Source organism: Leisingera sp. F5 (assembly GCF_001593695.1).
This window is the reverse complement of record NZ_LUKH01000005.1, coordinates 55909-107383: the sequence shown is the minus strand read 5'-3', so window position 1 is coordinate 107383 and position 51475 is coordinate 55909. Positions and strand designations below refer to the sequence as shown.

At 59.3% G+C, this 51475-nt stretch carries 48 protein-coding genes; 18 read left to right on the top strand and 30 right to left on the bottom strand.

From position 1 onward, the window contains the following. The 3 genes from dnaK to radC form a co-directional block, all read left to right on the top strand. On the top strand, nucleotides 1-1840 hold a 1840-nt coding region (gene dnaK, locus A2I95_RS04840; protein WP_291728402.1), incomplete at its 5' end, for a molecular chaperone DnaK. Nucleotides 1841-1918: 78 nt separating this feature from the next. Then, nucleotides 1919-3079: a molecular chaperone DnaJ gene (gene dnaJ, locus A2I95_RS04835; RefSeq protein ID WP_291728400.1), complete on the top strand. Its 1161-nt coding sequence runs from the start codon at nucleotides 1919-1921 to the stop codon at nucleotides 3077-3079. Between the two features lie 243 nt (nucleotides 3080-3322). Continuing rightward, nucleotides 3323-4087, top strand: coding sequence for a DNA repair protein RadC (gene radC / locus A2I95_RS04830; RefSeq protein ID WP_291728398.1), 765 nt, complete (start codon nucleotides 3323-3325; stop codon nucleotides 4085-4087). Nucleotides 4088-4188: 101 nt separating this feature from the next. Here the strand turns inward: radC and A2I95_RS04825 are convergent, their stop codons facing one another. The 3 genes from A2I95_RS04825 to secA form a co-directional block, all read right to left on the bottom strand. Continuing rightward, nucleotides 4189-5742, bottom strand: coding sequence for a phosphate ABC transporter substrate-binding/OmpA family protein (locus A2I95_RS04825; protein WP_291728396.1), 1554 nt, complete (start codon nucleotides 5740-5742; stop codon nucleotides 4189-4191). Between the two features lie 24 nt (nucleotides 5743-5766). Next, nucleotides 5767-6675, bottom strand: coding sequence for a hypothetical protein (locus tag A2I95_RS04820; RefSeq protein ID WP_291728394.1), 909 nt, complete (start codon nucleotides 6673-6675; stop codon nucleotides 5767-5769). Between the two features lie 305 nt (nucleotides 6676-6980). Then, nucleotides 6981-9683, bottom strand: coding sequence for a preprotein translocase subunit SecA (secA, locus tag A2I95_RS04815; RefSeq protein WP_291728392.1), 2703 nt, complete (start codon nucleotides 9681-9683; stop codon nucleotides 6981-6983). A gap of 177 nt (nucleotides 9684-9860) precedes the next feature. Between secA and A2I95_RS04810 the strand changes: the two genes are divergently transcribed. Genes A2I95_RS04810 through mutT form a run of 3 tightly spaced genes read left to right on the top strand, consistent with a single transcriptional unit; the run spans nucleotide 9861 to nucleotide 12336 of the window. Further along, nucleotides 9861-10712, top strand: a complete 852-nt coding sequence (locus A2I95_RS04810) for a peptidylprolyl isomerase (protein ID WP_291728390.1) — start codon at nucleotides 9861-9863, stop codon at nucleotides 10710-10712. A gap of 2 nt (nucleotides 10713-10714) precedes the next feature. Continuing rightward, nucleotides 10715-11941: a bifunctional glutamate N-acetyltransferase/amino-acid acetyltransferase ArgJ gene (gene argJ, locus A2I95_RS04805; RefSeq protein ID WP_291728388.1), complete on the top strand. Its 1227-nt coding sequence runs from the start codon at nucleotides 10715-10717 to the stop codon at nucleotides 11939-11941. After that, nucleotides 11938-12336 carry an 8-oxo-dGTP diphosphatase MutT gene (mutT, locus tag A2I95_RS04800; protein ID WP_291728386.1) on the top strand — a complete coding sequence of 133 codons (399 nt, stop codon included), beginning with the start codon at nucleotides 11938-11940 and terminating at the stop codon, nucleotides 12334-12336. Before argJ ends, mutT begins: the two co-directional genes overlap by 4 nt. Nucleotides 12337-12991: 655 nt before the next feature. Here the strand turns inward: mutT and infB are convergent. The 6 genes from infB to A2I95_RS04770 all read right to left on the bottom strand — a co-directional run bounded on the left by infB (nucleotide 12992) and on the right by A2I95_RS04770 (nucleotide 19759). Then, the gene (infB, locus tag A2I95_RS04795) at nucleotides 12992-15484 is read right to left on the bottom strand and encodes a translation initiation factor IF-2 (RefSeq protein ID WP_291728384.1); all 2493 of its coding nucleotides are present in this window, start codon (nucleotides 15482-15484) and stop codon (nucleotides 12992-12994) included. Nucleotides 15485-15492: 8 nt separating this feature from the next. After that, nucleotides 15493-16113 (bottom strand): RNA-binding protein, encoded by a 621-nt coding sequence (locus A2I95_RS04790; RefSeq protein WP_291728382.1) that lies wholly within the window; start codon nucleotides 16111-16113, stop codon nucleotides 15493-15495. Nucleotides 16114-16139: 26 nt separating this feature from the next. Beyond that, nucleotides 16140-17756: a transcription termination factor NusA gene (nusA, locus tag A2I95_RS04785; RefSeq protein WP_291728380.1), complete on the bottom strand. Its 1617-nt coding sequence runs from the start codon at nucleotides 17754-17756 to the stop codon at nucleotides 16140-16142. Next, nucleotides 17756-18346: a ribosome maturation factor RimP gene (gene rimP / locus A2I95_RS04780; RefSeq protein ID WP_291728378.1), complete on the bottom strand. Its 591-nt coding sequence runs from the start codon at nucleotides 18344-18346 to the stop codon at nucleotides 17756-17758. The genes nusA and rimP overlap by 1 nt, the downstream gene beginning before the upstream one ends. A 190-nt stretch (nucleotides 18347-18536) precedes the next feature. Beyond that, a complete protein-coding gene (locus A2I95_RS04775; protein WP_291728376.1) occupies nucleotides 18537-19286 on the bottom strand; it encodes a hypothetical protein in 750 nt (249 codons plus the stop codon). Next, nucleotides 19283-19759: an RNA polymerase sigma factor gene (locus A2I95_RS04770; protein WP_291728407.1), complete on the bottom strand. Its 477-nt coding sequence runs from the start codon at nucleotides 19757-19759 to the stop codon at nucleotides 19283-19285. Before A2I95_RS04770 ends, A2I95_RS04775 begins: the two co-directional genes overlap by 4 nt. 131 nt (nucleotides 19760-19890) lie before the next feature. Between A2I95_RS04770 and A2I95_RS04765 the strand changes: the two genes are divergently transcribed. After that, a complete protein-coding gene (locus A2I95_RS04765) occupies nucleotides 19891-20829 on the top strand; it encodes a c-type cytochrome (protein WP_291728373.1) in 939 nt (312 codons plus the stop codon). A gap of 24 nt (nucleotides 20830-20853) precedes the next feature. On the opposite strand, the gene A2I95_RS04760 is transcribed toward A2I95_RS04765, so the two are convergent. Together A2I95_RS04760 and pip are read right to left on the bottom strand one after the other, a co-directional pair. Then, the gene (locus A2I95_RS04760) at nucleotides 20854-21699 is read right to left on the bottom strand and encodes an ABC transporter substrate-binding protein (protein WP_291728371.1); all 846 of its coding nucleotides are present in this window, start codon (nucleotides 21697-21699) and stop codon (nucleotides 20854-20856) included. Continuing rightward, nucleotides 21696-22676 (bottom strand): prolyl aminopeptidase, encoded by a 981-nt coding sequence (gene pip / locus A2I95_RS04755; RefSeq protein WP_291728369.1) that lies wholly within the window; start codon nucleotides 22674-22676, stop codon nucleotides 21696-21698. Before pip ends, A2I95_RS04760 begins: the two co-directional genes overlap by 4 nt. A gap of 50 nt (nucleotides 22677-22726) precedes the next feature. Between pip and ubiG the strand changes: the two genes are divergently transcribed. Further along, a complete protein-coding gene (gene ubiG / locus A2I95_RS04750; protein ID WP_291728367.1) occupies nucleotides 22727-23473 on the top strand; it encodes a bifunctional 2-polyprenyl-6-hydroxyphenol methylase/3-demethylubiquinol 3-O-methyltransferase UbiG in 747 nt (248 codons plus the stop codon). Nucleotides 23474-23777: 304 nt separating this feature from the next. Here the strand turns inward: ubiG and A2I95_RS04745 are convergent, their stop codons facing one another. From A2I95_RS04745 to A2I95_RS04730, 4 genes are all read right to left on the bottom strand, one after another. Next, nucleotides 23778-24218, bottom strand: a complete 441-nt coding sequence (locus A2I95_RS04745) for a MarR family transcriptional regulator (protein WP_027257021.1) — start codon at nucleotides 24216-24218, stop codon at nucleotides 23778-23780. After that, complete coding sequence (locus A2I95_RS04740) at nucleotides 24218-25048, bottom strand: carbon-nitrogen hydrolase family protein (protein ID WP_291728364.1); 831 nt, start codon at nucleotides 25046-25048, stop codon at nucleotides 24218-24220. The genes A2I95_RS04745 and A2I95_RS04740 overlap by 1 nt, the downstream gene beginning before the upstream one ends. Before the next feature lie 15 nt (nucleotides 25049-25063). Then, nucleotides 25064-25321, bottom strand: coding sequence for a glutaredoxin 3 (grxC, locus tag A2I95_RS04735; protein ID WP_291728362.1), 258 nt, complete (start codon nucleotides 25319-25321; stop codon nucleotides 25064-25066). Between the two features lie 82 nt (nucleotides 25322-25403). Further along, complete coding sequence (locus A2I95_RS04730; protein ID WP_291728360.1) at nucleotides 25404-26132, bottom strand: ComF family protein; 729 nt, start codon at nucleotides 26130-26132, stop codon at nucleotides 25404-25406. 13 nt (nucleotides 26133-26145) lie between these two features. On the opposite strand from A2I95_RS04730, the gene A2I95_RS04725 reads away from it, so the two are divergent. The 3 genes from A2I95_RS04725 to A2I95_RS04715 all read left to right on the top strand — a co-directional run bounded on the left by A2I95_RS04725 (nucleotide 26146) and on the right by A2I95_RS04715 (nucleotide 31214). Further along, the gene (locus A2I95_RS04725; RefSeq protein ID WP_291728358.1) at nucleotides 26146-26967 is read left to right on the top strand and encodes a methyltransferase domain-containing protein; all 822 of its coding nucleotides are present in this window, start codon (nucleotides 26146-26148) and stop codon (nucleotides 26965-26967) included. A gap of 105 nt (nucleotides 26968-27072) precedes the next feature. Further along, nucleotides 27073-28134, top strand: a complete 1062-nt coding sequence (gene hemH / locus A2I95_RS04720; RefSeq protein ID WP_291728356.1) for a ferrochelatase — start codon at nucleotides 27073-27075, stop codon at nucleotides 28132-28134. Nucleotides 28135-28205: 71 nt separating this feature from the next. After that, complete coding sequence (locus A2I95_RS04715) at nucleotides 28206-31214, top strand: aminotransferase class III-fold pyridoxal phosphate-dependent enzyme (protein WP_291728354.1); 3009 nt, start codon at nucleotides 28206-28208, stop codon at nucleotides 31212-31214. A gap of 78 nt (nucleotides 31215-31292) precedes the next feature. On the opposite strand, the gene A2I95_RS04710 is transcribed toward A2I95_RS04715, so the two are convergent. Together A2I95_RS04710 and A2I95_RS04705 are read right to left on the bottom strand one after the other, a co-directional pair. Next, the gene (locus A2I95_RS04710; RefSeq protein ID WP_024092111.1) at nucleotides 31293-31475 is read right to left on the bottom strand and encodes a hypothetical protein; all 183 of its coding nucleotides are present in this window, start codon (nucleotides 31473-31475) and stop codon (nucleotides 31293-31295) included. 138 nt (nucleotides 31476-31613) lie between these two features. Continuing rightward, complete coding sequence (locus A2I95_RS04705; protein ID WP_291728346.1) at nucleotides 31614-32231, bottom strand: L,D-transpeptidase family protein; 618 nt, start codon at nucleotides 32229-32231, stop codon at nucleotides 31614-31616. Nucleotides 32232-32401: 170 nt separating this feature from the next. Between A2I95_RS04705 and A2I95_RS04700 the strand changes: the two genes are divergently transcribed. Further along, the gene (locus A2I95_RS04700) at nucleotides 32402-32884 is read left to right on the top strand and encodes a CAP domain-containing protein (protein WP_291728344.1); all 483 of its coding nucleotides are present in this window, start codon (nucleotides 32402-32404) and stop codon (nucleotides 32882-32884) included. Nucleotides 32885-32929: 45 nt separating this feature from the next. On the opposite strand, the gene A2I95_RS04695 is transcribed toward A2I95_RS04700, so the two are convergent. From A2I95_RS04695 to A2I95_RS04660, 8 genes are all read right to left on the bottom strand, one after another. After that, on the bottom strand, nucleotides 32930-33457 hold the full coding sequence (locus A2I95_RS04695; protein ID WP_291728342.1) for a L,D-transpeptidase family protein: 528 nt from the start codon (nucleotides 33455-33457) through the stop codon (nucleotides 32930-32932). Nucleotides 33458-33524: 67 nt separating this feature from the next. Then, complete coding sequence (locus tag A2I95_RS04690) at nucleotides 33525-34334, bottom strand: ion transporter (RefSeq protein ID WP_291728340.1); 810 nt, start codon at nucleotides 34332-34334, stop codon at nucleotides 33525-33527. Between the two features lies 1 nt (nucleotide 34335). Next, nucleotides 34336-35583, bottom strand: a complete 1248-nt coding sequence (locus A2I95_RS04685; RefSeq protein WP_291728337.1) for a class I SAM-dependent RNA methyltransferase — start codon at nucleotides 35581-35583, stop codon at nucleotides 34336-34338. A gap of 54 nt (nucleotides 35584-35637) precedes the next feature. Next, nucleotides 35638-37482 carry an ABC transporter ATP-binding protein gene (locus A2I95_RS04680; protein ID WP_291728335.1) on the bottom strand — a complete coding sequence of 615 codons (1845 nt, stop codon included), beginning with the start codon at nucleotides 37480-37482 and terminating at the stop codon, nucleotides 35638-35640. Beyond that, nucleotides 37479-39317, bottom strand: coding sequence for an ABC transporter ATP-binding protein (locus tag A2I95_RS04675; protein ID WP_291728333.1), 1839 nt, complete (start codon nucleotides 39315-39317; stop codon nucleotides 37479-37481). Before A2I95_RS04675 ends, A2I95_RS04680 begins: the two co-directional genes overlap by 4 nt. Nucleotides 39318-39537: 220 nt before the next feature. Further along, on the bottom strand, nucleotides 39538-40689 hold the full coding sequence (locus A2I95_RS04670) for a CCA tRNA nucleotidyltransferase (RefSeq protein ID WP_291728331.1): 1152 nt from the start codon (nucleotides 40687-40689) through the stop codon (nucleotides 39538-39540). Then, the gene (locus A2I95_RS04665; protein WP_291728329.1) at nucleotides 40689-41297 is read right to left on the bottom strand and encodes a CoA pyrophosphatase; all 609 of its coding nucleotides are present in this window, start codon (nucleotides 41295-41297) and stop codon (nucleotides 40689-40691) included. The genes A2I95_RS04670 and A2I95_RS04665 overlap by 1 nt, the downstream gene beginning before the upstream one ends. After that, nucleotides 41290-42276 carry an Hsp33 family molecular chaperone HslO gene (locus A2I95_RS04660; RefSeq protein WP_291728327.1) on the bottom strand — a complete coding sequence of 329 codons (987 nt, stop codon included), beginning with the start codon at nucleotides 42274-42276 and terminating at the stop codon, nucleotides 41290-41292. The genes A2I95_RS04665 and A2I95_RS04660 overlap by 8 nt, the downstream gene beginning before the upstream one ends. Before the next feature lie 77 nt (nucleotides 42277-42353). Between A2I95_RS04660 and A2I95_RS04655 the strand changes: the two genes are divergently transcribed. Further along, on the top strand, nucleotides 42354-42797 hold the full coding sequence (locus tag A2I95_RS04655; RefSeq protein WP_291728325.1) for an NUDIX hydrolase: 444 nt from the start codon (nucleotides 42354-42356) through the stop codon (nucleotides 42795-42797). Nucleotides 42798-42874: 77 nt separating this feature from the next. Here A2I95_RS04655 and A2I95_RS04650 read toward each other — a convergent pair whose 3' ends face one another. Then, nucleotides 42875-44128 carry a PP2C family protein-serine/threonine phosphatase gene (locus A2I95_RS04650; protein WP_291728406.1) on the bottom strand — a complete coding sequence of 418 codons (1254 nt, stop codon included), beginning with the start codon at nucleotides 44126-44128 and terminating at the stop codon, nucleotides 42875-42877. A 187-nt stretch (nucleotides 44129-44315) separates the two neighbouring features. Between A2I95_RS04650 and A2I95_RS04645 the strand changes: the two genes are divergently transcribed. Continuing rightward, complete coding sequence (locus A2I95_RS04645; RefSeq protein WP_291728323.1) at nucleotides 44316-44639, top strand: Hpt domain-containing protein; 324 nt, start codon at nucleotides 44316-44318, stop codon at nucleotides 44637-44639. 15 nt (nucleotides 44640-44654) lie between these two features. On the opposite strand, the gene ilvA is transcribed toward A2I95_RS04645, so the two are convergent. Together ilvA and A2I95_RS04635 are read right to left on the bottom strand one after the other, a co-directional pair. Beyond that, nucleotides 44655-45881: a threonine ammonia-lyase IlvA gene (gene ilvA, locus A2I95_RS04640; protein WP_291728321.1), complete on the bottom strand. Its 1227-nt coding sequence runs from the start codon at nucleotides 45879-45881 to the stop codon at nucleotides 44655-44657. A gap of 72 nt (nucleotides 45882-45953) precedes the next feature. Then, on the bottom strand, nucleotides 45954-46718 hold the full coding sequence (locus tag A2I95_RS04635; protein ID WP_291728319.1) for a hypothetical protein: 765 nt from the start codon (nucleotides 46716-46718) through the stop codon (nucleotides 45954-45956). Nucleotides 46719-46855: 137 nt separating this feature from the next. Between A2I95_RS04635 and A2I95_RS04630 the strand changes: the two genes are divergently transcribed. The 3 genes from A2I95_RS04630 (at nucleotide 46856) to A2I95_RS04620 (ending at nucleotide 48907) form a co-directional block, all read left to right on the top strand. Beyond that, nucleotides 46856-48082 carry an argininosuccinate synthase gene (locus A2I95_RS04630; protein WP_291728317.1) on the top strand — a complete coding sequence of 409 codons (1227 nt, stop codon included), beginning with the start codon at nucleotides 46856-46858 and terminating at the stop codon, nucleotides 48080-48082. Further along, nucleotides 48079-48543 carry a DUF1810 domain-containing protein gene (locus A2I95_RS04625; protein WP_291728316.1) on the top strand — a complete coding sequence of 155 codons (465 nt, stop codon included), beginning with the start codon at nucleotides 48079-48081 and terminating at the stop codon, nucleotides 48541-48543. The genes A2I95_RS04630 and A2I95_RS04625 overlap by 4 nt, the downstream gene beginning before the upstream one ends. 79 nt (nucleotides 48544-48622) lie before the next feature. Beyond that, complete coding sequence (locus A2I95_RS04620) at nucleotides 48623-48907, top strand: SCP2 sterol-binding domain-containing protein (protein ID WP_291728314.1); 285 nt, start codon at nucleotides 48623-48625, stop codon at nucleotides 48905-48907. Nucleotides 48908-48980: 73 nt separating this feature from the next. On the opposite strand, the gene A2I95_RS04615 is transcribed toward A2I95_RS04620, so the two are convergent. Then, on the bottom strand, nucleotides 48981-49694 hold the full coding sequence (locus A2I95_RS04615; protein ID WP_291728312.1) for an HAD family hydrolase: 714 nt from the start codon (nucleotides 49692-49694) through the stop codon (nucleotides 48981-48983). Then, on the bottom strand, nucleotides 49694-50602 hold the full coding sequence (locus tag A2I95_RS04610) for a D-amino acid aminotransferase (protein WP_291728310.1): 909 nt from the start codon (nucleotides 50600-50602) through the stop codon (nucleotides 49694-49696). The genes A2I95_RS04615 and A2I95_RS04610 overlap by 1 nt, the downstream gene beginning before the upstream one ends. Before the next feature lie 149 nt (nucleotides 50603-50751). Between A2I95_RS04610 and msrA the strand changes: the two genes are divergently transcribed. Further along, the gene (msrA, locus tag A2I95_RS04605) at nucleotides 50752-51417 is read left to right on the top strand and encodes a peptide-methionine (S)-S-oxide reductase MsrA (RefSeq protein WP_291728309.1); all 666 of its coding nucleotides are present in this window, start codon (nucleotides 50752-50754) and stop codon (nucleotides 51415-51417) included. Nucleotides 51418-51475 lie beyond the last annotated feature (58 nt).

Sequence of the window (51475 nt, the reverse complement as noted above, 5' to 3'; positions counted from 1 at the left end):
AAACGCCGAGGGTGCACGCACAACCCCGTCGATTGTTGCCTTTACCGACAATGAGCGCCTGGTCGGCCAGCCGGCTAAACGCCAGGCCGTCACCAACCCCGACAACACCGTGTTTGGTGTCAAGCGCCTGATCGGCCGCCGGTTCGACGACGCCGCAGTCGCCAAAGACAAGAAAATGGTTCCGTTTTCCATCGTCAACGGCGGCAACGGCGACGCATGGGTCGAAGCCAAGGGTGAGAAATACTCCCCGTCGCAGATCTCTGCCTTCACCCTGGGTAAGATGAAAGAGACCGCCGAATCCTACCTGGGCGAGGAAGTCACCCAGGCTGTAATCACCGTGCCGGCCTATTTCAACGACGCCCAGCGCCAAGCCACCAAAGACGCCGGCAAGATCGCGGGCCTCGAAGTGCTGCGCATCATCAACGAGCCGACCGCGGCTGCGCTGGCCTATGGCCTCGACAAAGAAGAAACCCAAACCATCGCGGTTTATGACCTCGGCGGCGGCACCTTCGACGTCACCATCCTGGAAATCGACGACGGCCTGTTCGAAGTGAAGTCGACCAACGGCGACACCTTCCTGGGCGGCGAAGACTTTGACATGCGTATCGTCAACTACCTGGCGGACCAGTTCAAAAAGGAAAACGGCGTCGACCTGTCCAAGGACAAGATGGCCCTGCAGCGTCTGAAAGAAGCCGCTGAAAAAGCCAAGATCGAGCTGTCCTCCACATCGCAGACCGAGATCAACCAGCCGTTCATCTCGATGGACCCGTCTTCGGGTCAACCGCTGCACATGGTGATGAAACTGACCCGTGCCAAGCTGGAAAGCCTGGTCGGCGACCTGATCAAACGCTCGATGGATCCGTGCAAGGCCGCGCTGAAAGACGCAGGCCTGTCCGCAGGCGACATCGACGAGGTGGTTCTGGTCGGCGGTATGACCCGCATGCCGCGCGTCATTGAAGAAGTCACCAAATTCTTCGGCAAAGAGCCGCACAAGGGTGTGAACCCGGACGAAGTGGTTGCCATGGGCGCCGCCATCCAGGCCGGCGTTCTGCAGGGCGACGTCAAGGACGTGGTGCTGCTCGACGTGACCCCGCTGTCCCTGGGCATCGAAACCCTGGGCGGTGTCTTCACCCGGCTGATCGACCGTAACACCACTATCCCGACCAAGAAGTCCCAGGTGTTCTCGACCGCAGAAGACAACCAGAACGCCGTAACCATCCGCTGCTTCCAGGGTGAGCGTGAAATGGCTGCCGACAACAAGATGCTCGGCCAGTTCAACCTCGAGGAAATCCCGCCGGCGCCGCGCGGCCTGCCGCAGATCGAAGTGACCTTTGACATCGACGCCAACGGCATCGTGTCGGTCGGCGCCAAGGACAAGGCGACCGGCAAGGAACAGCAGATCACTATTCAGGCATCGGGTGGCCTCTCGGACGACGACATCGAAAAAATGGTCAAAGACGCCGAAGAGAACGCCGAAGCGGACAAGGAACGCCGCGAGTTGATCGAAGCCCGAAACCAAGCCGAAAGCCTGATCCACTCGACCGAAAAAGCTGTAGAAGAGCACACCGACAAGGTAGACCCGTCGACCGTCGAAGTGATCGAACTGGCCATTGCCGCGCTGAAGGACGACCTGGAGAACGAAAAGTCGACTGCCGAGAAGATCAAGGCAGGCATCCAGAACGTCACCGAATCCGCCATGAAGCTGGGTGAAGCGATCTACAAGGCGCAGGCCGAAGCAGACAGCGAGGAAGAACCTGCCGCCGCTGACGAAGCCGCAAGCCCGGCTGACGACGACATTGTTGACGCGGAATTCGAAGACCTGGACAACGACAAGCGCTAACGCCTGATACGCAGGCCATAGCGGGCCGGTCCGAACCCCGGACCGGCCCATTTTCGTTGAGGCAGATGGGGTTATCCGATGTCAAAACGCGACTATTACGACGTTCTGGGCGTGGCCAAGGGCGCCACCGCAGACGAAATCAAAAAGGGCTTTCGCAAGAAGGCCAAAGAACTGCACCCCGACCGGAATTCCGACAATCCGGACGCCGAATCGCAGTTCAAGGAAGCCAACGAGGCTTATGACGTCCTGAAGGACGCCGAGAAAAAGGCGGCCTATGACCGCTTTGGCCATGCCGCCTTTGAAAACGGCATGGGCGGCGGCCAGCGCGGCGGTCAGGGCCAAGGCTTTGGCGGCGGTGATTTCTCTTCCGCCTTTTCGGACGTGTTCGACGACCTCTTTGGCGACTTCATGGGCGGCCAGCGCGGCGGCGGCGGCGGACGGCAGCGGGCCTCCCGCGGTGCTGACCTGCGGTATAACCTGCGGGTCTCGTTGGAAGACGCTTTTGGCGGCTTGCATAAGACCATCAAGGTTCCGACCTCGGTCTCCTGTACCTCTTGCGAGGGCACCGGCGCCGAAGGCGGCGTGGAACCCACAACCTGCCCGACCTGCTCCGGTATGGGCAAGGTGCGCGCGCAACAGGGTTTCTTCACCGTTGAACGCACCTGCCCGACCTGTTCGGGCCTGGGTCAGATCATCAAAAACCCGTGCAAATCCTGCCACGGCCACGGCCGGGTCGAAAAGGACCGCTCACTGTCGGTGAACATTCCGGCAGGGGTGGAAACCGGCACCCGCATCCGCCTCGCCGGCGAAGGCGAAGCCGGCTTGCGCGGCGGCCCTCCGGGAGACCTCTACATCTTTGTCGAGGTGGCTCCGCACTCCCTATTCGAGCGCGACGGCAACAATCTTTACTGCCGGGTGCCGGTCAGCATGGCCAAGGCAGCCCTTGGCGGCTCCATCGAGGTGCCGACCATTGACGGCGGCCGCGGCCGGGTGCAGATCCCCGAAGGCAGTCAGTCCGGCCGTCAGATGCGTCTGCGCAGCAAGGGCATGCCAGCCCTGCGCGGCGGTGCCACCGGCGACATGTTCATCGAACTGGCGGTGGAAACCCCGGTCAATCTCACTTCGCGCCAGAAGGAGCTTCTGCGCGAGTTCGAGGAAATGTCCGAGGACAACACCAACCCCGAATCCCGCAGCTTCTTCTCTTCGGTGAAAAGCTTCTGGGATGGCATGAAGGGGTGAGACCCGTCCTGGAAACGCTCCGGGGGAGCGTTTCAGGGCCGAACGGGCGGAACCCCGGGTCCCGCCGTAATCATCTTAATAGAAAGCGCCCCTCTTCGGGGCGCTTTTCTTTTGCCTGCCTCTTCCCGCCCCATGCTGCGCTGCGGGGGTGCACAGGCGGTGCACGCAAGCCACCCTCCTTGCGCCGCTGCATTGAGGCCTGCGTTAACACTTCCTCAACCATGATGGCGGCACCATGGCACCATGGCACAGGACCCCTCATTCCAGGACGTCTCCCTGCCGCTGTTTCCTGGCAGCGACGAAGCCCCTGCGCTGCCTCTCGCCGCAGGCCGGCTGCCCTCCTACATCAAGGACCACCGCACTCGCCTGCGCGACCGGTTCATGGCTGGCGGTGCCGCCGCAATGCCGGATTACGAGTTGCTGGAACTGGTCCTGTTCCGCTCCATCCCGCGCCGCGACGTCAAACCCCTGGCCCGGCAACTTCTTGATAATTTTGGCGATTTCAACCGCGTTGTCACGGCCTCTCCGGAACGGCTGGCACAGGTCCGGGGTATCGGCGATGCGGTGATCACCGACCTCAAGGTGCTGGAGGCCGCAGCCCACCGCATGGCCCGTGCCCGGGTGATGCAGCGCCAGGTGATTTCCAGCTGGGACGCGCTTCTGGACTATTGCCACACCACCATGGCGCACCGCGAAACCGAACAATTCCGCATCCTGTTCCTGGATCGCAAGAACGTGCTGATTGCCGACGAGGAACAAGCCCGCGGCACCGTCGACCATGTCCCGGTTTACCCCCGAGAAGTCGCCAAACGGGCTCTTGAGATCAACGCTAGTGCTCTGATTTTGGTCCATAATCATCCGTCCGGCGACCCAACGCCGTCGGACAGTGACCTCAGTATGACAGATCAGATCCTGGCCGCCCTGACCGCCCTTGGCATCACCCTGCACGACCACCTGATTATCGGAAAATCCACCGAACTCAGCTTCCGCGCCCGCGGGCTTCTCTAGCGTTGCCGCAACGCGCGCCAGCGCGGTGCCCGGCCCAAGGGTTTGCAAGGCATCTCTGATGCCGTGTCAAACACGCGGGAGCAGGCCCGCTGCCCCGGCACTTAACGCACCCAGACCTCAACCCGGCGGTTGATCTGCCGCCCCCATTCGCTGTCGTCACAGGCCATCGGCAAGGCCTCGCCAAAGCCATGTGTGCTGATTTGCAGCCGTGCTGTATCTGCCGTCTCTGCTGCTTTGATCACAGCATCCCGAACTGCACCGGCCCGCTTCAAAGCAATCCGCCGATTGCCTTCAGGTGGCCCGACACCATCGGAAAACCCAGCAAAAACAACTTCTTTTCCGTCGAACTCTCCTGCCTCCAGGGCGCGGGCCAGCTGCTCGACGTTGCTGCGGGATTGCGCATCAGGGCGCGCCGATCCAGGTTCGAACCGGAACGAGATGGTCAACCGCCGCATGCCGCCCAGAAGGCCCACCATCCGCTGAAGTTCCTCCAGATCGGATTTTTCCTCCGCAGCTAGAATCGCATTTGCCAGACGGCGGCCTTGGCGGCTGACCGGGATCCGTTCTGGCGCCTGATCGACAAAACCCGCCCGGCGGATAACTGCTTGCGCCGCAGGTCCCCGCACATAAGCCAGGAAGTCCCGCGCAACTTTGGGCAGGCGCCGGACCGGCAAGTAAAGGAACATGGGAACAGTCAGCGGATAGTCTTCAGTCTTTACCGCCCGGCGGCTGGCCTGCAGAGAGAACCCGCAAGGGCCCGTTAACGTCAGCATCCGCGCTGCGCCTTTTTCGGCAAAGCTGGCGATACCAATTGCAAAGGGATCGACGAGAACCCGGCGGGCAAGTGTACTGCTGCGGTCATGGCGGCGGATTCGTGTTGTGAACCCAGCTCCGAAAGGCGACATCAGCCTATCCTCCACCGCCTGGGCGAGGCCTGAGCCCGAAACCGGCATATGCAGTGAAATCGCCGCATCAGGACCGCCAATCGTTTGCCAGTTAGTGATTTGACCGGAGAATATCCCAGCCAGTTGCGGCAGAGAAATCTCGCGCACCGGATTGCTGGGCGCCACCACCGGCACAAAGGCGTCCAGCGCCAGAACCCGGCTGCGGCCCGGACCGGTCAGATCACCCAATCCTGCGGCCCGGGCGGCTTTTTGTTCCAGCGGTCGGATTTCCCGCAGTGCCATCGTCACATCCGCCTCATCCGCGATAAGAGCCGCAAACCCGCCATCGGTATTGCTGGCCAGGAACGTGAAGCGTGCGGCCGGCTTTTGCCCGCGCAGAAGGACATGGCTGAAATTCCCGTCCGGCAATGCCTCCAAGTGAGTCTGATAGCCATTCCGAAGGGCGAAGCCTTCAATCAGCGCAGGCATCAGAACTTCAGACATGGCTGAAGAACCAGCCAAAGTGATTTCCGAAACAAATCCGGACAGGCTGGGGCAGCCTGGCCCATCGCACGCTACGCCTGAACCATCGACGGTGAGTTCACCAAACTGGGTCTGTACCCGATAAAACTCGCCGTCGAATCCCAGCAACGTGCCAGTGATTTCTACTGCGCCATCCGGGGAAGACAGGGTGACGTCCTGAGCAGCAAGACCGCGCGCAAAGACTGCCAGAAAAAGTGCGGCGCAAATGGCCGCACGAAAGAAGGTCATATGGATACCTGAAGTTGCCGCAAATCAGTTGGATGCGATTTTCAAGTCTTCTACCAGATTATTCAACACCAGAAAGCTGCCTGTTGCATCGCAATCCGGCATTGCCATCACCAAATCCCGGCTTGTGAGCTGTCCACCGCGCAATTGCAGTGCCTGAGCAGAAACATCCCTGCCGCAATTGACCGCCGTAACTTCGGCCTCAGCAGTCAAGGACACAGTGCCAGACCCGCTTGTGTCATTTGGCAGGCTGTAAACCTCGGCAATACGCGGTGCCAGTTGGCTGTCGTCACCCAAGCGGACGACCTGCCCAGCCCCGGCACCGGCCGTGCCGTGCCAAACATGGCCAGTGCTGCCATAAGCGGCACCGAACTCGCGGGCGTGGATTTCGAAACCGCTGCTGCCGGTCCACTGCAGAACAATACGCTCAATGGTTTCCAGGCCATCAACCTTTGCAACGGCAACTGCGCCGCCCCCATTTGCGGTCTCTGCGATGAAGACAGCCGTCTGGGTCAAAGCCGGCACCAGCGCGCTGAACCGGCCCGACTGGTCCAGCGCAGCAGTAAAGGTCATGCCGCTGTGATGCACGGTCAGCCGCTCATTTGCCCGGCAAGGCGCCTCAACAGATAGTCTGGCCATCGCCATCGGCGCTGCTTCGGCTGCGGCGGTCATCTGGCAGGACACTGCGTGCTCCGGTTCTGCAGGCTGGCTGCCCGCTTTGAACTTACTGGCTGCAGAAGGCGCCGAGGTCAGGGTGATCTTTTCGATCTGCAGTTGAGAAGCTTCGGGTTCCCCTGGCAATTCGGGATCAGCAGCGGCGGTACGCCCGACCACGTTGACCACCAAGCCCGGGACTGAGGTTTGCATGTAGAATCCGATGCCCAAGGCGCAAGCCAGCGTCATCGCGCTCGTCAGCATCACTTGTTTGCTCAACATTAGATCCTCCTGAACCTGTTCGGTTAAGGAAGCTTGTCTGGAAATGCCGGCCAGTTTGTGGCCGCCAGCAGGAGAGATTCCGGCAAATACGGCAATCACGCCATCTTTGTTGCGCATCGGGCAACAAATGTGCTCCCCGTGCCCTGGCTGCGTCAGAGGCTCTGTGGCGACCTCGCGCGCTGTCCCTTGCGCAGCGCCATGCCCAACAGGAGCGGCCTTTGCCAAATGTCCGGCGACGGGCGGGAGATCACCCGCCCGTCGCCGGACGCCGGTTCAAAATGGAACCTACATGTCTTCTTCAGGTTTCAGGTCAGGCTGCCGTGGCAGTGCTTGAACTTCTTACCCGACCCGCAAGGGCATTTGTCATTGCGTGAGGGGTTGCCCCAGGTCGCCGGATCATCCTCAACGAAACCCGGTGCCGGGTCTTCTGCCGGAGCTTCGGCAGCGGTTGGCTGCGGGACTGCCATTTGCTGCATCGCGGCCTGGCGGGCAGCCATTTCCTTCAGCATCTGCTGCTGCTCGTCCTCAGTCATCGGACGCACGCGGCCAAGCTGCTGGGACACTTCTTCACGCAAGGAATCGAGCATGCTTTCAAAAAGCTGAAAGCTTTCGTTCTTGTATTCATTGAGCGGATCACGCTGCGCATAACCGCGGAATCCCACCACCGAGCGCAAATGCTCCAGCGTCAGCAGATGCTCACGCCAGTTCTTGTCTATGGTCTGCAGCAGAACCTGCTTTTCAATATTGCGCATGTTTTCCGGGCCAAAGGCCGCGGCTTTTTCTGCCATCATCTTGTCAGACGCCTCAACCAGACGCTCGCGGATCTGCTCGTCATCGACGCCTTCTTCGGCGGCCCACTCCGCCACCGGCGCGTCAATGCTCAGCATTTCGCGGACCTGCTCCTGCAGGCCTGCCGTGTCCCACTGATCGGCATAGGTCTTTGCCGGCATGTGGGTGTCGAGCAGATCGTCGATCACTTCGTGACGCATGTCAGCGACAATCTCGGACAAATCTTCGGCGGCCATAATTTCGCGGCGCTGATTGAAGATCACCTTGCGTTGATCGTTCATCACATCGTCGAACTTCAGCACGTTCTTCCGCATGTCAAAGTTACGGCCTTCAACCTTGGCCTGGGCGCGTTCCAGAGATTTGTTCACCCAGGGATGAATAATCGCCTCGCCTTCCTTCATGCCAAGCGATGACAGCAGTTTGTCCAGCCGTTCCGACCCGAAGATGCGCATCAGGTCGTCTTCAAGGCTGAGATAGAACCGGGTACGGCCCGGGTCGCCCTGACGGCCGGAACGGCCGCGCAGCTGATTGTCGATGCGGCGGCTTTCGTGGCGCTCGGAAGCCATCACAAACAACCCGCCTGCGTCCAGCACCTTCTGCTTTTCCTCGGCGTGCTTGGCTTCCTCGGCGGCACGCAGTTCTGCGGGATCAGCCGCGGGGTTTTGCTCCAGCACTTCCAGCACCTTCATCTCGACGTTGCCGCCGAGCTGAATATCGGTGCCGCGGCCGGCCATATTGGTGGCAATGGTCACCGCACCATAGCGGCCGGCATCAGCAACGATCTGCGCTTCCTGTTCGTGGTGGCGGGCGTTCAAAACATTGTGCGGGATGCCGTCCTGCTGCAGCATCTGGCTCAGCAGTTCGGATTTCTCGATCGAGGTCGTGCCCAGCAGAACCGGCTGACCCTTTGCATGTGCTACCTTGGCTTCCTTGATCATCGCCTCGTATTTCTCACGGGCGGTGCGGTAGACCTGATCATCCTCATCCACCCGCGCAATCGGGCGGTTGGTCGGCACTTCGACCACACCGAGGCTGTAAATCTCGGCGAATTCTTCCGCCTCGGTCATCGCGGTGCCGGTCATGCCCGAAAGCTTGTCATAAAGGCGGAAGTAATTTTGGAAGGTGACCGAGGCCAGGGTGGTATTCTCCGGCTCGATATTGACCTCTTCCTTGGCCTCAATGGCCTGGTGCAATCCTTCGGACAGGCGGCGGCCCGGCATCATGCGGCCAGTGAATTCATCAATCAGAACAACTTCGCCGTTGCGAACGATATAATCCTTGTCCCGCTGGAACAGCTTGTGCGCTCGCAAGGCTTGGTTCACATGGTGGACAACGGTGGTGCTTTCCGGATCGTAGAGAGAGGCATCCTGTTCCAGAAGCCCGTGCTCGCGCAGCGTCTGCTCCAGGTATTCATTGCCGTCCTCGGTGAAGGTCACACCGCGGGTCTTCTCGTCGATCTCATAGTGTTCTTCCGACAGAAGCGGGATCACTTTGTCGATGGTTGAATAAAGTTCGGATCGGTCTTCAGCCGGGCCGGAAATAATCAGCGGGGTGCGGGCCTCGTCGATCAGGATCGAGTCGACCTCATCAACAATGGCAAAATTGTGCTGCTTCTGGAACACTTGGTCCAGCGACGGTTTCATGTTGTCGCGCAGGTAGTCGAAGCCTAGCTCGTTGTTGGTGGTATAGGTGACGTCGCTGCCATAGGCGGCCATCTTCTCGGCGTCGGCCTGGCCGGACCAGATCACACCGGTGGTCATGCCCAGCTGCGCAAACACCTTGCCCATCCATTCGCTGTCGCGGGTGGCCAGGTATTCGTTCACTGTCACCACATGTACGCCCTTGCCGGTCAGCGCATTCAGATAGGCCGGGAAGGTCGCCACGAGGGTCTTGCCCTCGCCGGTCTTCATCTCGGAAATGTTACCCTGATGCAGGAAGATCCCGCCCATCAGCTGGGTATCAAAAGCCCGCAGACCCAGCGCCCGCTTTGCCGCTTCACGCACGTTGGCAAAGGCTTCGGGCAGCAGCGCGTCCAGGCTTTCACCGCCCAATGCGCGCTTGCGCAGCTCTTCGGTCTTGTCCTTCAGCCCGTCATCGCTGAGCTTCGCGAACGTATCCTCCAGCCCATTGATTTGTGCAATCAGCGGCCGTGTCGCCTTAACTTTACGGTCATTCGGTGTGCCGAAAACCTTTTTGGCGAGTGTTCCGAAACCCAGCATGTTTTCTCCAGCGATCCTATGTCCGGCCTTTGCATCGGGCAGGCTTGCCCGCCGTGTCCGCAACCCATAAACAATGGTGGAAAGACGGTCCTGCCAATGGCCTCAAGGCGATGTAAGCGGCAGGGTATTGAGTGTCAACGGCAGGCCCCTATGCGGCCTATGAATAGGAAGGTTTCAATGCGTAAAGGTCTCACTTTTCTGCGTGGCGTGGCGGTGGTTGCCTGTACTGCGCTGCCGCTGGCCGCAGCTGCTGCGCCTCATGCCAACACGGTTGTTGCCTCGGTCAATGGCGAGGAAATTACCATCGGTCATATGGTCATGGCTCGCGAAAACCTGCCCGCACAGTACAAACAGCTGCCTGATGACGTGCTCTACAATGCCATCCTGGATCAGCTCGTTCAGCAAACCGCGCTGAAACAGCAACTGCATGGCGAAGTGCCTCGCTACGTGCAATTGTCCGTCGAAAACGAAGAGCGCGCAATGCTTGCCGCCAACGTGATCGATATGATCATGGAAAAGGCCAGCGGCGAGGATGCGCTGCGTGCCGCCTATGACGGAAAATACTCTACCGGAGACGGCGGTGACGAGTTTCATGCCGCCCATATCCTAGTCGAGAGTGAAGAGGACGCAGAAGACGTAAAGAAGGAACTGGACGCCGGCGCCGATTTTGCCACGCTTGCCAAGGAAAAGTCCACTGGCCCCTCCGGCCCCAGCGGCGGCGATCTGGGCTGGTTCACCACAGGCCGTATGGTGCCAGAGTTCGAAGATGCTGTTTTGAAGCTTCATTCCGGTGAAATTTCAGGGCCCGTGAAAACCCAGTTCGGCTGGCATGTGATCCTGCTGCATGAGCGCCGCAAGACCGAAGCCCCCGAGTTTGAAGAAGTGCGGGCACAGCTGGCCGAGGAATTGCGCCAAAAGGCAGTGGAAGAACGCGTGAATGAACTGACCGCCTCCGCAGAAATCGAACGGTCCGAGATCGAGGACCTGGATCCAGCAATTCTCAAAGACCTTAGCCTGGTTAGGAACTGATCATGGCCGCACCCATGCCCGTCTCGCCGCTGGCACCTTCCAGCTTCCCCGATCTTCCGGTGATCAAGGGCGTGCGTTTCGCATCTGCCGCGGCCGGGGTCAAATATCAAGGCAGAACCGACGTAATGCTGGCGGTCATGGACCCGGGCACTGCGGTTGCCGGGGTTTTCACCCGCTCCAAGACCCGTTCTGCTCCGGTTCTGGACTGCCAAGCCAAACTGGGCAGCAGTGCTGACGCCGGTGCGGCAATCCTGGTGAACTCCGGCAACTCCAACGCCTTCACAGGTCATTTCGGGCAAAGCTCGGTGGCTCAGATCACGACTGCCGTTGCGGATGCAACCTGCCTGCCCGCCGAGCGTGTTTTTACGGCCTCCACAGGTGTCATAGGCGAACCTCTGCCGCACGACCGCATTGTGGCAAAGATTGGCGAGCTGCACGGCAGTTTGAACGAAGGCGCGCTAGAAGGTGCCGCCAAGGCGATTATGACAACCGACACCTTTGCCAAAGGTGCAAGCGCCACGGTTGGGATTGGCGGCCAGACGGTCAAGATCGCCGGCATCGCCAAGGGTTCAGGCATGATTGCGCCGGATATGGCAACGATGCTGGTCTACATATTCACCGATGCGAAGGTCGGGCAAGCTGACCTGCAGGAACAGCTCGCCGAGATCTGCGACCGGACTTTCAACTGCATCACCGTGGACAGTGATACCTCGACGTCCGACAGCCTGATGCTGTGCGCCACCGGCGCTTCGGGCGTCGACGCGACTGGAAACGCAGAGTTTGCGGCAGGCCTGGAGCGGGTCATGCTGAACCTGTCGCACCAAGTGGTGCGCGATGGCGAAGGCGCGACCAAATTCGTGGAAATCCAGATCACCGGAGCGGCCTCTGACGCAGAGGCCAAGGTACATGGGCTTGCGATCGCCAATTCACCGCTGGTGAAAACCGCCATTGCCGGCGAAGACCCGAATTGGGGCCGCGTGGTGATGGCGATCGGCAAGTCCGGGGCTGCAGCGGACCGGGATCTCTTGTCGATTTCCTTTGGCGATGTGCTGGTGGCGGAAAAAGGCTGGGTTTCGCCGGACTACAAGGAAGAGTTGGGTGCCGCCGAGATGAAGAAGCAGGAGATTACCCTCAAGGTGGACCTGGGCCTGGGTGATGGCAGGTCCACCGTCTGGACTTGCGATCTGACGCACCAGTATATCTCCATCAACGCGGACTACCGGTCATGAAGGTTGTTTTGGTCTCAGCGGTTGCGCTCATCGATGCGGATGGGCGGGTGCTGCTGGCGCAGCGCCCTGAAGGCAAATCCATGGCCGGCCTGTGGGAGTTTCCGGGCGGCAAGATCGAAGCCGGTGAGACACCGGAGGCTGCGCTGGTCCGTGAGTTGCAGGAGGAACTGGGCATTGACACCTGGGCGTCTTGCTTGGCGCCGCTGACCTTCGCCAGCCACTCCTACGAAGATTTCCACCTGCTAATGCCGCTTTTTGCGTGTCGCAAGTGGGATGGCATTCCGCAAGCCAATGAAGGCCAAACCCTGAAATGGGTGCGGCCGCAGGATTTTCGTGACTATCCAATGCCGCCGGCCGATATCCCGCTGATCCCAATCCTGCGCGATTGGCTGTAGGGTCCAAAAGGCTGCGACGCCGAGTTTCTTCCATGATGGATTTGGCCGCTTTTCCAAGGCTTTTATTTCCCAACCGGAGCATATGAACCCTTTATTAATCACTTTGTCCAAGCATCAGGGTACGGGTCATGTTGACTACCCGAAGTTGCAATTGGGCAGGAGAAGACCATGCTAAGGACAATCGCAGTTGGCAGCTTTTCGCTGGTTCAGGGCATTTTCATACGGGCACTCCCTGACGGGAAAATCGCGGTGCGGGTTGGCAACAGAACATATGAAGGCCGTCCGGTATCACCTGCCGGCTGAGATGCAGGTCGGGCAAAAGAGGGCTGCAGACGATGCTGCCCTTATTCGGCACCACCTTCGCGATTTGGTTTTCAGTTTACGCAACCTTTCGGATTTTAGTCTGCTACTGCGTTCACGGGCACTGCTTGATTACGATTCGGCCTTTCACCCGTAGCGCTGGCACGCCCTTATAAAACGGCGGAAAATCTCCGCAGACTTACCAGCAGACAAAGGTCAAAAGCGGCGCCCTGTTCTTTGCAAACGTCCGAAAGCTGCAGCGCGCCTTTGAGAACGGTCAGACAAACCCCAGCGGAAAAAAACAAGCCCCGGCAATTCTGCCGGGGCTTGTTTTCTATTTCAGCTTCCGTAGCGATCAATCGAGGGTACGGATGACTTCTTCGCGTTCGAAGATCTCAATCACGTCGTTCGGGCGGACATCATCATAGTTTTCAAACGCCATACCGCATTCCTGGCCGGACTGAACCTCGGACACTTCGTCTTTGAAACGCTTCAGCGTCTTCAGCGTGCCTTCGTGGATTACTACGTTGTCGCGCAGCAGACGCACACCTGCCGAACGGCGGGCAATGCCTTCGGTAACCAGACAGCCGGCAACCTTGCCAACACCTGTAACCTTGAAGACTTCCTTGATCTGCGCATAACCGATGAAGTTCTCGCGGATCTCGGCAGACAGCAGGCCAGAGGCCGCCGCTTTCACATCATCCACTAGGTCGTAGATCACCGAATAGTACCGGATCTCGACGCTCTTCTGGTTGGCGGTGTTGCGGGCCGAAGCATTGGCACGGACGTTGAAGCCCATGATCGGCGCACCGGAGGCTTCGGCGAGGCCGACATCGGTTTCGGTGATCGCACCGACGCCCGAGTGCAGCACGCGCACGCGCACTTCGTCGTTGCCGATCTTTTCCATCGCCTGAACGATGGCTTCGGCGGAGCCTTGCACGTCGGCTTTGACCAGGATCGGCAGCTCGGAGACATTTTCGTCATCCTTGGCCTTCTGCATCAGCTGTTCCAGCGTGGTCGCAGCACCAGCTGCAGCGCGCTTATCCTTGGCGGCCTGCTCACGGTATTCTGCGATCTCGCGCGCCTGTGCTTCGGTGTCAGTCACGTTCAGCACGTCGCCTGCTTCCGGAGTGCCGTTGAGGCCAAGAACCTCAACAGGAACCGACGGGCCGGCTTCCTGAACGCGTTCGCCCTTGTCGTTGATCAGCGCACGGACCTTGCCGTACTGTTCACCCACAACAAAGATGTCGCCTTGGCGCAAGGTCCCGGTCTGAACCAGAACAGTTGCTACGGGGCCTCGGCCCACATCCAGCTGCGCCTCGATCACGGCACCTTGGGCGGCCCGGTCGGGGTTGGCTTTCAGTTCCAGGATTTCCGATTGCAGTGCAATGGCTTCCAGCAACTCGTCCAGACCCTGGCCAGTCACCGCGGAGACTTCCACATCCTGCACGTCGCCGGACATGGCTTCCACGACCACTTCATGCTGCAACAGATCGGTGCGGACCTTTGTCGGGTCAGCCGCCGGTTTGTCGATCTTGTTGATCGCCACGATCATCGGAACCTGCGCCGCCTTGGCGTGGTTGATGGCCTCGATGGTCTGCGGCATCACCGCGTCATCCGCGGCAACAACCAAAACCACGATATCCGTCACCTGAGCACCGCGCGAGCGCATCGAGGTAAAGGCCGCATGGCCGGGCGTATCCAGGAAGCTCAGCACGGTGCCGCTTTCAGTTTTCACCTGATAAGCGCCGATGTGCTGGGTAATGCCGCCTGCTTCACCAGCCACAACACGTGCATCCCGGATCGCATCCAGCAGCGAGGTCTTGCCGTGGTCAACGTGGCCCATGATTGTGATGACAGGCGGACGCGGTCTCAGATCGTCGTCCTTGTCCACGACCTCTTTGATCACGTCTTCGACGTCAGAGGCGGACACCCGGACCACCTTATGGCCGAATTCTTCGATGATCAGTTCGGCGGTATCGGCATCGATGGTCTGGTTCTGCGTAACCATCATGCCCATGTTCATCAGCGATTTGACAACTTCGCCAACGCGCTCCGCCATCCGGTTGGCCAGTTCCGAAACCACAATCGCTTCGGGCAACTGAACGTCGCGGATGACCTTTTCGCGCTCGACCTGACCGCCCATGGCCTTTTGCCGGGCACGCTCTTGTTTGCGCTTCATCGACGCCATCGAACGGTGGCGGTTGCCGCCGCCACCAGTCGCCTGGCCCAGCGTCAGTTTACCCGAGCGGCGGCCATCGTCCTGACCTTTGCCGCGGTTCTGACGCTGCTCGCGTTCGCGGTCCGCTTTACGCGGCGCAGCAGCCGGAGCAGGCTTGTTCGGCGCCGGACGGGCTGTCCTGGGCGTATCCGCAGCGGGCGCAGGAGCAGCGGCTGCAGCAGCTGCACGTTCTTTTGCCACTTCAGCTTCACGCTTCTTGCGCTCTTCTTCTTCCTGCTTGGCCTTGGCGCGTTCTTCGGCTTCCCGCTGCTCGCGTTCCTTGGCTTCCGCTTCGGCGCGACGCCGGTTGCGGTCTTCTTCGCGCGCTTTTTCTTCCGCGGCCCGTGCGGCCGCTTCTTCGACCTCACGCGCTTTGGCAGCCTGCAGCGCCTTCAGGCGGCGCTCCATCTCAGCGTCACTGATGCCGGCAGGTCGGCGCGATCCGGATGTGGAAGGCGCAGCGCCGCCGCCGCCCTTGGCCGCACCCGGCTTGGGAACCACAACGCGCTTGCGTTTGGTTTCCACTACGACATTCTTGGTCCGTCCATGGCTGAAACTCTGTTTCACGTTCCCCGGACGGGAACCCCCACGCAGACCCAGTGTCTTTTTGCCGTCACTATCGCTCATAAAGCTTCTTATCCTTCCGTGCGGCCGTCGCCGCCCACCATTTCGCGCAAACCTTGCAGTCGTTGCGCCTCATCTACAACACGTTTGCTGAGTCCGCCAGAGGCGAGGGCGGCATGTATTGCAGTTTGGCGCCCAAATGCCATTCCCAGCTCGTCCGCCGTGAGGCAGCCGATGAATTTGCCCTTGTAGGGGGTGCTCAGCTTCGACTTTCCGCGGCCTGACCCGTCGGACGCTTGGATCAGCACCCGGGCATCCTCTTTGTAAAGCCAGTCTTTCACCCGCTCAAAGCCGGACACCGCATCACCCGACTTGCGCGCCAGGCTGATCAGTTCAACAAGCCGGCGGACAACCTGCCGCTCAACTTCCTGAACCAATTCGTCCGGCACCTGGACCTGGGCCTTGAAGCCGCGGGCAAACAGCTTCTTCTTGACCGCCGTTTCCAAGGCGGCCCGGCTGGAGGCCACATAGACGCCGCGGCCGGGCAGCTTGCCCATCACATCAGGCACAACTTGCCCGTCAGGACCCATCACAAAACGGATGAGGCCCTGTTTGGGCTGGATCTCGCCGGTTGCGATGCATTTACGCTCGCTGTCGTCGGTCCGGTCTTTTATGGCGCCGCCGCGTGTCATGCAGTTCTCCTCTGTGAAGCCTGAACTCAGGCTTCACTTTCCTCTTCGCCAGCATCTTCGTCTTCCGCCGCATCTGCTTCCAGCTCGGCCGGGTCGACCCAGCCCAGCATGATGCGGGCGGTCATCACCATGTCCTGCGCTTGTTCCAGCGTCATGCCGAAGGGCTCCAGGATCCCGTCATCCTTGACCCGCTCGCCGCCGTCGTTGGTCCAACCGCCGGCCAGTTCCCAGTCCGCACAGGTGGCGAAATCTTCCAAAGACTTCACGTCGTCCTTGGCGAGTGCCTCGACCATCTGCGGGGTCAGGCCCTCGAACTGAATCAGGCTATCCTCGGCGCCCAATTCGCGAGCCGCATCCAAGGCCGCCTTGGCCTTGGCTTCCAGGTAGTCGCGGGCACGGGCCTGGAGTTCCCCGGCGGTGCCTTCGTCAACACCGTCAATGACCAGCAACTCGTCCAGCTCGACATAGGCGACTTCTTCGAGATTGGTAAAGCCTTCGGAAACCAGCAGCTGGGCAAAGAATTCGTCCAGATCCAGGGTTTCCATGAACAGTTTGGTGCGCGCCTCGAATTCCTTCTGGCGGCGGGCCGATTCTTCTTCCTCGGTCATGATATCGATGTCGAGGTTGGTCAGCTGCGACGCAAGGCGCACGTTCTGACCGCGGCGGCCGATGGCCAGGCTCAGCTGCTCTTCCGGAACCACAACTTCGATCTTGCCGGCTTCTTCATCCAGCACAACCTTGGTTACTTCGGCCGGCTGCAGCGCGTTAACCAGGAAGGTCGGCTGGTCTTCGTTCCATGGGATGATATCGATCTTCTCGCCCTGCAGCTCGTTCACCACGGCCTGCACGCGGGAGCCGCGCATACCCACACAGGCGCCGACCGGGTCGATCGAGCCATCGTAGGAGATAACAGCAATCTTGGCGCGCGAGCCGGGATCCCGGGCAACCGCTTTGATATCGATGATGCCGTCATAGATTTCCGGCACTTCCATCTTGAACAATTCGGCCATGAATTCCGGCGCGGTGCGCGACAGGAAAATCTGCGGGCCGCGCGGCTCGCGGCGCACGTCCTTGATGTAGCAGCGCACACGGTCGTTCGGGCGATAGCTTTCGCGGCCGATCTTCTCGTTGCGGCGCAGGATGGCTTCGCCGGCCCCCACATCGACGATGACGTTGCCGTATTCCTCGCGCTTGACCAGACCGTTGATGATGGTGCCGGCGCGGTCTTTGAATTCTTCGAACTGGCGGTCACGCTCTGCTTCACGAACCTTCTGCAGAATCACCTGCTTGGCCGACTGGGCGGCGATCCGGCCCATTTCAACCGGCGGTACTTCCTCGACGTAGGTCTGACCTACTTCAGGATTCGCCATGTACTGGCGGGCCTGTTCGACGGTCAGCTCAGCCTGATAGTTTTCCAGCTCTTCGTCCGCCACAACAGTGCGAACGCGGGTAAATTTCGCCCGGCCGGTCTTGCGGTCGATCGACACGCGAATGTCCATTTCGGCGCCGTAACGGCTTTTGGCCGCACGGGCGAGGCTCTCTTCCATCGCTTCGATGACCAGACCAGGATCGATCATCTTTTCGCGCGCCACGGCCTCGGCGGTTTGCAACAGCTCCAGCTGGTTTGCAGAGGTGATAGCCATTACTTGTTCTCCTCTTCGGACTCTTCGGTCTCGATTTCGTCGAATGCGTCTTCGTTGAGCGTGCCGGCCTCTTTGCGCTGGCGCAGCATTTCCTTGATCAGATCATCGGTCAGAACCAGCTTGGCGTCGCTCAGCCAGTCGAATTTCAAACCAATGGTCACGGTCTCGCCCTGATCTTCGATGTTGATCAGGACTTCGTCTCCTTCGGTGCCCGCCAGCTCACCCTTAAAGCGGCGGCGGCCGCCGACCAGTTCATCGGTTTCGAGCTTGGCCTCATAACCCTCGAACATATCAAAATCTTTCAGCCGGGTCAGCGGCCGGTCGATGCCAGGGCTCGACACTTCCAGCGCATAGGCGTCAATAATCGGATCCTCGACGTCCAATGTCGCGCTGACCGCATTCGAGATCGCGGCGCAATCATCCACCTCGATGCCGCCATCCGGCTTGTCAGCCATGATCTGCAATGTGGTTGCCTTACCAGACATCAGCCGGATCCGCACCAGCTCATAGCCCAGATCCTCAATCACCGGGGTGATGATCTCGGCCAGGCGCCGGTCGATGGCAGCTTTGGCAATCAGGTCGTTGGTCATCAGACCTCCACTTGGGGCTTGCAGGCAATGGCCTGCGGGCACAAAAAAACGGGCGCGCGGCCCGTTGAAATTCCCGGTGGAGCCTTAAACCAGAGGTTCAACGCGCCGCTGTTGTCAAAGGCATATAGGACGGTTCGGACGAAACTGCAAGAGGGTCGTGCAGCGCGCAGAGTTACGGACTGCAGGACCGCTACCCCAGCTTGCCTTGAAGATCCGCAGCAACCCCATCCACAAAGCTCTGATCCTGGCCGCCAATCACCAGATAACCGATCCCATCACTGACCCAGGAGGCAGCAGCCATGCCAGCCAGAACTTCGCTTTGCATCGCCTTATCCGCACCAGAGGAACGGGTGATACAGAAGGCCACCGGCACGCCGTCCGGGCCGAGATAAGCCATTTGCAATAGAGGCTTGCCTTTGAAACCCAGCAGCTGGGCGCGTTTGAATTCCAGTCCTTCGACAGTTTGAGCCGGAGACAAGTCCACGCCATGGCCGCTGCTAAATCCGTCCAGCACTTCGGCTGTCACTTCGGTCGGCTGACCGGCATTCACCACAGTGTCGGTGATGTAGAGTGACTGATAAGATGCCACGACAGCTTTCCATCCCGGCGCCTTTTGAGGCTGGGGTCCGGGCTGCAGCATGTAGGTGGAAAGAACTCCAAGACCAAAAGCCATCGCCAGCCCGGCAACCAGCCGCAGCGGCGCACGGGCGGGGCGGGATGCGGGAATCAGCCCATCCGGCATCTGCGGAGCGCCCAGCGCCGCTGTGGAAAAGACGTCCCGCAACGCAGCCACAGGCAGATCCAGCGTCTGCAGACGCTGCGCCAAAGCCGCATCCGAAGTCAGCGCAAGCTCGACCCGACCGCGCAAGGCGGCATCGGCCTCGCCATCCAGGTAGGCTGTCAGCTCTTCATCGGTGAATGCCGCTTGCGCTTCATTCATGTTCCCGTCTCCGTTTCCGCCAACTCTCCCGCAATCTTCTTGCGGGCGGCGGCCAGTCTGCTCATCACCGTGCCGATGGGGATATTCAGGATTTCCGCTGCCTCCTTGTAAGCAAAGCCTTCGACATAGACGAGCAAAACCGTGACCCTCTGGCTTTCGGGCAGCTCCCCTACCTTTGAAAACACCTGACGGGCAAAAATATTCGTTTCCGTGTTTACGCGCTGATCCGGGATCTCGGTTTCTTCCAGCGCCACCAGCCCGCCGCCGGTGCGTACTGCCGTTGCCCGCAGCTCATTCAGCCACAGCCGGTGCGCGATCCGGAACAGCCAGCGGTCCAGATGCGTGCCTGCCTGATAGCCTGCGTGTTTTTCCAGTGCGCGCAGACAGGTCATCTGTGCCAGATCATCCGCCCGGTCCCGCCGCCCGGTCTGCATCAGGCAAAACCGCCACAACCGGGGATAGAGGGGGCTTATCCCCTCCCGGACCTCTTCCTCAGCCGTTTTTTTGCCGAACCAGCGAATAATCCGCGCTCCTGCCGTGTTTTGATCTCAGGGCCGGCCGAACTGCCGCGCCGCAAGAACATTGATAATAGGAAGGAGATAGGATGCTCAACTCACTGTTTCGTGGCGTTTCTGTTGCAGCGCTGATTTTTGCGGGCCAATCCGCGCTGTCGGCAGACTGGATGCTGGACAGCGCAAGCTCCAAGCTCGCCTTTGGTTCGGTTAAAAAAGACACAGTGGGCGAAGTGCACAGCTTTGAAGAGCTGACTGGCAGCGTGAGCAAGGACGGCACTGTCACTGTGGCAATTTCGCTGCCATCGGTGGAGACCTTCATTGATATCCGCAATGAACGAATGATTGATTATGTGTTCAATGGCGAGCCTCAGGCCACGCTGACGGCCCAGGTCGATATCGCTGCGCTGGAGGCGCTGCCTGCAGGCGGCACCTTGATTGCGGATGTGGAAGGCAAGCTGAGCCTGCTGGGGCGCGATATTCCTGTGGAAACGGAAATGTTTGTGGTCCGCCTGTCGGACCGGAAAGTCATGGTCACCACCAATGACCTGCTGTTTCTGGGTGTTGAGGACGCGGGCCTGACCAAAGGCGTCGATATCCTGCAAGAACTGGCGAAGCTCTCCGGCATTACCCGCACCGTCCCGGTTACCGCCCGGTTTGTGTTTGAAGCCGGTCGCGACACCGCCCAGACTGCCCCCGCAGCACAGGAGACTGAGGTGGTGCTGTCAGGCGATCCGGCCAAGGGCAAGAAAGTGTTCCGCAAGTGCCAGGCCTGCCACAGCTTTGAACAAGGCAAAAACGGCGCCGGCCCCAGCCTGCACGGTATCATCGGTACTGGTTCCGCCGCGGCAGATGGCTTTAAATACTCAGGCGCCTTTAAGAACGCCAACCTGACCTGGAGTGAAGACCAGCTAACGTCCTTTCTTTCAAACCCCAAGAGCGTGGTGCCCGGCAACCGCATGGGCTTCAAAGGTTTGAAGAAAGATGAGGATGTACAGAATGTTATAGCCTACATCCGTCAGGAAAGTTGAAGCGTCAATACTGGGGATGGCCGCTCAGGCCATCCACCAGCGCTCAGCGATCCGCCCGTCATCCATCGGTTCGCGCTGACCTACTTTTCGCGGAATGCCGACATTGTGCCGGGCGGCCAAAGCCATATTGCTGGAAGACGGATGATACAGGAATTCCCCGCGCTTCAGGAGACCACGCGGTTCCGGCAATGCAGCGATATCGACATAACCGTCCCGCAGCGCTTCGGCACGGACTGCGGCATCAGGAATCACAATAATCTCTACTGTCTCAGCCCAGCCCGCGATGCCGGATTTATAGTGTTTTGCAACTCGGGACGCACGGAAATGGCGGCCTTCCTGAGCTCGTTCCACCTTGTAGCATCCTGTGCCAATCGCAGCGGACAGCGGTGCTGGCAGTTCACCAGCGGGTGCAATCATCAGATCGGCACCAGCCAAAAGGTAGGGCAAATGCGGATTGGGCTGCGCCAATTCCACCAGCAATTGCAGGTTGCCCAACGCAGTGACCGCGCGTACTTCACCCCCGGTAATGCCCTGTGCGGAAAGCGACGCGGCTGCATCCTCTGCCGTCAGCAGTGAGCCGTCATGAAAATCCACGCCCGCACGCAAATCAAAGGTCCAGGTTTTGGCGTCCGGCGTCGAATGCCAGCCTGTAGCCAATTCTCCGCGCAGCAAACCATCAGGGGCAATTTCTGTCAGCGTGTCATAGACTGCACCGCGGGCGGCCTGTTCCAAAAGCCCGCCGTCGCGAGGAACCGCAAGACGCAGCGCGCCACCGGCCTTGGGCGATGCATCGACGGCCCCGCCAGCCGCCGCCAGCAAGGCTGCGGCTGCACCCGAGGTGAACAGCGCGCGGCGGTCAATGCGCGTCATGGCACAAGCTCTCCTGCAATCCGGTCCATCGCCCGGACCAGCTCAGCGCTGATTCCCGGCTCCGACAGAGCATGGCCGGCATTGCGTACCATCTTCAACTCCGCATTTGGCCACAGCTCGTTCAGGCGCCACGCAGAAGACGGCGGGCAGATCATGTCGTAACGGCCCTGCACAATCACCCCTGGGATATGCGAAATCCGGTCCATATTGGCGAGGATCTGCCCATCATAATCGAGGAAACCGCTATTGATGAAATAGTGGTTCTCCAACCGGGCAAAGGCACGTGCATAGTCGCCGGGGCTTTCGCCGCTCTGGCCGTTGGAATGCACCGACGCCAGCGCATTTTCCCAAGCCGACCAGGCCCGGCCATAACGCACTTCTTCGTCGAGGTCTCCGGAAAACAACCGCTTGTGATAAGCAGCAATCATGTCGCTTCGCTCCGCATCGGGGATCAGCGAGACGAATTTAGCCCAGGTTTCGGGCCAAAACTTGCCGGCACCGCCACCATAGAACCAGTCCAGTTCAGACTTGGTCATCAGGAAAACACCGCGCAGGATGATCTGCTGCACCCGGTCCGGGTGGGTCTGGGCATAAATCAGCGCCAGCGTCGCCCCCCAACTGCCGCCGAACAGGATCCACGATTCGATGCCCAGCTGGCGGCGAATCAGTTCCATATCGGCAACCAGATGCCAGGTGGTGTTGTCCTCGCACGACGCATAGGGGCGCGAGCGGCCGCAGCCGCGCTGATCGAACAGGATGATTCGATACACATGCGGATCGAAATACCGCCGCATCGCCGGACTGCTGCCGCCGCCGGGGCCGCCATGGCACACAATCACTGGAATGCCATTGGGATTGCCGCTTTGTTCGGCATATATATTGTGGCCCTGGCCTGCGTCGATCATGCGCTGGTCAAAGGGCTCGACCGGCGGATAAAGATAATGCACAGCGCGCTTTTGGTCCGGGTATCTATCCATTACTGACCTTAGTGAAACGTCAGACTACAAAAGAGCACACGGAGACAGGAATGCAAGCGCCTCAATCCACGGTCGACCCTGCGGAAATCGCCAAATTCGAAGCGATGGCGGCGGAGTGGTGGGATCCGAATGGCAAGTTCAAGCCTTTGCACATGCTGAACCCGTGCCGGCTGGACTATATCACCCGCCAGATCGCCGGGGAATTCGGCCGCGACCTGACGTCACAGCGCCCGTTCGAAGGGCTACGGCTGCTGGATATCGGCTGCGGTGGCGGGCTTCTGAGCGAGCCGATGGCACGGTTGGGTGCCACAGTGGTTGGCGCCGATGCGGCAGAAGGCAACCTGCCGGTTGCCCGCATTCATGCCGAACAATCTGAGTTGGAGATCGACTACCGCCACACCACCGCCGAGGCACTGGCTGCTGCCGGTGAACAATTCGACGTCGTGCTGAACATGGAAGTGGTCGAACATGTGGCCGATCCGCTGAGCTTCCTCACCGCTACCCATACACTGCTGAAGCCCGGCGGGCTGGAAATATGCTCAACCATCAACCGCAACCCGAAAAGCTTTGCAATGGCGATTGTCGGGGCTGAGGTGATCATGCGCTGGCTGCCGCGCGGCACTCATGAGTGGTCCAAGTTCATAACCCCGGATGAACTTTACGAACTGCTGCGCAATGCCGGCCTGAATCCTGTTGACCGTAAGGGGTTCGTGTTCAACCCGATCACCTGGAACTGGACCATATCCGAACGGGATCTGTCGGTAAACTACGTAACTACCAGCATAAAACCTGGCTAAGAGTGCCCTCGCCGGCCAGTTTTTTTCTGCCGCCTATCCTAAAGGATAGGTAGTAATCCTTATGCACTCTTTGGCCATCGCGTCCTGCTTGCTATCTTTATCAAGCGGGGTCGGTGTATTTTTCTAAGCCGCGATTGGGCGCAAGCTAAGAACCAAGTAACTGCTTGCCATTGTGACTGGGGGGTCTGCCCAATGGTTAAACGATCGCCGTTCACGGCATGATGGGGACTGATGGGGAAGAGGGGCGTCTGCTTGCAGGCGTCCCTTTTTAACTCCAAGCAGAAGACGGCTTGGTTTCAACCTCTCATCCACTCTCTTCCAGTTTGCCGCGCAATTCGCGCAGAATAGGCAAGGTCGCCCGCACCCGGTCGCTGCCCAACTCACCCACGACTTCGGAGATCACCGGAATGATCCCGGCCAGTGCTGCATCCCGGGCCTGCTTGCCAGCCGGACTGATCGCCACCATCTTGCGCCGCGCATCGTCCCAATCAGGGCGGACATGGATGTATCCCGCCATTTCCAGTTTGCTCAGCGTGTTGGTCATCGCTCCGCGGGTCACGTGAAACGCCTTGGCCAGCTGCGCGGGCGAGCGCTCCAGTCCAGCCCGTGCCAAGTGGTTCAGCACCGAGAAATGCGACAGTTCCATCCCTTTTGGCAGCACTTTGCTGAGGCGCGACCGGGCCAGCTGGTCAGCCATGAGTATTTCGCTGAACAGCGATACCGCCAGGGAATGGGTCTCATCCATCAGGGTCCGTCAAACTCCCGGTCGTGGGTCAGAGAAGGCACGCGCTTGCGCGCTTCTGCCACTTTTTCGAGGTCGAGATCAACGTAAGTCACACCCGGTTCCTGGCCGGCATCAGCCAGCACTTCGCCCCATGGGGCCACGGCAAGGGAATGTCCATAGGTCTTGCGGCTTGGCCCGCGGGAAGCCGGATGTTTGCCAGTCTGCGCAGGCGCCAGCACAAAGCAGCCGGTTTCAATCGCGCGGGCCCGCAACAGAGAATGCCAATGTGCGGCTCCGGTAACATAAGAAAACGCCGCCGGCGCAGTGATGATCTGCGCCCCGCCTTTGGCCAGTGCCCGGTGCAAATGCGGAAAGCGAACGTCATAACAGATAGTCATGCCGATTCTGGCAAAAGGCGTCTCTGCCACAACCGCCTGGGTGCCCGGTCTGTAGCCATCAGACTCGCGGTATGTTTCCTCGGGTGTGACCTCGACATCGAACATATGGATCTTATCATAGCGCGCCTTGATTTCACCCTGCGGGCTGATCAGGAACTGCCGGTTGGCAAAGCGCCCGTCGTTGTCGTGGGTCTTGATACCCAGCGAACCCAGCAGCAGCCAGATGCCGTGTTTTGCCGCCTCGTCACGCAGGTCGGCCAGCGTCGGGTCATCCTCTTCGTGACACAGGACACCATTCTGATGGGTCCGGCTGCCGGAGAGGCAATTGGTGACCTCGGGCGTCAGAACAAAGCCCGCCCCGCCGCGCACAGCCTCCGCCATCATCGCCTTCACGGTCTCCAGGTTTTCAGCCGGGATGTCAGTGGATGTCATCTGAAGCAGAGCTGTGCGCATTTTATCTCTCCGGGTTCACGCCGCCAGCAGCGGATCCAGTTTGCCCGCCTGCTCCAGCGCATACAATTCATCGCAGCCGCCGACATGGGTCTCGCCGATAAAGATCTGCGGCACCGTGCGGCCCCCATTCGCGCGCTGGATCATTTCAGCTTTGCGGTCCGGCTGCGCCAGCACGTTGATTTCCGAAAAGGTAACACCCTTCTGATTCAGCAGACGCTTGGCAGCGTGGCAAAAACCGCACAGCGGCGAGGTGTAAATTTCAACGGTATTCATTCAGGACCCCATGTTCTGGTTTCGAAGGTTGTGGAGGAATTGGGTATTCATTGCAACAATTGCCAGAGGCGCGCAGGCTGCCTCACGCTTGCGTGACCCGGGTCAGCACTGCAACCCGAACCTCTGCTGCACCTGCCTGCAAGCAGGCATCGGTGCAGGCACTAAGAGTGGCACCGGACGTCATCACGTCATCCACGATCAGAACAACACGGTCTTTCATCCTGCTGCGGCGTGCAGGATGCGCTGCAATTGCCGGACCCAATAGATGATAACGCTGATCCCGCGTCTTGCCCTCCAGCACAGGCGTCTGCCGGGTCCGTCTTAGCAGATCCGGGCAATGTTCCAGACCGGTGCGGCGGGCCAGTCCCTCCGCCAGCAGTGCCGATTGATTGTACTTGCGCTTCAGCAACCGGGTCCAATGCAGCGGTACCGGGCATATCAACGGGCTGCCCTTCAGCAACGGCTGCACCGACTGCTCCAGCCATCCAGAAGCCATGAGCGCAATTTCCGTCCGGTCCCCGTGTTTCAATGCCAAAACCAGTTTGCGTCCTTGCCCCTCATAGAGCAGAGCAGATCGCCCTTGGTTCCAAGGACGCGGATGGCGCAGGCAGCTGTCGCATTCCAGACGGAAGCCGTCCGCCTCCCCCGGCAGCGGAGCGCCGCAGCCCTCGCAGACCGTGCCGCTGATAAAATGCATCTCAGCCCAGCAAGAACCGCACAGGCCAAAGTCGCTGCCAACCAGCCCCCCGCAGCCCATGCATTGCGGCGGGTAGATCAGCGAAACAGCGGTTTGAATCCTGGCCAGCAACATCTAGATAGCTCCCATGACACAAGCACCCGCACAGCTTTTCGACCGCCGCACCCTGGCAGCCCGCCGCACCCGCCGGCGCCCGGATGCGTTGTTCCTGCACCAGATGGCGCGGGATGAGGCCGAGGATCGCCTGAGTATGGTTAACAGAACCTTTACAGCGCCTGCCGTTGTCTGCCCTTTCCCGGAAGTCTGGGAGGGGTTTCTGCCTGACGCAGCTGTGGTGCCGGATGACGATATCCTGGCTCTGGAAGAAGGTGCGCATGATGTGGTGATCCACGCCATGTGCCTGCATTGGGCCAATGACCCGGTTGGCCAGCTGATCCAATGCCACCGTGCCTTGAGGGAGGACGGACTTCTGCTGGTTGTGATGCTTGGCGGCCATACCTTGCACGAATTGCGCACGGCAATAGCCGAAGCGGAGACCATTGTTCTGGGTGGCCTTTCGCCGCGGGTTGCACCAATGGGGGAAATCCGCGATTTGGGCGGGCTGCTGCAACGCGCCGGTTTTGCCCTGCCGGTGGCTGACCTGGTGCCGCTGACTGCCGTATACCGTAATCTGACCCACCTGATCCACGACCTGCGCGGCATGGGAGAAACCAACGCCCTCGCCCAGCGCCTGAAGCGCCCGGCACCGCGAACCCTGTTCCAGCTGGCCGATCACATCTACCGCGAGCACTTTGCAACTGCTGACGACCGGCTGCCAGCAACATTTGAGCTGGTCTGCCTTACCGGCTGGTCGCCGTCGGACAGCCAGCAGAAACCCTTGCGTCCCGGCTCTGCCCAGATGCGCCTGGCCGATGCGCTGAAGGTACCGGAAACCAAGCTCAAACCATGATAAGTTTCCGCTATGGCTGCGCCAATGTGATCCAATTGGCCTTCTGTGCGTAAAGACAGTAACTTCCCGCAAACAACAGAATTCTCAATCCCACAGGACCTGCCCATGCTGGACGCCGCCCGGACCGCCAAATGCCCTGCCCACGCCCCTGCCGATCACCCCAAGATCCCGGCAGAGAAGGTCGGCATCCTGCTGGCAAACCTTGGCACACCGGATGACTACTCCTATTGGCCCATGCGCCGGTATCTGAGCGAGTTCCTGTCTGACAAACGGGTGATCGACTATCCCTCGTGGAAGTGGCAACCGCTGCTGCAGCTGATCATCCTGACCAAACGTCCGTTCTCCTCGGGCGCCGCTTACAAATCGATCTGGAACCACGGCAAGGGCGAAAGCCCTTTGATGACTATCACCAAAGAACAAACCGCCAAAATGGCGTTGGCGATGAACGAGCGCTATGGCGATCAGGTGATGGTCGATTTCTGCATGCGCTATGGTAACCCTTCGACCAAGTCCAAGGTGCGGGAAATGGTCGAGGCCGGCTGCCGGAAAATCCTGTTTGCGCCGCTCTACCCGCAATATGCCGGCGCCACCTCCGGCACTGCCAACGATCAGTTCTTCCGCGCGCTGATGGAGGAGCCCTGGCAGCCCGCCGCACGCACGATCGAACCCTATTTCGACCAACCCGCTTATATCGATGCTCTGGCACGATCAGTGGAGGAGTCCTATGCCAAGGCCGAAAAGCGGCCCGATATCCTGGTGGTTTCTTATCACGGGATGCCGAAGCGGTATCTGATGCAGGGCGACCCTTATCATTGCCAGTGCCAGAAAACGACGCGGCTGCTGAAGGAGCGGCTGGGCTGGGACGACACCCGGATCACCACCACTTTCCAGTCGGTGTTCGGCCCCGAGGAATGGCTGAAACCCTACACCGTGGACCACGTCGCCACCCTTGCCAAAGAGGGCAAGAAAAACATCGCAGTGATCGCTCCCGCCTTCTCCGCCGACTGCATCGAGACGCTGGAAGAGATCAACGAAGAAATCCGCGAGAGCTTTGAGCACGCGGGCGGTGAGGACTTTCTTTATATTCCCTGCCTCAACGACGATAATGATCACGTTGCGGCATTGGCAGGTGTGATCGAGCAGAATCTGCAAGGCTGGCTGGACTAAAGCGCTCTCCCGGTTCAAATAGGATCCAATATTGGATCGCCGGGTACTCCGGCAGACCGGGGAGAGTTTGGATGACGCTTGCGCATTGGGCCGCCGCCCTGAAACAGCATTGGGGCATCGAGGCGGAATTGAGCCGCCTGGATGGGGAATATGACCTGAACTTCCTAGCCAATGCGAGGGATGGCCAAGGTTATATCCTGAAGGCCATGCGCCCCGGCTGCGAAACCTGGCTGGTCGACATGCAGGTGCAGGCGTTTGAGCATATCGCCGCGCGCCAGCCCGATCTGCCCTGCCCGCGGGTGATTGCAGCAGCCAGCGGCCAGTCTCTGCTGACTCTCCCGGATGAAGACGGCCAGGACCGGCTGGTCTGGCTGCTGAACCAGCTACCCGGTCGCTGCTATGCCAAGGCAGAGCCGAAATGCGATGCGCTGATCCATGAGATTGGTAAGGTTCTGGGCGGCTCAGGCAAGGCGCTGGCGGACTTCCGGCACGAAGGGCTGGAACGTGATTTCAAATGGGACCTGACGCGCGCCGGTTGGATCACGGATCAGCTCATCTGCATCACCGATCCCGGGCGCCGTGCGATTCTTAAAGGGATTTCCGCAGATTTTGTCAAGTTAGAGCCTGATCTGGCGGAGTTGCCCAAGCAAGCTATCCACAACGACGCCAACGACTACAACATCATGGTGGCAGGTGTTCTAGGCGAACCGCGAGTGGTTTCTGGCCTGATCGACCTTGGCGACATGTGTGCCGCACCTAGGATCTGCGATCTGGCCATTGCTGCGGCTTATATCGTGCTGGACCACCCGGCGCCGGAGGCGGCACTGGCAGCACTGGTTGCGGGGTATCACGAGGTTTATCCGCTGACGCCTGCCGAGGTGAACATGGTCTGGCCGCTGCTGCGCGCGCGGCTGGCGGTAAGTGTTGTCAATTCCACCATGATGGCAGCGGACAATCCGGATGACCCCTATGTGACGATCTCGCAGGCGCCGGCCTGGCGGTTCCTGGAGGGCAACGCACTGCACGTCGGATTGCTGACCGCCCGGCTGCGCGCGGCCTGCCGCATGCCAGTGGTCGAAGGTGCCGACCGGGTCCTGGCCTGGCTGGAGCAGGAACGCGGCGATTTCGCGCCGCTGATGGGCAAGGACTTGTCGGATGCGCCGATGGGCTCGCTGTCGGTGGAACACTCCACCTGGCCGCAGAACCCGTTCCACATGCCGCTGGAGGAAGCAGCCAGGGTTGGAGAGGAATTCGAGGATCAGGGGCGTATCTGGCTCGGATACTATCACGAACCCCGGCTGGTTTACACTGACCTGGCCTTCCGCAAAGGCCCGTATACGGCAAGTGACCGCCGCACCGTTCATCTGGCCGTGGACGCCTTTGCCCCGGTCGGCACGCCGATGTTTGCACCTTTGCGCGGCGAGGTCTTTGCGGCTGAATACCGGGACGGGCATCTGGACTACGGCGGGGTGATCATCCTGCGCCATGAAACGCCTGAGGGCGATCCGTTCTTTACCCTCTACGGCCATTTGGATCCGGAATTCCTGGATCGTTTGCAACCGGGTGATGTGGTGAAAAAGGGCGAGGAGTTCTGCCGTCTGGGCGATCCCAGCCAGAACGGCGGCTGGGCGCCGCATGTGCATTTCCAGCTGGCCCTGACCACCGAAGGCATAGAGGCCGACTGGCCCGGTGTTGGCGACCCGGATGAGATGTACCTGTGGCGCGCGGTTTGCCCGAACCCGGCAGCACTGCTGAACCTGCCGGATGAAAAGCTGCGCTATCACCCCACCGACAAGGACGAGGTCCTGGCCCGCCGCCGTGCGCATTTCGGCGGCAACCTCAGCCTTACCTACACCGATCCGGTGATGCTCGTACGGGGCTGGAAGCACCATTTGTTTGACGAATGGGGGCGCCCCTATCTGGACGCCTATAACAATGTTCCGCATGTGGGCCACGCCCATCCGCGCATCCAGGCAGTTGCCGCGGACCAGCTGAAACGAATGAACTCCAACACCCGCTACCTTCATCCGGCGCAAACCGCCTTTGCCGGCAAGGTGCTGTCAAAACTGCCCAATCATTTCGAAGTCTGCTTCTTCGTGAACTCGGGCACCGAGGCCAATGAACTGGCCCTGCGCCTGGCCCGCGCCCATACCCGCGCCAAAGGCATGGTGACGCCCGATCACGGCTATCATGGCAATACCACCGGCGCGATCGGCATCTCTGCCTACAAGTTCAACAAACCCGGCGGCGTTGGGCAGGCGGATTGGGTGGAACTGGTCGAAGTCGCAGATGATTACCGCGGCTCCTTCCGCCGCGGCGACCCGGACCGGGCACAGAGATTTGCGGATCTGGTGGATCCCGCCATCGCAAAGCTGCAGCAAAAGGGCCACGGTGTTGCCGGCTTCATCGCCGAAACCTTCCCTTCGGTGGGTGGCCAGATCATCCCGCCAAAGGGGTATCTACCCGCAGTTTATGAGAAAATCCGCGCGGCAGGCGGTGTCTGCATTGCTGACGAAGTGCAAACCGGCTTGGGCCGTCTGGGCGAATGTTACTTTGGTTTCGAACATCAGGGCGCGCTGCCCGACGTCGTTGTGATGGGCAAACCAATCGGCAACGGCCATCCTCTGGGCGTGCTGGCCACCACCCGGGAAATCGCTGAAAGCTTTGACAATGGGATCGAGTTCTTCTCGACCTTCGGCGGCTCAACGCTGTCCTGCCGGATCGGCAAGGAAGTGCTGGATATTGTCGATGATGAAAATCTTCAAGAGAATGCCCGAACCATCGGCGCTCAGCTGATAGAGGGGCTGAGGTCGCTGGAACAAAAATACGCCTGCGTCGGCGATGTGCGCGGCATGGGCCTGTTTCTGGGACTGGAACTGATAACCCCGAACGGCTCCGAAGCCACGGAAATCTGCGCATACGTCAAGAACCGGATGCGGGATCACCGTATCCTGATCGGCAGCGAGGGCCCTAAGGACAACATCCTGAAAATCAGACCGCCCCTGAGCATCGGATCAGAAGATGCCAAGATGATTGTCAGCGTGCTGGACCGCACTCTGGCAGAACTGGAGACGGCCTGACGGCCCGCTCTGCACTTCAATCAGGCAACAAAAAAGGCGGTGGAAAACCACCGCCTTTTCTGTAACCGTGTACCGAACTTAGTTCGATGCAACAGCTGCGCCGACCAGAACCAGCAGCAGCAGCGGCAGCAGAATGCCGCTGGAAGAACCCTGAGCTTCTTCCACGATGACCGGCGGTTCTACAACCGGCTCGGACAGGTTGCCAGCAGTGGCGGTCGAAGCAGCAGCAGTCAGCGCAGCAGCGATAACGAGTTTTTTCATGTTAACCTCCAGAATTCGCACGGATCATACAACTGAACCACGCACCCAAGACTTATCTCGTATTTTTTTCTAACCAGCAAAACCACGGAATTGCAATTGCTTGTTATAGTTAACAGCTTAGCGCCCCGCCACGTGTCGTCAAATTAGCAACACCTGCGTGCCGACTTTGGTCAGGCTGAACAAATCGGCGATGTGTTCATTGTAAAGCCCGATGCAGCCATTCGATGATTTGCGGCCGATTTTCCGCGTATCGTGGGTTCCATGGATGCGGTAGTACTTCCAGCCGAGATACAGCGCATGGGTGCCAAGCGGATTATCCGGCCCCGGCGGAATGAACGCAGGCCACTCTGGGTTGCGCTTGCGCATATTAGGGGTTGGAGCCCAACCCGGACCTTCAACTTTTCGAACGATCTTGGTCCGGCCGCGGCGGGTCAGATCATCGGACAGCGGCACCGAAGACGGGAACAGTTTGTAAACGTTTTCATCCTGGGACCAGTAGTGCAGAGCCCGGCTGTCGATATCGACCAGAATCGCCCCGTTCCGCAGATTATCAAAATATGGTCTCCAGGATTTGGCCCGGAATGCAGATATGTTGCGCTGGACAGGCGGTTCCGGCTCTGGCGGCGGGCGCAACGGATCAAAGGCCTGCTGCGTCTCGTCGCCGGTCTCTTGCGCCAAGGCTGGCGAGGAGATCAATGCAGCGCTGCCGGCAAGAAAATGCCGCCTGCTGAGGGTATCAAAGGGGTTTGGGGGCATCACTCTTTCCAACTTGCGCAATCAGGATCAAAGGTTGAGCCATTTTATGGCCGGAAAGCCGCAGTCGCAAATCAATCCGACAGGCAGGTCTGCATATTTCTGCCGGTCCATTTGCACCTCTGCCACAGGAAGGATAAGTGCATCAGCAACCGACGGAGCGAGAGAGCAAAATGAAACGTGTTTTTCTGCTGATAGCTGCTGCCTTTGTAACTTTGGCGGCAGCATGTACGCCCGCAACAGAATCCGGCAGCACATACCGTATTAGAAACGCAGACAAAGTGCAGATCCGGATGCTCGATTCCGTCAATGCGCTGCGTCAGGCAGCCGGCGCACAAGCTGTGCAGCTGAATGCCGAGCTGACCGCGGCGGCGGCGACCCATTCCCGGGACATGTCAGTGCAAAACCGGCCCTGGCATTTTGGATCCGACGGCTCCTCGCCGCTGGACCGGGTGTCACGTGCTGGATACACCGGCTCGCTTCTGGGGGAAAACATCTCTGAAACATACGAGAACGAGCAGCAGACCCTGTCCGCTTGGCTGGAACGCCCGGCCACTCGCGCCGTGATTCTCGACCCAAAAGCCGTAAACATGGGCTTCTCCTGGTTTCAGGAGCCGAATGGTAAAATCTGGTGGACAATGGTTATGGGCAGCTAAGCCACCGCGCCGTGCATCAGCACGGCGCCAGGCCTTGGCAGGAACTCAGGGGCGCAAAGCGATGGCCGTGCCGTCCTGCACCATGGCATAGATCTCTTCGATCTCTTCATTAGACACCGCAATACAACCCGCGGTCCAATCATCAACCCGGGCTGCGCGTTTGCGCTCCTTGCCGTTGTTCGGCTCTCCGTGAATAAAAATCTCACCGCCTGGACGCTTGCCTTGAGCATGCGCATTGGCCCGGTCCTGACTGTTCGGGTAAGAGATTCCGACCGACAGATGATAGCGGCTGTTGGGATTGCGCCGGTCAATAACATACGTGCCCTCAGGTGTTTTTCCGTCACCCTCGAACGCCTTGTGCCCCAATGGTGCGAACCCCAGATCAACCTCATACTCGCGCAGGATGTCTTCGTTGTGCATCAGGTAAAGCTTACGCGCACCCTTGTTGATCACAATCGAAGTCACTTGCGGCCCGTCATACGAGTGAAACCGGCTCACTGCGCCGCCGGAGGTGCTGCAACCAGCCAGCGCAAGGCTCGCGGCCGCACCGAAACCAAATGCCCTTCTGTCCATTCTCAAAGCCTGTATTTCTTTTTTTGCCTCTATTCAGCCTTTACCGCGAATTGCCTGTTAAGGAAATTCACAATTTCCTGTCCGGGGCCGATTGACTGCCTAGCCTCTGTTCAATCGCTTCCAGTCGGCTCAGCACTTCGTCCCTATAGGCATCGGTGCGTTCCACTTCTTCTTCGCCATGGGCATCCTGCATGGAGTTCACGATCAGGCCAACCAGAAGGTTTACCACAGCAAAAGTCGTCACCATGATGAACGGCACAAAGAACGCCCATGCATACGGATGCACTTCCATAACTGGCCGCACAATACCCATCGACCAGCTTTCCAGCGTCATTATCTGGAACAATGAATAGGCACTGCGGCCCAGATCGCCGAACCATTCCGGAAAGTCGTGGCCGAACAGCTTGGTTGCGATCACAGAGCCGATATAGAAAATAATCGCCATCAGCAGGAAAACCGATCCCATCCCCGGCAGTGCGGTGATGAACCCCTCGACCACCCGGCGCAGGCGCGGTGCAACCGAAATAACCCGCAACACCCGCAAGATACGCAGCGCCCGCAACACTGACAGCCCTTGCGTCCCCGGTGCCAGCGCGATGCCGACGATCACGAAATCGAATACATTCCAGCCGCTCAGGAAAAACCGCAGCCTGCGCACAAAGAGTTTGGCCAGTATCTCCACCACAAAAATAGACAAGCAAATGTAGTCGATCAGGTGAATCAGACCGCCAATCTTGGCCATGACAGATGGGGCGGTCTCCAGCCCCAGCGTGACCGCATTGACCAGGATGACAGCGGTAATAAACCGGCCGAACCGGTCACTGTCCAGAATGGCTGCCAGGCGGCGGGTCGGGGTGAACGCAGGGGTATCGGTCATCTCAGTCTTTCATGGTAAATCGCGCAACCAGTTCGGTATGGGCCGACCAGCGGAACTGATCAACAACCTGCACCCAGTCAAGGCTGTAACCCGCCGCAACCAGCACCTTGGCATCGCGGGCAAAGCTCACCGGATTGCAGGAGACATAGGCGATCACAGGTGTTCGGGCTTTGGCCAACTGGGCAGTTTGTGTCTCAGCGCCTGCGCGCGGCGGATCAATCACGGCAGCTTCAAAGGCAGCACCAAACGGGTTCAAATCTTCGGGCAGCAACGGATTGCGGAACAGGTCGCGGACTTCGGTGGTGACTTTCTTCAGACCCGCCGCCCTGCGCCAGCCTGCATCCAAAGCTTCCAGCATTGAACGTTCACCCTCCACCGCATGCACTTCGGCGGTCTGCGCCAAAGGCAGGGTGAAGGTGCCGCAGCCAGCAAACAAATCGACTATTCGTTTGGCTCCGCATGTTATTTCCTGAACCGCTGCCAGCAACGCTGCCTCACCTTCCCGGGTGGCTTGCAGGAAAGCCCCCGGCGGCGGGCAAACGCGTGCCGCGCCAAAGGGTTGCACCGGCGGCTGTTCCATCGCAACCGGTTCCTCGTCCCAGGTCAACCGGGCAATCCGGTATTGATCTGCAAGCTGCGCCAATTTGATACGCAATGGTCCGTCCAGCGGCTTGCCGTTCCTGACCAGCATGTCCAGCCCAGCGTCCGAGGTGGTAACCGTCACGGCCAAGGGTGTCTTCCGGCTTGCCCCGGCCACCGCCAGCGCCTCTGCAACGGGAATAGCGGCCTTCAACGCAGGTTCCAGCAGCTGGCACTCGGGAATTTCTGTGATCACATCCGACGCCTGACCATGAAATCCGGCCATCGCACCCTTTTTGGTACGCCGAACTGCCAGCGTGGCGCGGCGGCGGGAGTAAGGCGGCGAGGTGTGGATCGGGCGAAATTCAGTCTCCAACCCTTGTGCCGTCAACGCGGTGCGCACGACTTCCGATTTCCACTCAGCCACAAATCCGTCACTTGCGTGCTGCAACTGGCAACCGCCGCAAGATTTGTAGTGGCGGCACGGCGGCTGCACCCGGTGCTCGGATGGGGTCTCGATCCGGATACTGGTCAGGCGGCTGCCCTCCGCGAAACCTGATACGGTTTCCCCCGGCAGAGTGCGCGGGGCAAACAAGGGGCCATCCGCCACGCCATCGCCTTGATGGCCTAGCCGGCTGATCATTGCTGTAATTCTGGCTGCGTCAGTCATAGCCGCTCATTACAGCGGCAAGCCGGTCAGCAAAAGCAAAATGCGCCGGATTTCTTACTCAGCAGCTGCCTTGTTTTCATCCGTACAGATGAAGCCGCCGGACTGGCGCGCCCAAAAGGCAGCATAGAGCCCGGCCTTCGCCAACAGCTCGTCATGGTTGCCGCTTTCAGCAATCCGTCCTTTTTCCATCACAATGATCCGGTCCATTTCGCTCAGCGTCGACAGCCGGTGGGCGATAGCCAGCACCGTTTTACCTTCCATCACCCGGTGCAGCGCGGCCTGTATGGCCGCTTCCACCTCGGAATCCAGCGCCGAAGTTGCCTCGTCCAAAACCAAAATGGGCGCGTCCTTCAGGATAGCCCGGGCCAGAGCAATCCGCTGCCGCTGCCCGCCCGAGAGTTTCACACCGCGCTCACCCAGAAAAGCGTCATAACCTTTGTGGCCTTGCCCATCCTCCAACTCGGTAATGAACTCATGCGCCTCAGCTTTCTCTGCAGCGGCGATCAATTCTTCCTCCGGCGCATCCGGCCGCCCATACAAGATATTGTCCCTGGCTGAACGGTTGAACATGGCGGTTTCCTGGGTGACCATACCGATCTGGCTGCGCAGCGAATTCTGGGTGACACCGGAAATATCCTGTCCGTCGATCAGAATGCGCCCGTTTTCTCCCTCATAGAGCCGAAGAAGCAGTGAAACGAGCGTTGACTTCCCTGCCCCGGAAGCGCCGACAATGCCCAGCTTCTCGCCTGGTTTGATGTTCAGGCTGATGCCCTGCACCCCGCCCACATCGCGGCCATAGGCGAATTCCACCTGGTCAAAACCGATGCCGCCTTCGCTTACAACCAGCGGCTTGGCATCGGACGTATCCTCAACTCTTTCGCGGGCCGAAAGAGTCTTCATCCCGTTTTCGATCTCACCAATGTTGGAATAGATCGCCATCAGCGTGAAGCTGACCCAGCCTGTCATCTGCGCAATCCGGATCGAGACTGCGCCGGCTGCCACGATGTCCCCTTCCGTTGCTGTGCCCGCCTGCCATAGAAACAGCGTCGCGCCAATCAGCAGCACTGGCAGGATACCCGCCAGGCACATCAGGCAGAACCGGAAGCTGGCCGAAAGATAACCGAATTGCAGCGACTTATCACGGTAACTGACCATGGCATCCTGGGCAGTCCGTTCTTCGTGATCAGCATGCGCAAACAGCTTAACCGTCTTGATGTTGGTAATTGAATCCACGACTTGCCCGGTGACCATCGCCCGCGCCCCCGCCCGCGTGCCAGATCGCTTGCGGATACGCGGCAGGAACCAATGGATCAGCCCGAAGTAGCCAACCAGCCAGACCAGAAACACGCCGGTGATGCGCCAGTCTATAGAGCCTAACAAGGCCAGTGACCCGGCGAGAGACGCTAACGCAAAAGCTACAACACTGATCATCTCAGTGGTGACAGAAGTGACAGCCGTCGCTGTTTGCATCTGCTTCTGGGCGATCCGCCCGGCAAAATCATCGTCGAAGAACCGCACCGACTGGCCCAGCGTCCAGCGGTTCAGCCGCGACAGCACCAGCGGGTTCACGTTGGGCTGGACAATTATTGCATTAGAGGCTGCAGACAAACCGAACAACACCGGTCGCACAAACAGGAAAAATCCCAATGCCAGCGCGATCACCGCCACATTGCCGGCCGAGAAGAACTGCTCAGGCCCGCTGTCAATTGCTGTGTCGATCACCATTCCCAGGATATAGGCCGTGCCCGCCTCCATCGCGCCGGCCAGCGCCGAGAATGCCGCCGCCAGCAGCAGCATCGGCCAGGCGCCAGCCAGGCACCAATGCAGAAAGGCCCCCAGCCGCTGCGGCGGCGGGCCATCGGCCGGGCGGAAGGCGTCGATCAGATTGCCTATGTTCATTCTGCTGCCTCGATGTTCAGAAAACCGCCTGACTGGCGCGCCCAGAGCTGTGCATAAAGCCCCTGCGCCTGCAAGAGCGTCTCATGCGAGCCTTCTTCAACTATACGCCCCTGATCCATCACCAGAATACGGTCCATCTGCGCGATGGTGGACAGCCTATGTGCGATGGCGATCACTGTCTTGCCCTGCATCATGCCGTACAGCGTTTCCTGAATCGCCGCTTCGACTTCGGAATCCAGCGCCGAGGTGGCCTCGTCCAGCACCAGAATCGGCGCGTCCTTCAGGACCACCCGGGCCAGCGTCACCCGCTGACGCTGGCCGCCGGACAGTTTGACACCGCGCTCACCCACATGGGCGTCATACCCTTTGCGGCCCTGGGGATCTTCCAAATCCAGGATGAAGTCATGCGCCTGCGCCTGTTTGGCGGCGGCGATCATTTGCTCCTCGCTGGCATCAGGACGGCCATACAGCAGGTTGTCCCGCACCGAGCGGTGCATCAGCGCGCTGTCCTGCTGCACCATGCCGATGTGGCTGCGCAAGCTGTCCTGCGTCACCGCGCGGATGTCGTGGCCGTCGATCAGGATCTGACCGCTTTCGGCGTCGTAGAACCGCAAGAGCAGCTTCACCAGGGTCGATTTGCCCGCACCTGACCGCCCGATCAGGCCAATCTTTTCACCCGGCTGAATGGTCAGGCTGATCTTGTCCAGCCCACCGGCCTCACGCCCGTAATGGTGCGAGAGATTGCGCAGTTCGATCTCCCCCTTGCTCAGCTGCAACGGATCCGCATTGGCCGCATCCACCAGATCGATGGGTTGGGCAATGGTCTCCATCCCCTCGGCCACAACACCCAGCTGCCGGAAGAAGGAGGTCAGTGCCCACATGATCCAGCCGGTCATCGCGTTGAGCCGCAGGGTCAGCGCCGTGGCCGCCGCCACCACGCCCACCGAGGCCGAGCCCTGCATCCAAAGCGTGACCGCCCAGCCGACCACACCCACGATCAGCAGCCCGTTCAGGGTGACAAGCGCCGCGTCCATGACAGTGAAGATCCGCATCTCCGCCTGAAAGGTTTTGCGCGTGTTCTCGATCGCATCGCGGGCATAGGTCAGCTCGTGGTCGTGATGGGCAAACATCTTGACCGAATGGATGTTGGAGTAGCTGTCGACCACCCGCCCCGTCACGGTCGAGCGCGCGTCCGACGAGGCCTGGCTGGCCGGCCCGACCCGTTTGACGGTCCACATCACCAGGAGGCCGTAAAGCGCAAACCAGATTGCCAGCGGCAGCATCAGCCGCACATCAGCCACCCACAGAAGCACCGCCGCGCCGACAAGATAGGCCAGCGAAAAGGTGATGGCGTCAAACACCTGAAAGATCACCTCCCCCGCGGCGGGCGGCGTCTGCATGATCCGGTTGGCAATCCGGCCGGCGAAATCGTTCTCGAACCAGCCCACCGACTGCCGCAGCACGTGTTTATGCGACCGCCAGCGGATCAGCGTGCCATAGTTCGGCAGGATCGCGTTGTTGAGCAGCACCACGTCCAGGAACTGGATCAGCGGCCGCAGCAGCAGGATGAACAGGGCAACCAAGGCCAGCTCGGTCCCATAATCCTCCCACACCTGCTCAGGCGTGCCGGACATGATGTCCACCACCCGGCCCATGTAGTAGATCAGCCCGACCTCGATCGCGGCGACAATGACCGACATCAGCGCAGTCAGGATAAAGACGGTTTTGAACGGCCTGGAATAGTCGCGCAGGAACGGCCATAGCCGCGTTGGCGGCGTGTTGGTCTCAGGGTAGGCGCAATAAGGGTCAATGAGGTTTTCAAAGTAGCGAAACATGCGGGTGCTCCAAGCGTTCGAGCATTATTTTGGAATACAGATGAAGACAGCAGGCCGCCCAAAGGCTCCTACGTCCAAACGGGGCAAGGTCTCAGGCGTTAGAGAAACCAGATCCCGCAATACATCAGTATTCCTCCCGTCATGTGGTGACTGCCTTATGCGTACGCAAGATTTTTTATTTTGTCACCCCCCAAGGTTGTGACGCTGCTGACACTCTATGTCAGCGAAGGGAGGCGAGCAGCTGTTCCCGGCTGAGCGAGAAGCCCGAGGCAATCCAGTCCGCCTCCAGCTTCCGCAGCATCGCCCCTAGTTCCGGGCCTTTGCAGTCCGGCAACAGATCGCGGGCTTTGACTGGAAAAACAGCCTTTGCACCCAACTCGATATCAGTCTCTAAATTGGGCAAAACCGATTGTTCCAGCAATGCAGACCGCAACAGCAGCACATCCAGCGCCTCTTCCGCTCCCAATCTGTAGCCCAACTCTTTTCCCCCGGCTGTGCCAGCCGCAGCTTCGCGGATCGCCTGCAAATGAGAGGCCTGCGCCTTGCTGAGCCGCAACGCCTCCTGAAGGCCCTCCCCCCCGAGCACGGCAAGCCGCCGGATGCTGGATGCAGCTCGCCCGGCCTCCAAGTGAATCAGCGGCGCCAAGGCGCGGTCATCGGCGCCATGCAGAATCTGTGCCAGAACACCAGCCTGCCGCATGGCCGCAACCGAGGGCGCAGGATCAGGTGCCGCCAGCAGTTTCAGCATCTCGGCCCCGACACGTTCCTTGGAGAGCGTTGCCAGCCCCTCCAGGTTGGCCGCAATCGCTGCCAGCGCATCCGGGTCAAAACCCAGCGTGTGATCGCCGTACCAAGCGTAAAAGCGAAAATACCGCAACGAACGCAAGTAATCTTCACGGATGCGGTTCTCAGCCGTGCCGATGAACCGGATCCGGCGTTCTTGCAAATCCGCCATGCCGTCCAGAGGATCGACAATCTCGCCATCCGGACGCGCATAAATCGCGTTCATGGTGAAATCGCGGCGGCGGGCGTCCTCAGTGATATCGGTTGAAAATGCGACAAGTGCCCGGCGGCCATCAGTCGCAACATCCTTACGAAAGGTGGTTATCTCATGCGGGATGCCGTTCTTGACCAGCGTGACGGTACCGTGGTCGATACCGGTGGGAACCGCCTTGATCCCGGCTCGGCCCGCTAGTTCCATCACCTGTTCCGGCCGCGCATCCGTGGCGACATCCATGTCGGAGACCGGCTCGCCCAACAGCGCATTGCGCACGCAGCCGCCAACAAACAGAACCTGCGCGCCGTCTGCCGTGACTGCCGCACAAACAGCCTGGGTTGCAGGATCCTTCAACCAGGGTTGGTCAATCCGCATTACATCTCCATCCGTGCCGCAAAACCGCGCAGTATCCGCGCTGTGGCGCCCCATATGTAGTAGGAGCCGTATGGAACGGTATAGTAGCGGCGGCGGGTGCCGCGCCAGCGGCGGGATTCAATGATGTATTTTTTTGGATCCAACACATGAGACAGCGGGACGGAAAAAACCTCGGCCACCTCCCCCGCTTCCGGACGCACGGTGAATTCCTCCCGGATCAGTGCCACAACGGGCGTTACCGAAAAACCGGTCACCGTCTCATGCTCCGGCAGGCAGCCGACAATCTGGGGCAACTCCTGCGGCAGCCCGATTTCCTCCCAGGCTTCGCGCAGCGCAGCAGCACAGGCGTCCGTGTCAGCGGCATCCACCTTGCCGCCGGGAAAAGCGATCTGGCCCGGATGATGCTTCAGCGCCGAAGAGCGTTTGGTCAGGATCAGCCGCGGCGTGTCGGTCGCAAGGGAGATCGGAACCAGCACCCCGGCCGGCCGCAGCTTGCGTCCTGCTGGCAGCACGGTACCGGGGTTGAGGTCGAAGTCGGAAGAGCCGCCGCCCTGGTGTTTCAGCGCGGCGGAAATTCTGTTGGCGAGGTTCTGCGCAGCCTCACTCACCGGGCGGGTTTTCCGCTTCAAAACCAACGCTTTCCGGGTCCAAATCGTAATGCGCGCTGCAAAACTGGCAATCCGCCGTGACCCGGCCATCTTCGTTTGTCATAGTGCCAATGTCTTTGGCAGAATAGATCGACAGGCTTTGGCGTACCCGGTCTTCGGAGCAGGTGCAGCCGAAACGAACGGCCTGGACATCATAGACCCGCGGTTGTTCCTCGTGAAACAATCGGATCAGCAGATCGGTCGGGGACACTGACGGTCCGATCAGCTCCAATGCCTCCACGGTATTCAACAGCATTGTGGCCCGATTCCAGTTTTCTTCCTGATCACCGGACACCAGATCGCTGGCCTGCAGAACTTCACCCGACCCTTCGCTTTGCGCAGCAAAGGGCGACGCTTTGGGCATGCTCTGCAGCATGATGCCGCCCGCGCGCCAATGCTCGTCAACTCCAGGCTCGGATGATTTTCCAAAGCTCATTTTGAACATGGTCGGCAACTGTTCGGATTGCGCAAAATAGGCCTCGGCACAGGCTCGCAGCGACCCGCCAGACAACGGGGTGATGCCCTGGTACGGCTTGGTGCCTTGGCCCTGGTCGATCATGATGGCAAAGTATCCTTCTCCAACCTGATCAAAGGGGTCGCTATCCGTAATCCGGTCACGGTCGAAGCTTGCGTAGGCACGGATCCGGCCGATTTCGCCTTCTTTTTGCGGTGCGTAATAGTCGGTCGCGATCATCCGCACAGCGCCCTTGGACTGCACCTGCAACGACAGCTTCCAGCGCAGGGAAATCGTCTGCCCGATCAGTGCCGTCAACAGCGCCATCTCGGCGACCAGCGCCTCAACCACCGGCGGGTAATCATGCTGTTTCAGGATGCCATCCAGCACGCCGTCCAGCCGCGCAACGCGGCCGCGCATGTCCGATGCATCAAGCTGGAAGGGCAGGACGGTGTCGTCCCACGCGATTTTCGAACCAAGTGTCATGGGGTTTCCTTACGCGCCGGGGATTGGCATACCGGGGCTATATAGGAGAATTGATACTGGAGTGAAGGGGCCAGCCCGTGATCAGGCGATTTGATAAGACACCGGAGAACGGCCAGCGTTACCGGATGCGTCCGGGCGCCTATGCTCTGCTGCCGCGGGACGGCAAGCTGCTGATCACTTGCCAGTATGCTCCTCATCCAGACCTGCAACTGCCAGGAGGCGGTATCGATCCAGGCGAGTCGCCAATTCCCGCACTGCACAGAGAGGTTTATGAGGAAACCGGCTGGAAGATTGCCACGCCGCGCAAGATGGGTGTGTTCCGGCGGTTTGCCTATATGCCAGAGTACGCTCTTTGGGCCGAAAAAATTTGCCATATCTACATCGCCCGCCCATTGCGCCGGATTGGCCCGCCTGCAGAAGAAGGGCATGAAGCGCTGTGGGTCACCCCGCAGGAAGCCGCCCTCCGGCTGGGCAATGCTGGCGACCGGCATTTTGCAGCCCAACTGGCAGCCCGGTTGTAAGAAACTGAGAAGTCTACAGCCGAAAAGCAACATCCCAGCCGCGGCCAGGACAACATCAGACAACCGATCTGACTGGTTTACGGACCCTGGTACTCGAACAATGTGGCCGAGACGTCATCCTCAAGCCCGTGTTCCTTGCTCATAACTTGTGTCAGATGCCAGTAAAGGTCATCCAGAAATTCCTTACTGCTTTGCTCTGACCCGCATTTTTGAACCAGCTCCAGCAGACCCTCCGGCTCCAGCATCGAACCGTCTTCCAGCCGCGCCTCTGTAAAACCGTCTGAGAACAGCAACAGACGGTCGCCACGTTCCATGACAAATTCTTCCTGGCTGTAGCCGATATCGGGAACCAGCCCCACCGGCACACCACCGTTACCGATGAACTCCAGTTCACCGTTCTTGCGCAGCAACAGCGGATGCGGGTGGCCTGCTTGCACCATCTTAACAACACCGCTGCGCAAATCAGCGATGCAATAGGCCATGGTGAAGTACTCTTCGATCCCGGTATCAGCGATCAGCCGTGCATTCAGCAGGCTGGCAACTTCCTCCGGCTGGCGCAGCGCATAAAACCGGTTGAAGCGTTTTTCCATCCCGACATTCTGATCGAAGTAATTCGAGGACAGATAGCCGCCGAGACGCGCTGTCATCATCGCCGAAGTGATGCCGTGACCGGACACGTCGATAGAATAGAAGCCGATTCGGTTCACGCCTGGAGAGAACATTCCCACCAGATCACCACCGATGTGGCCGCAGGGTTTCAGCAGCAGGCTGACGGTTGAGGAGCCGAAATCCTTGGACAATTCCGGCACCAGCGATTCCTGGATCTTGCGGGCCTGGATCAAGTCCTTGTCGATCGCATCATAAACCCGCTGCAGCTCACCTAGGGTTTCCGACACGATGCGGTTCTTCTCGGACAGCTCCCGCTGCATCCGCAGGATCCGTTCACCCGCGGAAATCCGTGCCCGCAGCTCATCCGAGCTGACCGGTTTGGTCAGGAAATCATCGGCGCCAGCGTCCAGCCCCTCGGCCACCTCGTTCTTTTCGCTCTTGGAGGTCAGCAGGATGAAATAGGCATAATCTTCGCTGGAGCTGTCCCGGAACGCGCGGCAAAATTCCAGCCCGTTCATGCCCGGCATCATCCAGTCGCTGAGGATCAGATCAGGAGTTTCTGTCTGGCAAATCTCCATCGCGGCCTCGCCGCTCTCAGCCTCGACGACCTCAAATCCCCATTTCTTGAGAGAAGCAACTAGAATGCGTCTTTGCAGGCGGCTGTCATCAACAACCAGCACACGGCGTATTGATCCGGCCACTGTGTGGTCCTCGTTGTCCATCGAACTTTCTGGCAGCACCGAAGGCACCTCACAAATGGCAAAATCAGACGATCTTGTGATACTATCGGTCCAGAAATTTAACAGGCGGTGAAACCTAAAATTTGAGCTTCCTCCTTTATTTCACTATATTTTTACTGCATTCAACTTAAGAAATCGCGCATGGCAAAACATAATAAGGACGCAACACATGATAGACTGGCCGCGTGTAACTGAGCTGCGCGAAGAAGTAGGTGCCGAGGACTTTGGCGAAGTTGTTGAAATCTTTCTTGAAGAGGTTGAAGAAGTAATCGGCAAGCTTCAAGGCGGCGATCACAGCCAGCTGGAACAGGACCTGCATTTCCTGAAAGGCAGCGCACTCAACCTGGGATTTGAAGAGTTCTCCGCATTGTGCCTAAAAGGTGAGCAGAAGTCCGCGCACGGCAAGGCTGAAGATGTCGACGTCCCTCTAATCATTGCCAACTTCGAAACGTCCAAGTCCGCCTTTCTGACAGGTCTGTCCGAAAAGTTCTGATCTCCGGCTCCGGCTTCAGATCACAAATTGTGCCAGCGTCTCGTCCTGAGTGATGTCGGTGAAGGTCATCCCAGCCGCATCCAATCGCGCGAACAACTGCTCAAAATTCTCCGGCCGCTTGGTCTCAATTCCGATCAGCACCGAGCCGAAATTGCGGGCGGACTTCTTCATGTATTCAAAGCGGGCAATGTCGTCCTCCGGGCCTAAGATGCCTAGAAACTCCTTCAGCGCACCAGGCCGCTGCGGCAGCCGCAAGATGAAGTACTTCTTCACTCCAGAATAGCGCTGCGCCCGTTCTTTGACCTCTGGCAGACGTTCAAAATCAAAGTTGCCCCCGGATGTAACGCAAACCACTGTCTTGCCGCGGATCCAGGAGCGCACATCCTGCAGCGCTTCAACCGACAGCGCGCCGGCCGGCTCCAGCACGATGCCTTCCACGTTCAGCATCTCAATGATAGTGGTGCAAATCCTGTCCTCGGAGATCGCCAGTACATCCGGCAGCGGCACATTTTGAAGGATGTCAAAGGGCAGATCACCAATCCGCCCTACAGCGGCGCCATCGACAAAAGTGTCAACCGCCTCCAGCGGCACCGGTTTGCCCGCTGTCAGCGCCGCGCGCAGGCAGGCGCCGCCGTCGGGTTCAACAAACAGGCTGTGCACGTCGTCGCCAAACCAAGAGGAAACGCCGGCCGACATTCCACCGCCTCCAACCGGCAGCAGCACATGATCGGGCGCCTTGCCCAGCTGTTCTTCGATTTCCACCGCGATGGAGGCCTGGCCTTCTATCACATCGGCATCATCAAAGGGCGACAGGAAATGCCCGCCCTCCTTGGCACACCACTCCTGCGCAGCGGCTAGGCAAATGTCGAAATAGTCGCCGACCAGATGGATCTCGATGTTGTCGCCGCCGAACATCCGGGTTTTCTGGATCTTCTGCTGCGGCGTTGTGACCGGCATGAAGATTACGCCGCGCTTGCCCATGTGACGGCACATGAATGCGACGCCCTGTGCGTGGTTGCCGGCCGAGGCACAAACATACAGCTCCTGATCCGGCTGCTTGCGCATCGCGTTCAGCGCACCCCGGATCTTGTAGGACCGGACCGGGCTCAGATCCTCTCGCTTGAGATAAATATCCGCGCCGAAACGCTCGGACAGATGCACATTGCGCTGCAACGGAGTTGCAGGAAACACATCGCGCATCGCCTGTTCAGCGGCGCGGGCCTGGCTCTTGAAATCGTTCATGGATCATTCAGTGGCGCAAGCCCGCCCCCAAGACAAGGGGCAGGTGCAAAGCATACATAAGAATACCAGGGATCAGACCGGACGGCCCTCGACGTAGTGGCCGTAAAGGGTGGTCAGCAGGCTGATGTTCAACAGGGCCAAGGCAGCTGATACGAGGATGGAGACACCAACAGCCAACGATGGGGATGCCGCCAGCGCTTCGGCAACGAATTGGGCTGCGTATTGTGCTGCAACCAATATGGCAGCCAAACCCAGAAGATCACCAAAAGCGTTTCCAGTGGAGTTCCAAGCTTCGCGCAGCCCCATGTCCGCTCCCAACGCTGCCGCCGGCAGGATCACTGAAAGCCTGAGAACCAGATAGGTGATGAAAATTGCAATCGGCAGGTTGATCAATTGCAGAACTGCCGGCCCTGCCCCGCTAAGCAGTGTTGTTACTAGAAGAACCATCAGCAGCACAGGAATCATCATGCACAAAAGAACCAGCGCAATCTGCACAGACCGTCCAAAGTAGGCCATCACGCGACCGCCTTCCAAACCCGGCAGCCAGCCCTGCGGCATTTCCTCAAGCAGAACAAAGCGGTGCCAGGAAACCACACTCCACATCCCAATCAAGAGCGAAAACATTGCGACCAGGAACAGCGGGCCGCTTAAACCTGAGTTTTCCGGCAGCGGTGTCACTACACCCCATTGCAGGATGCCCCACAAACCCGTCATTTTAAAAAAGGTCGCAAATAGTGCCGCAATCAGCAGCGTGGGAACCAAAAACACCCGCAGCATATCACCAAAATTCCGTGCCAGCATTCCCACTGAATGACTGAACAGCGCCCAAGGTTTCATCAAAATCTGCTCCAATTTGAAAACCACATCTGGCGCGGACCATAGTTGCAGCCGACGCGGCACGAAACCCCGGTTAACCTTGCCCTTCCGGGCAAAACCCGCTACGCCGCAGGCGTTCTGACCTGAGAGGGAATTCCATGTCCGCGCCCAAGAAAGTTGTGCTCGCCTATTCCGGTGGCCTCGACACCTCGATCATCCTGAAATGGCTGCAGACCGAATACGGCTGCGAAGTTGTCACCTTCACCGCCGACCTCGGCCAGGGTGAAGAACTGGAACCTGCCCGCAAGAAAGCGGAAATGCTGGGTATCGCACCGGAAAACATCTTCATCGAAGATGTGCGCGAGGAATTTGTCCGTGACTTCGTCTTCCCGATGTTCCGCGCCAATGCGGTTTACGAAGGCCTGTATCTGCTGGGCACTTCGATCGCCCGGCCGCTGATCTCCAAGCGTCTTGTAGAAATCGCCGAAGCCACCGGTGCCGACGCGGTCGCTCATGGCGCCACCGGCAAGGGCAACGATCAGGTCCGTTTCGAATTGGCTGCCTACGCTCTGAACCCAGACATCAAGGTGATCGCACCCTGGCGTGAATGGGATCTGACCTCGCGCACCCGCCTGCTGGAGTTTGCTGAACAAAACCAGATTCCGGTCGCCAAGGACAAACGCGGCGAAGCCCCCTTCTCGGTTGACGCAAACCTGCTGCACACGTCCTCCGAGGGTAAGGTTCTGGAAGACCCGGCAGTGATGGCGCCTGACTATGTTTACCAGCGCACCGTGCACCCCGAGGACGCGCCGAATGAGCCTGAGTTCATCGAGGTCGGCTTTGAAAAGGGTGATGCTGTCAGCATCAACGGTGAAGCGCTGAGCCCGGCAGACCTGCTGACAAAACTGAACGAACTGGGCGGCAAGCACGGTTGCGGCCGTCTCGACCTGGTCGAAGGCCGCTTTGTCGGCATGAAATCCCGCGGTATTTATGAAACGCCGGGCGGCACCCTGCTGCTGGAAGCCCACCGCGGGATTGAATCGATCACCATGGACCGCGGCGCAATGCATCTGAAAGATGAGCTGATGCCGAAATACGCAGAGCTGATCTACAATGGTTTCTGGTATTCGCCCGAGCGCGAAATGCTGCAGGCTGCGATCGACAAGAGCCAGGAACATGTCACCGGAACCGTGCGCCTTAAACTTTACAAAGGCTCTGCAACCTGTGTCGGCCGCTGGTCGGATCACTCGCTCTATTCCGAAGCACACGTGACTTTTGAAGAAGATGCCGGCGCCTATGACCAGACCGATGCTGCAGGTTTCATTCAACTGAATGCCCTGCGCCTCAAGCTGCTGGCCGCACGTGAGCGCCGGATCAAAAAGTGAGTGACCAAGGCGGCATAGACGACGGCTTCGAGGACGATTTCGCGGAAGAGCTGGAAATGTTCGTCGAGGCTCAGGACACCGTTTGGGCGGCTGTCCTGACTGAACTCTCCGCAGGACAAAAGACGAGCCACTGGATGTGGTTCGTCTTTCCCCAATTGGCCGAACTGGGCCAATCGCACATGGCACAGCTTTACGGGATCGAAGACCTGACCGAGGCCACAGCCTATCTGAACCACGAAAAGCTGCGCAGCCGCCTGGTGGACGCCAGCCGACTGATGCTGCAGCATCAGGGTACAGATCCCGCGCAAATCCTCGGCAGTACCGATGCTAAAAAGCTGCGTTCCTCGATGACGTTGTTTGCAGCTGTACCGGGTGCGCCGGCGGAATTCCGGCAGGTGCTCGATACCTTCTATGGCGGTCAGCCCTGCCCGCTGACCAAGGCAGCCCTTGCCGGGACGTAACCCGGCGCCCTCCCCTTTGGTCACTATTGCCCGGCAACCCTTGCGTGCCTAACCCTCACGGCAAGCAAGGGAGGAACATATGGCACTTCAGGACATCGCCGAGGACATCCGCACAGGTTTGGCTGGAAAGAGCTTTAACGGCACGCTGAAATTCGACTGTGGAGAGGATGGCGTCATCGTGCTCTCCGAAGGCGGTGCCACCACCGATGACTGTGACACTGACTGCACGCTGCAGCTTTCCAGAGAGAACCTGAAAAAGCTGCTCACCGGCAAGCTCAACCCGATGACGGCAGTAGTGATGGGAAAAATCAAAATCTCCGGCGACATGGGTGTTGCCATGAAACTGGGCAAACTGATCGGCTGAACCTCCTCTTCTGGCTGAAAACATCCTGGGGGTGAGCGCCGCAGGCGCGAGGGGGCAAAGCCCCCTTCTCCCCTCAGATTTTCGCTGCTTTCATCTCTTCGTAATAAGGCAGCGCCGCCTGCAACACGGGCTGAAGGTCCTCCGGCACCTCCGGCAGCGGACTTTCCGGGTCGGCAAAACCGGTCGAATTCCAGACCGCACCGTACCAGTGCGCCGCCCACACGCCATCGTCTTTGTGTCCGCCCCTTGGCCAGGTCAGCATCTTCGGGGAATACGGCATGCCGACCGTCTCGCACAACTGTTCCAGTTTGCCTGCCGGATCCTTTCGAATATCATGGCTGTCCACGACAATCGGTGCATGTTCCCAGCTGCGTACCAGCTCGAATAGTTCCGCCTGTTGGCGGAACCCAATGTCTTCCAGCGTGGGATTTTCCCGTTTCGCCGCATATGAGGCGATCACACGTGCCGGATGACGGATCAGAAAGACATTTGTGACCTCTCGCATCCACTGGCGCGGAACACCGGGGATCATGTGCTGTGTCATATGTTTTTGGTAGTAGTAAGGCCTGGCACTTGGAACCTTTCCCAGCAGCGCCTTTGCCACCTCGCCCGGATCCCGCGGCTGGCTGTCCAGAATTTCCGCTCGCATCGGATGGTTGAGACCGGTCATCGCCAGATAGGCCGCATAAAACGGTTCATCCACCACCGCGCAATCACCGCGGTTGCCAAAGGCATACATCATCGCCGTCGACAGGTTCCGCGGCCCGGACCACATTGCAATCCGCATCAGACACACTCCCTTTCAATCAGATCCTTGTAGAGAGCACGAAGGCGCTCGGTCATGGACCCCATTTGCCCGCTGCCGATCTGTCGGCCGTCAATGCTGCCCACCGGCGTCTGCGCCCCGAAAGTGCCGGTCAGGAAGGCTTCGTCGGCGCCGTATGCATCCACCAGAGAATAGTTCCGCTCGTGAACCGGAATACTGTTGGCACGGCACAAATCGATCACTTTCTGCCGGGTAATGCCATTCATGCAGTAGTCCCCGGTCGAAGTCCAAACCTCCCCCTTGCGCACAATGAAGAAGTTGCAAGCATTTGTGGTGTTCACAAAACCATTCACATCCAGCATCAGCGCTTCATCCGCGCCCGCCTTTTCGGCGGCGATGCAGGCGATAATGCAGTTCAGCTTGGAGTGGGAATTCAGTTTGGGGTCCTGCGTCATCGGCAGCCCGCGGATATGCGGCACTGTGGCCAGTTTAATCTGGCGTGGCAGGTCAGGGCGGGAATGCTCCATGATAATGGTCATGGTCGGGCCTTGCTGCGACAGCGAAGGGTGCTGGAAGGGGCGCGTTTTTACTCCGCGTGTAACCATCAGCCGGGCATGGGCATCAGTGATCATGCCATTGGCTTTCTGCGTCTCTAACACTGCAGTTTTCACGCCCTCCCTATCCAACCCGATATCCAGGTCAATCGCCTTGGCGGCCTCAAACAGCCGGTCCAGATGCTCGTCCATGAAGGCCCAGGTTCCGTTGTACAGCCGCAACCCTTCCCACACACCGTCGCCCAGCATAAAACCGCTGTCATAAACGCTCACCTTGGCCTCAGCCTTGGGGACAGTTTTTCCATTCAGATAGATCAGGATTTCTTCGTTGCGCTGATCTTCTTCAGCCTGGTGAGTGCTCATCTTTTCAGTCATGGGATCCTCCTTTGCCGGCACGTTAGTAATATTGGATCCAATTTCCAAGCAGTAACTTGCTGTCACCTGTCCGTGAAATCCGCCGCTGCCGGGTTGAGGGGCTGCGCATCAGCCGGCAGAGTGGCAGCAAAGCAGAATGGAGGCCCAAGATGCGTTTTCTGGAGAGTCTGAGACCTATTACTTTGATGGGGCTTATTGCGATCGGTACGGTTGCAAATGCCAATCCTGTGCAGGCGCAATCAACTGAAGTTCTGACCGTGGCCGGTGGATGCTTCTGGTGTGTGGAAAGCGATTTTGAAAGCGTTCCCGGGGTGACTGAAGCCGTGTCAGGCTATACTGGCGGCAAGACAGAAAACCCGACCTACAAGGATGTCAGCCGCGGCGGCAGCGGCCATTACGAAGCAGTACAAATTTCCTTTGATCCCGCAAAAGTATCACGCGAACACTTGCTGGAACTTTTCTTCCGCTCGGTTGATCCGACAGACGCGGGCGGCCAGTTCTGCGACCGCGGCGAGAGCTACCGCACCGCAGTTTTTGTCTCTAACGAAGAAGAAAAGACCCTAGCCAAGCAAGTCATTTCCGACGCTCAGGAAGCCTTGGGGCGAAAAGTCGTGACCCCTGTCCTGCCGGTGAAACCCTTTTATGAAGCCGAAGACTATCACCAGGACTATTATAAAGGAGAAAGCCTGGTTTTCACCCGCTTTGGCCCCAAGCGGCAAGCGGCGGCCTATAAACGATACCGCCAGGCCTGCGGGCGTGATCAGCGCGTGGCGCAATTGTGGGGCGATGCAGCGCCTTTTGCAAAAGATCATTAAGGCGGGGCGCTGCCCCCTTGGCCTAACGGCCAATTCCCCCGGAGTATTTGTTAACCAA

Excerpts from the sequence above, each read along its gene's own strand:
- dnaJ (WP_291728400.1), top strand. The coding sequence starts at position 1,919 with ATGTCAAAACGCGACTATTACGACGTTCTGGGCGTGGCCAAGGGCGCC.
- radC (WP_291728398.1), top strand. The coding sequence starts at position 3,323 with ATGGCACAGGACCCCTCATTCCAGGACGTCTCCCTGCCGCTGTTTCCT.
- A2I95_RS04825 (WP_291728396.1), bottom strand. The coding sequence starts at position 5,742 with ATGACCTTCTTTCGTGCGGCCATTTGCGCCGCACTTTTTCTGGCAGTC.
- A2I95_RS04820 (WP_291728394.1), bottom strand. The coding sequence starts at position 6,675 with ATGTTGAGCAAACAAGTGATGCTGACGAGCGCGATGACGCTGGCTTGC.
- secA (WP_291728392.1), bottom strand. The coding sequence starts at position 9,683 with ATGCTGGGTTTCGGAACACTCGCCAAAAAGGTTTTCGGCACACCGAAT.
- A2I95_RS04810 (WP_291728390.1), top strand. The coding sequence starts at position 9,861 with ATGCGTAAAGGTCTCACTTTTCTGCGTGGCGTGGCGGTGGTTGCCTGT.
- argJ (WP_291728388.1), top strand. The coding sequence starts at position 10,715 with ATGGCCGCACCCATGCCCGTCTCGCCGCTGGCACCTTCCAGCTTCCCC.
- mutT (WP_291728386.1), top strand. The coding sequence starts at position 11,938 with ATGAAGGTTGTTTTGGTCTCAGCGGTTGCGCTCATCGATGCGGATGGG.
- infB (WP_291728384.1), bottom strand. The coding sequence starts at position 15,484 with ATGAGCGATAGTGACGGCAAAAAGACACTGGGTCTGCGTGGGGGTTCC.
- A2I95_RS04790 (WP_291728382.1), bottom strand. The coding sequence starts at position 16,113 with ATGACACGCGGCGGCGCCATAAAAGACCGGACCGACGACAGCGAGCGT.
- nusA (WP_291728380.1), bottom strand. The coding sequence starts at position 17,756 with ATGGCTATCACCTCTGCAAACCAGCTGGAGCTGTTGCAAACCGCCGAG.
- rimP (WP_291728378.1), bottom strand. The coding sequence starts at position 18,346 with ATGACCAACGACCTGATTGCCAAAGCTGCCATCGACCGGCGCCTGGCC.
- A2I95_RS04775 (WP_291728376.1), bottom strand. The coding sequence starts at position 19,286 with ATGAATGAAGCGCAAGCGGCATTCACCGATGAAGAGCTGACAGCCTAC.
- A2I95_RS04765 (WP_291728373.1), top strand. The coding sequence starts at position 19,891 with ATGCTCAACTCACTGTTTCGTGGCGTTTCTGTTGCAGCGCTGATTTTT.
- A2I95_RS04760 (WP_291728371.1), bottom strand. The coding sequence starts at position 21,699 with ATGACGCGCATTGACCGCCGCGCGCTGTTCACCTCGGGTGCAGCCGCA.
- pip (WP_291728369.1), bottom strand. The coding sequence starts at position 22,676 with ATGGATAGATACCCGGACCAAAAGCGCGCTGTGCATTATCTTTATCCG.
- ubiG (WP_291728367.1), top strand. The coding sequence starts at position 22,727 with ATGCAAGCGCCTCAATCCACGGTCGACCCTGCGGAAATCGCCAAATTC.
- A2I95_RS04745 (WP_027257021.1), bottom strand. The coding sequence starts at position 24,218 with ATGGATGAGACCCATTCCCTGGCGGTATCGCTGTTCAGCGAAATACTC.
- A2I95_RS04740 (WP_291728364.1), bottom strand. The coding sequence starts at position 25,048 with ATGCGCACAGCTCTGCTTCAGATGACATCCACTGACATCCCGGCTGAA.
- grxC (WP_291728362.1), bottom strand. The coding sequence starts at position 25,321 with ATGAATACCGTTGAAATTTACACCTCGCCGCTGTGCGGTTTTTGCCAC.
- A2I95_RS04730 (WP_291728360.1), bottom strand. The coding sequence starts at position 26,132 with ATGTTGCTGGCCAGGATTCAAACCGCTGTTTCGCTGATCTACCCGCCG.
- A2I95_RS04725 (WP_291728358.1), top strand. The coding sequence starts at position 26,146 with ATGACACAAGCACCCGCACAGCTTTTCGACCGCCGCACCCTGGCAGCC.
- hemH (WP_291728356.1), top strand. The coding sequence starts at position 27,073 with ATGCTGGACGCCGCCCGGACCGCCAAATGCCCTGCCCACGCCCCTGCC.
- A2I95_RS04715 (WP_291728354.1), top strand. The coding sequence starts at position 28,206 with ATGACGCTTGCGCATTGGGCCGCCGCCCTGAAACAGCATTGGGGCATC.
- A2I95_RS04710 (WP_024092111.1), bottom strand. The coding sequence starts at position 31,475 with ATGAAAAAACTCGTTATCGCTGCTGCGCTGACTGCTGCTGCTTCGACC.
- A2I95_RS04705 (WP_291728346.1), bottom strand. The coding sequence starts at position 32,231 with ATGCCCCCAAACCCCTTTGATACCCTCAGCAGGCGGCATTTTCTTGCC.
- A2I95_RS04700 (WP_291728344.1), top strand. The coding sequence starts at position 32,402 with ATGAAACGTGTTTTTCTGCTGATAGCTGCTGCCTTTGTAACTTTGGCG.
- A2I95_RS04695 (WP_291728342.1), bottom strand. The coding sequence starts at position 33,457 with ATGGACAGAAGGGCATTTGGTTTCGGTGCGGCCGCGAGCCTTGCGCTG.
- A2I95_RS04690 (WP_291728340.1), bottom strand. The coding sequence starts at position 34,334 with ATGACCGATACCCCTGCGTTCACCCCGACCCGCCGCCTGGCAGCCATT.
- A2I95_RS04685 (WP_291728337.1), bottom strand. The coding sequence starts at position 35,583 with ATGACTGACGCAGCCAGAATTACAGCAATGATCAGCCGGCTAGGCCAT.
- A2I95_RS04680 (WP_291728335.1), bottom strand. The coding sequence starts at position 37,482 with ATGAACATAGGCAATCTGATCGACGCCTTCCGCCCGGCCGATGGCCCG.
- A2I95_RS04675 (WP_291728333.1), bottom strand. The coding sequence starts at position 39,317 with ATGTTTCGCTACTTTGAAAACCTCATTGACCCTTATTGCGCCTACCCT.
- A2I95_RS04670 (WP_291728331.1), bottom strand. The coding sequence starts at position 40,689 with ATGCGGATTGACCAACCCTGGTTGAAGGATCCTGCAACCCAGGCTGTT.
- A2I95_RS04660 (WP_291728327.1), bottom strand. The coding sequence starts at position 42,276 with ATGACACTTGGTTCGAAAATCGCGTGGGACGACACCGTCCTGCCCTTC.
- A2I95_RS04650 (WP_291728406.1), bottom strand. The coding sequence starts at position 44,128 with ATGGACAACGAGGACCACACAGTGGCCGGATCAATACGCCGTGTGCTG.
- A2I95_RS04645 (WP_291728323.1), top strand. The coding sequence starts at position 44,316 with ATGATAGACTGGCCGCGTGTAACTGAGCTGCGCGAAGAAGTAGGTGCC.
- ilvA (WP_291728321.1), bottom strand. The coding sequence starts at position 45,881 with ATGAACGATTTCAAGAGCCAGGCCCGCGCCGCTGAACAGGCGATGCGC.
- A2I95_RS04635 (WP_291728319.1), bottom strand. The coding sequence starts at position 46,718 with ATGAAACCTTGGGCGCTGTTCAGTCATTCAGTGGGAATGCTGGCACGG.
- A2I95_RS04630 (WP_291728317.1), top strand. The coding sequence starts at position 46,856 with ATGTCCGCGCCCAAGAAAGTTGTGCTCGCCTATTCCGGTGGCCTCGAC.
- A2I95_RS04620 (WP_291728314.1), top strand. The coding sequence starts at position 48,623 with ATGGCACTTCAGGACATCGCCGAGGACATCCGCACAGGTTTGGCTGGA.
- A2I95_RS04615 (WP_291728312.1), bottom strand. The coding sequence starts at position 49,694 with ATGCGGATTGCAATGTGGTCCGGGCCGCGGAACCTGTCGACGGCGATG.
- A2I95_RS04610 (WP_291728310.1), bottom strand. The coding sequence starts at position 50,602 with ATGACTGAAAAGATGAGCACTCACCAGGCTGAAGAAGATCAGCGCAAC.
- msrA (WP_291728309.1), top strand. The coding sequence starts at position 50,752 with ATGCGTTTTCTGGAGAGTCTGAGACCTATTACTTTGATGGGGCTTATT.